The sequence below is a fragment of the Vibrio sp. TH_r3 genome (assembly GCF_033101115.1).
GTDB lineage: Bacteria > Pseudomonadota > Gammaproteobacteria > Enterobacterales > Vibrionaceae > Vibrio.
Genome location: NZ_JAWMPW010000006.1, coordinates 1 through 57,671 on the forward strand (window position 1 = coordinate 1; position 57,671 = coordinate 57,671).

The following is a 57,671-nucleotide window of genomic DNA, read 5'->3' on the forward strand; positions in this document are numbered from 1 at the left end:
GATATCAGTTAAGTTAAATAAATATTGAGAGCATTACTTTATAATAATTTTTATATTAAAAGATTAACGGAAGATGACTAACAGTGTCTGCAAACTTAAATTATGGCAGAGTAATCATTTCGAGTAAGTCAAACTACCAATTAATTGAACTTCCCTTCTTTCGATCAAATACTGTTTTGAAATACATATAGTTAGTTATTTGAAATCAAGTCTATAAAGGATTGAAGCTTTAACTAGGAGATAATATGTCTATTGCTCGTATACTTCCTTTTTTGTTATTCGTTAGCATGCTAACGATTTCTTCGATAAGCAGGGCAAGTAAAGGAATATTAGAAATAGTCACGTATCCTGGTGATGCTCGTATTTATATTAACGGTCAGCGTAAAGGTAATTCTCCCGTTAGTCCTAAGGACGTTTTTACGATAAAACTTAAGGAGGGCGGATATAAAATAGAAGCCGTAAAACCAGATGGTACAAATTACAATCTATTTGGAGAAAAAGTGGATGTTTTTGTTTCGGATGATTCAAAGCAAATCATCAAGATTAAATTATCTGAACGTGTGGTTTCTGATATGTTTCGCCAGAAAGTAGCAATGAAATATTTAGGAAGTATTCCCGAACCAGAAATGGTGGATATTCCTGGTGGTAGTTTTGAAATGGGCAGTACAAGATGCTGTAGTGGTGAAAAACCAGTACACAAAGTGACTATTTCGGCATTTCAGATGAGTAAAACTGAAACCACTTTTGAGCAATGGGATGCTTGTGTTGCCGATGGTGGGTGTGACCATTACCCTGATGATGAAGGTTGGGGCAGAGGTAGTCGACCCGTTATAAATTTGAGCTGGGATGATGTTGATAGTTATGCACGTTGGTTAAAGCAAAGAACAGGTAAGAATTATCGCATACCAAGTGAAGCTGAATGGGAATACGCGGCACGGGCTGGTAGTTCAACGCTTTATAGTTGGGGTGACCAAATAGGTGAAAACAAAGCGAACTGCTCCGATTGTAAGAGTCAATGGGATAATGACAAAACGGCTCCAGTTGCCTCTTTCGATGCGAACGCTTTTGGGTTGTTTGATATGCATGGAAATGTATGGGAATGGACTCAAGATTGTTGGAAAAGTAATTACAAGGGGGTTCCAATAGATGGGCAACCTTGGTTCAGTAATAATTGTGGGCGTCGTGTTCTTCGCGGCGGTTCTTGGAGCAGCAAACATTTATCCTTACGTTCGGCTGCGCGCATCGATCATTATATTGGTTCTCGATCTCGATATAATCATAATGGTTTTCGTCTAGTTAAGACCAAATAAAAACACCTACTTTGTAAATTTTTTTGGTTCCTAGCCTTACAGTATGAATTAAAGGTGTATGTCCTCTTAGTCCTTTCCTCTTATTTCTCATAAGTTTTAAGGTGCCTGTCCTGATAGGAAAGTGAATTATTAAATCTAATTTCTGATGCGCAGAAACGGCGAAGCCCCAGATGTTGGTAGCATCTGGGGCTTCTAAACTTTAGACTTTTCGAATGGTAAGTTCGATAGTCTCTATGCAAAAAGTTGGCTTTATCCGAACAATTCTGTGGTAGCAGAATTAGATACGGATGAAGTCCATGTGCTCAACTTTTGGCTTAAATGCGTGACGTTGAACATCTTGTGGCTTAACCTTAACTTCTGCGCCGTCAATCACTAGAGTGATTTCTTCGTAGAATTCTGGTTTATCCATTTGGTGGATAACGTCAGAGTGTTGAAGTGCGATAGAAACTGGTGCTGCTTCACCACCGTAAACGATTGCTGGGAATTGGCCCGCGTGACGTAGGCGGCGGCTCGCACCCTTACCTAGTTCAGTACGTACTACTGCTTCGATTTTCATAGTATTTACTCTCAAATTAGTAAAAAATTAGTGTTGTTTATCAGCATAGCGACCTAGCCGATAATGCATAACGCGAAACTAAACCTAGGGTTACATGTTCGCGAGCGCGGATACTACCATTCCTGCCATTATCGGGCAATAGAGTCGAGCTCAGTTTTTCTATTAAATGGAGTATTACGCGTTAATTTTACAAATTAAAGATAGCTGGATGAAAATTCTTAATACTTGCATGTATCTATTTTAATAAGATCGGTTTTAGTTAACTTTATTTATGCTGTAATTCATCCTCAAAAATTTTGTCTCTCATCTTCCAGAAGCGTCCTGATTTTCTCGCGATAATAAACAGTGGTAATCGAAAGCGATGTTGATTTTCGACTACTCGGCTAGGAGAAGATTCATTAAATGGTCGATGACGGTCAGCTAAATGAGGTCTTACAAATTGCTGAGCAAAACGATTTTTTTGGCTCTTAGTAGAGAGAGACCAAAATTCGTGTACTTGGGTATTGTTATCGCCGATATAGCTAACTTTTAACTGATTTTTTCCTGATTTATCTTTAATTATAGAACATTGCATATCTCGACATTCAAAGACTAGTGCATCCTTTAGGTTGAGTGCCTCTTTTAATTTTTTATCAGGGTCAACTAAAGTTGCATCACATTCATGGCATATACGTGCTGCAATATCATTGTCTGCGCCACATTCATTGCAATACTTTGCTCTAAATCGGTAGCCACAATGTTCTCTGGTTCCATCTTCTTGCTCGAAATAACCTTGGCAACGGCGACCATAGTGCTCCAATAGAAAACCGTTATTATCAAGTTTGCCCCAAAAATTGTTGTTAAATCCACAGGCGGGACAAGGTATTGTGACAATGTCACTTTCTGAGTCTGGCTTGGCTGTACCTACTTCGGGTTGATAGAGGTCGTAATTGTTACCCGCATAATCTAATACCAAGCATTCGGTTTTTCCGGGTGACAGTCTGAGTCCACGCCCTACAATTTGCTGATATAAGCTGACTGACTCAGTAGGACGTAGAATCGCGATTAAATCGACATGTGGTGCGTCAAAGCCGGTTGTGAGTACCGAGACATTGACTAGAAACTTGATTTTTTTACTCTTAAACCTCTGTATTATTCGGTCGCGATCTGGGCTAGGAGTTTCACCAATGACCAATTCTGATTGGTTTTCTGGTAGAAGTGAATGAATCTCCTGTGCATGACGTACTGTTGCGGCAAAAATCATTATACCTTGTCTATTCTTACCTATCTGAATAATTTGCTGGACAATTTGTGGTGTAGCACGTTTCGCATTCTCAATCACCATATCCAATTCTGATTCTTTATATCGGCCGGTGTTAGCCGGTTTCAACGTCGAAAAGTCGTAACTTAATACGGGTGCGTCGATCATTTTTGCCGGCGTTAGGAAACCTTCATCAAGCAAATAACGTATTGGTAGCTCGAAGATGCAGTCTCGGAAAAAGCGACTGTCCTCACAACGGATTTGACCACGAGTATGATATTGATAAATCCATCCTATACCTAAACGGTAAGGGGTAGCGGTTAAGCCTAGCACTTTTATCCCAGGATTAAGCTCTCTTAAATGAGAGATGACTTTTTGATAGCTACTTGTTTGTACATCTGGAACTCGATGGCACTCATCAATAATCAATAAAGAAAATTGATTGACGAAAGCGTCAAGATTACGCACAACAGATTGAACAGATGCGAAAACAACCTGTTGATCGGTTTCTTTTTTACCTAAACCAGCAGAAAAAATCGCGCCTTTTTGTCCGTAGCCTTCGTATTTCGCGTGGTTTTGTTCCACCAGTTCTTTTACATGGGCGAGTACTAATACTCGACCTTTTGCTAAACGCGCTAATTCAGCGATAACCAAACTTTTTCCTGCACCGGTTGGTAATACAATAACTGCTGGTGATGTATGCTTTCTAAAGTAGTGAATAACGGCTTTCACTGAATCAGCTTGATAAGGTCGAAGTTTATACATAAAAGGAAAAGTGTGAAATTGTTCAACTATTTAGTAAAGATCTCTATAATACCGCACAAGCAACAGAAGAGGTATGCATGCGTTTAGATAAATTTTTGTGTGATGGATTGGGTGCAACACGTAAAGAAGCAACCAAAATCATTAAAAGCGGCGATGTAACGGTTAACAACGTTATGGTTAAGAGTGGTGCTCATAAGGTCACTGACACTTGCGTTGTGGAGTGGCAAAACCGAGTGGTTAAAGTTCATGGCCCTAGATATATTATGCTATTCAAACCTGATGGGTATGTATGTTCGCATGAAGATGGTTTTAATCCGACTGCGTTCATTTTGCTGGATGAAGTTAAAATGGAAAACCTCCATTTTGCGGGTCGTCTAGATGCGGATACGACAGGGTTAGTTTTGATTACTGATGATGGCAAGTGGTCGCATAAAATTACTTCACCCAAGCATAAATGTGAAAAAACGTATCGCGTCTGGCTAGTCGATGAGATAGGAGAGGATTACGTTACTCAGTTTGAGCAAGGTATTGAACTCAGAAATGAGCGCGAGCCAACCTTGCCAGCGAAATTAGAAGTGATCGATAGCCATCAAGCGCTGCTGACTATAGTGGAAGGTAAATATCATCAAGTAAAACGAATGTTTGCTGCCTTGGGTAATAAAGTAGAGCAGTTACATCGAGAGCGAGTAGGAGATATTGTTTTAGATGAGCAACTAGAGCCAGGAGAATATCGCTATTTAACCGAACAAGAAGTAAGTTCGGTTTGGAATTAATATTTGTATGACAATATTATTTTAAATAATACTATGCTCAGACCAGCTTCTTATTAAACTGTGTTACTATCAGACAATAATCTTACATGTCGCATTTTTGTAGGCCTTTGTTGTTTGGTAGACACATTATTTTAGTTTTATAAACGACCAAACTGAGGCTTTTTTAAAACAACGTTCTGCCAAGTCACCTTTCTTTTAGGCGAATACTCTATTGTTGCATGATCCTCACCGCAAACTAAGTAAATCTGGAGTCACATGACAAATAGCAACACCACCCAATTAAGCCTGTTGATGTTCATTATATTGGGTGCAATTGGTGCACTGACACCTCTGGCTATTGATATGTATTTGCCTGCTATGCCGATAATTGCCAAGGAACTTGGTGTTAATCCTGGCGCAGTTCAAATCACGTTAACCATGTATACCGCTGGATTTGCTCTTGGACAGTTACTGCACGGTCCGCTGTCAGACAGCTTTGGCAGAAAACCGGTATTAATTATCGGTATATTATTGTTTGCTGTTGGTTCAGTTGTTTGTGCTACTACATCGGATATCGAATCGTTGACCTATATGCGAGCAGCTCAAGGTTTTGCAGGTGCATCAGCTGCAGTTGTTATTCAAGCTTTGGTCCGCGATATGTTTGAGAAAGAAGATTTTGCTCGGACCATGTCCTTTGTGACATTGGTTATTATGGTTGCACCTCTTATTGCGCCAATGTTGGGTGGGCACTTAGCTGAATGGTTTGGTTGGCGTTCTATTTTTTGGGTGTTAACCTTGGTCTCTGGCTTGGTTATTGCTGCAGTGGTTTGGAAGATTCCTGAAACGCTGGCTCCGGAAAATCGACAAAAGTTACACATTCGAACTACTCTACACAACTATGTACGCTTGTTTTTAAATCCAGTAGCAGCGGGACTGATGTTTGCGGGAGCGTTCTCTTTTGCTGGTATGTTCGCTTTTTTAACCGCAGGATCGTTTGTTTATATAGACATATACGGTGTTGAAACGGCTCAATTCGGTTACTTATTTGGTTTAAATGTGGTTGGGTTGATTATTATGACCACTATCAACGGACGAATAGTAAAACGAGTCAGTTCAAAATGGATGCTATCGTTTGCGATTATGACTCAACTTGTGGCTGGCATTGGACTGTTTTTTGGCTGGTTAATGAATATCGGTTTATGGGGAATAGTCCCATTTACGATGCTTTATATTAGTATGATGTCGACAGTAGGGAGTAACTCTATGGCGATTCTATTATCTGCTTATCCTAGTATGGCAGGTACGGCATCTTCACTGGCTGGAACATTAAGATTTGGCGTTGGATCTATAGTAGGTATTGTGGTGGCTATGTTACCGAGTGATAGTGCGTGGCCTATGATTTTATTAATGACACTGTGTGCAGTCTCGTCTGCCGCATTTTACTGGTTTTTAGGACGAAAGGCTTAATGGCATTATATTCAGTTGAAATACAAAATGTTGTCAATTCAGCTCTAGATGAGATAGAACAGCAACATATCAAGGGTAAGCTTGCGAATACGCCTGTTAGCAATACGCATTTTTTATTACGATGGGTGACACTAAGTTTAAAAAGTCAGCGTTTTGATCGATGTGTTAGAGATGATCTAGTTCGTTGGCAAAAGATGGGAAGAAGCAAGGGGACTCAATCTGATTTGATGTCTAGGTTTAGCAATATTTCAAAATTTTATGGCAAGTTAGTTCCAATTGACGCAGAACCTAAGCATATTACCGATGCTGACATTGAAGCATTTCTAGAGTTGATGGAGAAAGCTAATTGGGGAGTGAGTACTGAATTTGAATTGACTGAAAAAACTCAAGTTTTTACTGAAGGAGATAACTCTTTTCTTTTATGCGCAAAACAATGTGATGATTGTTTTGAAGGCGGTTCAGAATTGGTCAAACCGATGAGTTTTTTTGTTCGTGGTCACCATGCGGAGTTTGTTCGGCTAGCCAGCGAGTTTGGCTTTATGCTTCACAAACGTACCGACTATAAGTCTTTAGTCAAGTATCACGGTGAATATCTAATTTATCCTAAAAATCAAGGGATACAATTAGCAGAAATTCCGCTTGGTTTTCAGTAGTACTGATTGGTTTTGAGTCACACCTATAGATTTATCCTAAGCTTGATAAGTCACTTTTTAGTATAGGTCTTTTTATTAAGACCTGTACTGACTAGGCTTTTTTAACAATGGTTTTTACCATTCCTTTAAAAATAAACAGATGCGCCGGCATCATTGCGAACCAGTATAATAAGCCTCGAAACCCTTGAGGATGCCACCAAGCTCTTACGTCTAATTCTCTATAGTTTCCATGATCTTTAATACTGCATTCTAAACGACCTAAACCAGGTGCTGTCATCCCAAAAAGTAGGGATATAAATTGATTTTTTTCGCAGCGGATCACTTTCCATGAATCAATGTGATCGCCTACCTTGAGTTCGTCACCCGTAGGGTAACGACGCTTCGGAAAACCACCGCCAACGAATAAATCTAGCCATTCTCTTATTCTCCATAGAATGTTAGCAAAGAAATAACCTTCTTTTGGGCTACCGATTTGTTTAACCACTTGCCATAACTGTTCTGTTGTTTTAGTGGTTTTAATTGTTGCACCCGCATTTTTAGCATAATAACCATAGCCTGCTTGCCAACGGTTTAGAGCTGCTGGATCAAATCCCCATACATTACTTCGAATAAATTGGCCTTCTGATTCGATTGAGCGGGTTACCGCTTGTTGGTAGGAAATTAAATCTTGAGGATATTTTTGGCGTATTTTCTGTGAGTCTGCAATGTAGTCGTGAGATAATCCTGCTAGTAAAGCTCGGCCAATATTGGAAGGGACAGACGTAACTAAACCTAACCAGTAGGAAGCCATTTTTGGCGTTAATAGTGAAGTAGACCACAAGCGAAATGGATGATTGATCGCTTTGCATATAACAGAAAATTGTTGACGATAGCTAATAATATCAGGCCCACCAACTTCGTAATATTCGCTTTCAGTTGGACAGGCGTCGACCTGTGCAAGTAAGTAATGATTAAGGTTGTCTAATGCAATTGGGTTGGCTTTGGAATCTACCCATTTCGGGGTGATAAGGATAGGTAAATTGTAGGTGAAATCTTTCATGATTTCGAACGCCGCCGAGCCAGAACCAATGATAACACCTGCCCTTAATTCGGTAACGGGAATATTGGCTTGTTTAAGAATCTTACCGGTTTCTTTTCTTGCGATAAGATGAGCAGAATTTCCAGATTGTGGTTGTATAGCACTTAGATAAACGACATGCTTAACACTGCTGTTGATCAGTGCGTCTTTGAAATTAATCGCGAGGGATAATTCGTAATCGAGAAAGTCGTGTCCATGGGCCATGCCATGAACAAGGAAAAAAACCAAATCGTGCTGTGCAACGATCTCTTGTGTAAGTTGCTTGTCGGCTAAATCAACATAGGCCGTTGTCAGATTGTCATGGTGGGGAATACGGGCTTGGATATACTCGATCTGTCTAGCCCCAGCCGTGACTCTGTGTCCTTTTTCTAATAGTAAAGGTACGAGCTGAGAACCAACGTAACCGGATGCACCTAATACAAGTATATTTTTGTTTTTCATAACAACTATCATGATTCCTTTTCGTGGTGATCAACCTATAATCAGAGTAGAATAGCCGAGCAGATTTCACTCTCATAGTTAGTCTAACACCCTTTAGGTAATGTGGCTGTTTTACTCACTTATTCATTTAGTTCCTTACGACCGTACATTTTGTATTTTATGAGGTTTTATGACCAGCACCTTATCACTAGTTTATAAGTATACTAAGGGTAACTTTCTTAAACAGTTGTTAGCTATTGCTTTACCTATTGCTGTGCAAAATATTATGTTTTCTAGCCGAGGCTTGGTTGATGTTTTGATGCTTGGTCAATTAGGTGAAGCGGACATTGCTGCGGTAGGAGTGGCGAGTCGTGCGATGTTTGTTACGACCATTATGCTGGTTGGAGTCAATACGGGCGGGGCGTTGTTAACTGCTCAATTTTGGGGAGCAGGCAATAAAGATGGTGTAAAAGAGAGTACCGCCTTAACTTGGATAATTGCCAATTTATTTGCTTTATTAACCGTTATTCTATTTATTCTTTTTCCTGAAAATGTGATGAGTTTAGCGACTGATTCACCAGAGGTCATCGCGTTAGGAAGTCAGTATATTGTTATTACGTCATTCAGTATGTTTGCGGTGGCATGTGTAAGTAGTATGGCTGTTGGATTAAGGGCGATGCATCGCCCAGGTGTCAGCACATTTTTTAGCGGTATTGGTATATTATCTAATGTTTTCCTCAATTGGGTGCTTATTTTTGGTCATTTTGGTTTACCTGCAATGGGAATTAAAGGGGCGGCAATTGCAACAGTGCTTAGTGGCGCGATAGAAGTTATTTGTTTATACGGATTTTTGTATAAGAAAAACTACTTGTTGGCATTTAGAGTTAGCGATATAAAAGTGGCTTTTTCGACAGAAAAAATTTCTCGATTTTTGAAATTATCTTTGCCTACAACGCTTAATTTTTTTACTTGGGCAGCAGGTATATTTGCCTATCATGCCATCATGGGTCAAACAGGTGTACAGGGATTAGCCGCTCTTTCTGTTATGACGCCGGTTGATTCAATCGGCATCAGTTTACTCATAGGCACTTCAAACGCTGCAGCTGTACTAACAGGTAATCAAATTGGTGCCAAGCGATATGAAGCGGTATATTATCAATCAGTTGGGGTATTATTTCTTAGTATTGGTCTAGGTTTTCTTACAGGATTATTACTGTTTACTATTCAAACACCCATTTTAGATTCATTTAGCGCTTTGACTGTAGAGACAAGAGCATTAGCAGACAAATTTATTTTAATCCTTAGCTTAGGAATGGTTATCCGTTCGATTCCGTTAACGTTAGTCGTCGGTGTGTTACGTGCTGGGGGGGATGTTAAATACTGCTTATTTCAAGACGTTGCAACCCAATGGTTTATTGGGATCCCGGTGGCTGCGTTTGCGGCTATTTATATGGGATTACGCCCCGAACATGTATATATGCTTTTTTTACTGGAAGAACTCATTAAATGCTTCAGTGCAATTTATCGCTTGAGAAGTCGCAAGTGGATACGCAACCTGATTGATAATTAGTGTTATTATTTATTAATCTATATGTAGATCTAATACTGTCTAATTTTGATAATTTGCAATTTAAATTGAGTGGATTTGAACCTGTGTCATTCTAGTTCTACAAATACCTTTAAAATGTGTGATCAGGCTTGTAAAATACTTCCGAATTGTGGGCTTTTAGTGTACCTTCACTACCCCAATTATTTGATATGAGTGTGAGTGTAAATGCTAGAACTGTCGGACTTAAGTAAAGGCTATGTAGATGGTGGAGAATTTCATCCAGTACTACAAGGTGCCGATCTAAAGTTACAGCAGGGTGAACAGCTTGCATTAATGGGCGAAAGTGGTTCAGGTAAAAGTACATTATTGAATTTAATAGCAGGCCTCGATTCGGTCGATTCTGGTGAAATTTGGTTCTCAAATTTTCCTATGCATAGCAGTTCAGAAGTTAAAAAAACAGCCTATCGTAGGCACAATATTGGTCATATATTTCAACAATATAATCTTCTCCCAACGCTTAATATTGCCGATAACATTCGATTTTGCAGGCAATTAACAGGTCAAGCTGAAGACAAAGAGCTATGGCGACAAATATTGTCGGCTCTTGATCTAATGCCCTTACTTGGACGTTACCCAGAAGAAGTTTCTGGTGGCCAACAACAACGGACTGCCATTGCTCGTGCACTTTATATGGAACCTAAGTTGTTACTCGCTGATGAACCGACGGGCAGTTTAGATGAAAGAAACGCTGAAGCGGTAATGAGGTTGTTAACCCGTTTGGCAAGAGAGCTTAATTGTACGCTTTTGTTAGTTACTCATAGTGAAACTGTGGCTCGGCATATGGATGGCTGTATTCGTCTGCAAGGAGGGCAATTGCATGTTATGGCCCGTAGTTAAGGCTCTACTGGGACATTATAAAAAACACCCTCTACAATTATTGCTTGTATGGTTTGGACTTACGCTAGGTGTGTCTGTTTTTGTCGGTGTTGCGGCAATCAATCAACATGCAAAGGAGAGTTACCAGCATTCTGAAATACTTTTCACAAATCCACTGCCTTATAGAATCACGCCGAAATACAGCGCAGATAAAATTCCGCAAGGATTTTATATTCAACTTCGCCGTGAAGGTTTTAATCAATGTGTACCATTTGACAATGTAAAGCTTGAGACACAAAGTGGCCAAGATCTTTCGTTGGTTGGAATTGATCCTTTTTCATTATTAGGTCTGGCCTCTCTCCAGAATACTAGCGATGTCTCTATATTAAAGCTCACTGAGCCGAATAAACCCCTTATCATGTCATCTGAATTAGCAGAATATCTCGGCAAAAAAAGTGGCGATTTTATTTTGCTCAGTAATGGTAACAAAATTGGTCCATTGATATTGGATCATAATGAGTTTATTTCGGGTACACGTTTACTCGCTGATATATCCAAAGTAAGAGAAACGACCAAAGAAGGTGGTTTTTCATTGTTAGCTTGCGAAAACATGCCTAAAGAGAAGTTAGATACCCTCAAGCGTATTTTACCTAATGGTATGACGTTGTCGAAAAGTTCTCGTGTTGAATTAGAATCGCTTACACAAGCATTTCATCTAAATTTATCCGCAATGGGAATGTTAGCTTTTGTTGTTGGTGTGTTTATATTCTATCAAGCGATGTCTCTTTCATTTATTCAAAGACAAACATTGGTCGGAGTAATGCGTCAAGCAGGGGTTTCTGGCTGGCATCTAACCAAAGCATTAGCGTTAGAGTTGTTATTGTTTATATTCGTTGGATGGTTGTTTGGTAACGTATTTGGCTTAATGTTAGCCAATAAATTAATGCCATCGGTATCGACTACTTTAGCCGACCTTTATGCCGCCAATATATCATTGAACGTGAATTGGAATTGGCAATGGAGTAAAGACAGCTTGATTATGGCCGTTTTAGGAACCATGCTTGCCTGCAGTTGGCCGTTAGTTCGTTTGGTTAGAACACCACCGATACGTCTTTCTTCCAAACTTTCCCTTGTTCGATTCGCTGGACGTGAGTTTGCTTGGCAGGCGATTGCTGCAAGTGTTTTCTGTTTTGCGGCGATTGGTGTATATCAATTACCTGCAACCCCAATGCTCGGTTTTATAATTGTTGCTTTGCTTTTGTTAAGCGTCGCGTTGTTCATGCCTTTTGTTATTTTTGAACTATTTACTGCGTTTTCATTTTCTCTACGCTGGACTAAAGTACGTTGGTTTTTTTCAGACGCAGCGTCTAGTATGAGCTTTAGAGGCGTTGCCGTTATGGCGTTTATGTTGGCAATGTCAGCTAATATTACGGTAGAAACTTTAGTGGGGAGTTTTAGGGCGACAACAGAAAGTTGGTTAACCCAGAGGCTTGCAGCGGACATTTATATTTATCCGACGAAAAGTTCGGCTTCACGCATGAGTAACTGGTTAGCTCATCAACCTGACGTTGAAGATGTTTGGTGGCGTTGGGAGATAGATATAGCGACCAAATCCGGTGTACTAGAAGTGGTAAGCACAGGAAATAGTGAGGGCGAACAAGCTTCTGTCCCCGTAAAAATAGGCATCCCAGACTACTGGTATCACTTGAATCACTCTCGAGGTGTAATGATCAGTGAGGCGATGGCACTCAAGGAGCACATTCGCCCTGGAGATCAAATCCAACTAAGCAGTTTTTCCGCTGATAAGTGGCAAGTTGTCGGCGTCTACTACGATTATGGTAACCCCTACAATCAGGTATTGATGTCGCAAAAAAATTGGATTAGTTTATTTAGTGGCCAAGGGAACATTGGCCTTGGCGTTATCGTGTCTGACACCGCAGATACCAGCAGTTTAATTGATAGATTGAGAGTCAATTATGCCATACCGGTAGATAGAGTACTGGAAAACAAAAATCTACATAATCAAGCTATGCGCATTTTTGATCGAACGTTTGTTATTGCTGATTCATTAGGGAACCTAACACTTTTAATTGCTGTGTGTGGAATTTTCTTTGCAACGTTAGCCGGTGAAATATCGAAACAACGAAACACCGCATTATTGCGTTGTTTTGGTTTCTCAACGTTCGAATTGATAGCATTGAGCGGTATTCAGTTGTTTTTATTTGGTTTTATTTCTGCGATGGTTGCAATGCCGCTTGGCTTGTCACTGGCGAAAGTCATGGTTGAAGTGGTTCTAAAAGAATCATTTGGTTGGACGATGCCACTTTATGTTATTCCATGGCAATATTTGAATACGTTTGCATGGGCAATGATGGCACTTGTTATTGCCGGTATATTACCTACTTTAGGGATGGTTAAACGTACCCCAATGAAATCTTTGCGAGACGCATTATAAACATGAAGTTCATTCCTAGTAGTAAAACATTACCTAAACTATCAAAACGCATAAAAGTGATTCTTGCGCTATTAACGTTAGGTTTAATAATGTTTGTTGCATGGCTTAGCTATGATGTTTTGTATAAACAACCCACTTTCCAGACCGTAAATTTAACTTTTACACCTGATGATAAAGCAGTATTTGAACCAGTGTTACCTAACGTACCTGTGCGGCTACCTAAAGATTTTGCTTTTCATAACCAGTTTCACGACGAGGAGTGGCGGTATTTTGCAAATCTAGTTGGCAATGATGGTAATGAGTACACGGTACAATGGAATTACTCACGAATCGCTCGAGATGAAAAACAAGGGCGAGGGTGGAATAGTTCTCAGATCTATTTGTCTCAAACTGTCATCATTTCTAGGAACAAAATATGGAAACAGCAACGTATAGCTCGTGGTGGTATCGGACAAGCTGGGTTTCGCCTTCGTCCGTTTCGATTGTGGTTAGATAATTGGTATTGGCGATCTAATAATGATTTTCCTCTTCCTGGTGTTTTGATGGTTAGTAGTGATGAATTTTCGATTCAATTAGGCTCTTCAGCTAATACGCCATTTTTATTGAATGGTGAAGATGGTTATCTTGCACAGCACGATTTATTACCGTTGGCCTCTTATGGCTTTTTTGTTCCTTTTATACAAGCGTCTGGTCGATTGGTACTAGGTGATAAAATTGTAGATGTCAAAGGGCAAGCTTGGTTAAGCAAAGAGTGGAGCAGTAATACACTTGCAGCAACGAAGCCACAAGAAGTGAGGATTAGCCTTCACTTAGAGGATGGAAGAAGTCTTCAACTAAACCAAACTCGAGTCCCTGCTTATGCTACGTACTCTTATGGCGTAATTATCAATTCAGATGGAACGACAGATCGTTTGTCAGATGATGATATTTCTATGTCAGAAATTGCGCCCTTTGTTTTAGATAATGGGCAATCTCTACCAGTGAAATGGAAAGTTAGTGTTGCTAGGCTTGGTATTGAAATGATCATTTCTCCTCAACATACGGATATGTGGCATGCTTTTTATAACCCATATTGGCAAGGCCCAGTGTTAGGATCAGGAACAATAATGGGCAATGGAGTACTCAAAATTACCGGTTTTTAGTCATTTTATTACGGAATTTTAATTCACATTTATACCTTATCTTACCAAAGCATCGGAAATACCGAACTTATTCATCTAAACAATCGATTATTCTTTCGTTATTTCTTTATATAAACTACCTTTATTGTTATTAAAAGAACTTATCAAATATACTGAGCCAATTGGGCCTTCAACAACGTTTAAACAATTGGTGTAACAGTTCGTTAGAGGAAAGCAAATGAGTGATACAATTCGCGACTTTTTTAAGATGGAATCAGCAGGTGGAATACTATTAGTTATTGCAGCAGTAATTGCTATGGTAGTGGCGAATACAGGGTTAAGTGATCTCTATTATTCGGCTTTACATTCATATGTTGGTGGGATGTCAATTTCTCATTGGATAAATGATGGGTTAATGGCGGTTTTCTTTCTTTTAATCGGTTTAGAAGTGAAGAGAGAGCTATTAGAAGGAGCTCTTAAATCTAAAGAGACTGCTATTTTCCCTGCAATAGCAGCGATAGGTGGTATGCTCGCACCAGCATTAATTTATGTACTATTTAACTATTCAGATGCGCAAGCGATACAAGGATGGGCAATTCCAGCAGCAACAGATATTGCTTTTGCTTTAGGCATTATGGCCCTGCTTGGTAACCGTGTTCCTGTAGCTTTAAAGGTGTTTTTACTCGCCCTTGCGATAATAGATGATCTGGGTGTTATTGTTATTATTGCACTCTTTTATAGTGGTGAGTTATCGACTTTAGCGTTAACTATTGGCTTCATTATGACGGGGGTTCTATTTTTGATGAATTCAAAAAATGTAACTAAACTGTCGTACTATGTGGTTGCTGGTCTTATTCTATGGGTAGCGGTATTAAAATCGGGAGTACACGCAACGCTAGCCGGTGTAGTCATTGGTTTTGCTATTCCGCTTAAAGGTAAACCAAATGAACATTCGCCTTTAAAACATTTAGAACATGCGTTACATCCATATGTTGCGTTCTTAATTTTGCCAATATTTGCTTTTGCAAATGCGGGCGTTTCGATGGCAGGAATTTCTATCTCTTCACTAACATCTATGCTGCCAATTGGTGTTGCTTTAGGTCTGTTAATTGGTAAGCCACTCGGTATATTTAGTTTTAGTTGGGTTGCAGTTAAAACGGGTATTGCGAAATTACCTGAAGGTGTCAATATGAAGCATATTTTCGCGGTTTCAGTGCTTTGTGGTATAGGTTTTACTATGTCAATATTTATATCCTCACTGGCATTTGCTGGAGTGAGTGAAGAGTTTGATAAACTTGCTCGCTTAGGTATTCTGATAGGGTCAACGACGGCTGCAGTACTCGGTTATATGTTACTAAAATTGACCTTACCTAAAAAAGCGTCACTCGCATAACCAAATTGATATAAAGCGATTTGCAAAAATAGTGTTTAAGCCCTTGAGCCTAACGGTTTGAGGGCTTTTTATTTGTTTTAAAGACAAAAAAAAGCCCAACTCAAAATTAGTCGGGCGATACAAACATAGGAGTTAATAAGAAAAAACAGTATGAAGTAACACAGTAAGATAACGAGTTTATTACTACCTAAACTTAACGATATTCTGCTTACTACACCTGTTATGACCGGAAATATTCAAGACAGTTCAAAATAAATATCAAATATATTTGACTCGATCAGCAATTCTCATAAATGTGATGTTGCATGCTTGTTAATATTGTTTATAGGATGTATATTTCAAACAGTTGTTTAATACGGTTGATTGAAATGAATCAAAAGAATAAAACTAAAGATAAAATATTAGATGCCGCAGAAACCTTGTTTGCAGAACATGGTTTCAACGATACATCACTAAGAGCAATTACCAGCAAGGCTAATGTGAATTTAGCGTCAGTCAATTATCACTTTGGCGATAAGAAGACCTTAGTAAGAGCGGTGTTAGATCGATACTTAGAAGCGTTTATGCCTGCTGTTGGTGAAGAACTCGATCGATTGTCGAAAGAGCAACAATATTCTATGGAAGATGTCTTTTCCTGCTTGCAAACGCCCTTACTGAAACTTGATGAATTAAGACCATCTGGGGCGTCACGATTTATGTCCCTAATTGGCCGAGGTTATACCGATGTACAAGGTCATTTAAGATGGTTTATTACCACTCGCTACAGTGGCGTTTTATCCCAATTTACCGATCTCATCATTAAAGCTAACCCAAATCTATCGGCTGAAACACTGTTTTGGCGTTTACATTTTACTTTAGGTACCTGTGTTTTCACTATGGCTTCGAGTCAAGCTTTATCGGAAATAGCGTTTAATGATTATGGGAAGGCAGTTGATTCATCGGTAGTCATTAACCAATTGATACCTTATTTAGCGGCCGGCGTAGCGGCTAAATAAAATATTGTAATTCACAACAATACTAATAATAAAACTAAATAATAACGACCCTACAGAACAAAAGGATTAAGCTATGTGCTCTCTACGTAGAAAATGGGTAAGCGACCCTGCATTTAAAATGTTTAAAAAACTATTACCACCTTTGTCCGATACCGAAAAGGAAGCAATGGAAGCAGGGAGTGTATGGTGGGACGGTGAGCTTTTTTCTGGTTCTCCCGATTGGCAAAAGTTGCACAATTATCCTAAGCCTTCATTAACGGATGAGGAGCAATCCTTCATTGATAATGAAGTTGAAACGTTACTTGAAATGCTGGATGACCACCAGATTGTTAAGGTCGATAGAGATATGCCCAAAGAGGTTTGGGACTATATACTCAAAGAACGTTTTTTCTCTCTTATCATTTCAAAAGAGTACGGAGGAAGAGCGTTTTCTGCACATGCCAATTCGACGATTGTTTCTAAAATAGCCACGCGAAATAATAGTGCAGGGGTCACTATTATGGTACCAAATTCATTAGGGCCAGGTGAATTGCTTTCCCATTATGGTACACAACAACAAAAAGATTACTGGTTACCTAGATTAGCTGATGGGCGTGAAATCCCTTGTTTTGCACTAACAGGACCCGAAGCCGGTTCAGATGCAGGCGCTATTCCAGACCAAGGTACAGTATGCATGGGTTACCATGAAGGTCAAGAAGTGCTTGGAATGCGCGTTAGTTGGGATAAGCGTTATATAACCTTAGCACCAGTTGCAACCGTTCTGGGTTTAGCTTACAAATTACAAGATCCTGATGGGCTATTGGGAGGTGAAGTTGATTTAGGCATTACCTGCGCGTTAATCCCTACCGATCACGTTGGCGTGGAAATAGGCGAAAGACATGACCCGCTAGGACTGGCGTTTATGAATGGGCCTACACGCGGTAAAGATGTGTTTATCCCCATGGACTGGGTGATTGGCGGTCAAGATTATGTTGGTAAGGGTTGGCGGATGTTGGTGGAGTGCTTATCCGCTGGGCGTGGTATTTCATTGCCAGCGATGGGAGCGGCAACTGGGCATTTAACATCTAGAACAACCGGTGCGTATGCGTATGTTCGTAAGCAATTCGGTTTATCTATTGGTAAATTTGAAGGCGTAGCGGAAGCGATGGGACGCATTGGTGGACTCACATACATGCTTGAGGCCACTCGGACGTTGACTACAACCTCGCTTGATTTAAAGGAGAGACCGGGCATCGTAACCGCCATTGCTAAGTATCATATGACAGAGATGGCGCGTACCTTATTAAACGATTCGATGGATATTCATGCTGGTCGAGGTATACAGCAAGGCCCAATGAATTACTTAGCCAATCAATATATTGGTGCTCCAGTCGCGATCACCGTTGAAGGTGCGAATATACTGACTCGCAACCTGATGATTTTTGGTCAAGGTGCCACTCGTTGTCATCCATACGTATTAAAAGAAATGGAAGCGGCTGCAAATCCAGATCAACAACAAGGTGCGGAAGATTTTGACCAGTTATTAATAAAACATATCAAGCATGGTATAAAAAACTCCTTTGGAGCATTGTCAGCAGGTCTTACGGGGTCGGTATTCATCAATACAACGATGAGCGGTCCAACTAAGCAATACTATAAGGACTTAACCCGAGTCAGTCGTGCGTTGGCATTGAGCTCTGATGTGGCGATGGCAGTATTAGGAGGGGGATTAAAACGAAAAGAAATGATATCTGCGCGATTAGGAGATGCGCTTAGTTATCTTTATATGGCTTCTGCCGTTCTTAAAAAGTATGAGGATGAAGGACGTCAGAACAGCGATTTAATTTACGTCGATTATGCAGTTCAACACTGTTTGTATAATGCAACCACCTCTTTACAGCAAGCCAATGCGAATTTCCCTAATCGTATTGCAGGACGATTACTAAATACATTAGTTTTTCCTCTTGGGAATCACTTCAAAAAGCCAACGGATGAGCTATCAATTAACATTGCCGAGTCTTTGATGACTCCTGGTAAACAACGAGATCGTTTGACTCACTTGTGCTATGTGGGTAAAACTGAAGACGATGCGGTTGGATTGATAGAACGAGCCTTTAACAAGATGTATCAAATTCGTGACTTAGAAAAGAAACTCATTCAAGGCGTAAAAGAAGGCAAAGTAGTGAGAAAAGGGCCACTAATGCAACGGCTACAACAAGCGTTGGACGCTGGTGTTCTGACTCAACAAGAGGTGGATCAAGTTAACGAGGCAGAAACATTGCGTATAAAAGCAATACAAGTAGACCATTTCAGTCATGATTTTTCTGAAATAAGAACCCACAAAGACGTCGAGCCGAAATTAGATAGTGTGGCATAATTTGATTGATGGTGTTTGCACAACTGGAGCGTCTTAATTGGGCGCTCTAATTGTTTGTATTGATTTTCAGCCGTCAGATCGGCTATGTTCATTTGTTACGCTAATGCAATACTACTGATTTGCGGTGCACTAGTACTCCCTGATTTCGCGCATTTATTGAATATGAACTACTCCAACCACTTCATATTTAATCGCAATTTGTGAGAAAATTGATGCGATTTGTTTATTATCCTTTTATCCTACTCAAAATATTTGCGGCAACATTAATTATCGTTGCCTTAGTCTTACATTAAAGGACGCTGAAAATGATCATAAAACCTAGAATTCGTGGTTTCATCTGTACTACTACCCATCCTGTTGGCTGTGAAGCGAATATCAAGGAGCAAATTGACTACACTAAAGCACAAGGCCCAATCAAAAACGCGCCTAAGCGTGTTTTGGTTGTCGGTTCTTCTAGTGGTTACGGGATGTCTTCGCGTATAACTGCTGCATTTGGTGGTGGTGCATCTACCATTGGTGTGTTCTATGAAAAAGCAGGTACAGAAAGAAAACCGGGAACGGCTGGCTTTTATAATGCGGCGGCGTTTGACAAATTAGCACATGAAGAAGGCCTGTATGCTAAAAGCCTAAACGGTGACGCGTTTTCTAATGAAGCCAAACAAAAAACTATCGAGTTGATAAAACAAGATCTTGAACAAATAGATCTAGTTGTTTATTCACTCGCATCTCCTGTTCGTAAATTGCCAGAAACTGGAGAGCTAGTACGTTCTAGCCTTAAACCAATAGGTGAAACATATTCGTCTACAGCGGTTGATACCAATAAAGATATGATTATCGAAGCCAGTATTGAACCTGCTACTCAGCAAGAAATTGACGACACCGTGACAGTGATGGGAGGTGAAGACTGGGAGTTATGGATGAATGCATTAGCTGAAGCGGATGTGTTAGCAGAAGGGTGTAAAACCGTCGCCTATAGCTACATCGGAACAGAGTTAACTTGGCCTATTTACTGGGATGGAGCTTTAGGTAAAGCGAAAATGGACTTAGACCGTGCAGCCCAAGCGCTTAATGAGAAGCTGTCTGCTTACAATGGTAGTGCTAATGTGGCTGTGCTCAAATCTGTCGTTACGCAAGCAAGCTCTGCTATACCTGTAATGCCTCTGTATATTGCAATGGTGTTTAAGAAAATGCGAGAAGAAGGCGTACATGAAGGGTGTATTGAGCAAATTCAACGTATGTTCAGCCAACGTTTATATACGCAAGATGGTTCAAGTCCTGAAGTTGATGAGTGTAATCGCCTACGTCTTGACGATTGGGAATTGCGTGATGATATACAACAATACTGTCGTGAACTATGGCCTCAAATAACAACTGAGAACTTAAAAGAGCTGACAGACTATGTTGAATATAAAGAAGAGTTTTTGAAGTTGTTCGGCTTTGGTGTTGATGGTGTTGATTATGAGGCGGATGTAAGTACAGAAGTTGCTTTCGATGTAATTGATATTTAATTGACTATTTAATTTAAAAAAACGCTCTATAGAGCGTTTTTTTATGTCTTTTTTAACACTATGTAGTTAAAGCACTAACTTAAAATAATCAGTAAGGTGCCTGCTAAGGTCATCAATATATTTGCGATAGCATAAGTGCCGGCATAACCTAGCGCAGGGATTGTCGACCGAGCGTATCCATTTACAATATCCATTGCTGGGGCACAAGTTCTAGCACCAATAATTGCCCCAAATAATAGAGCTCGATTCATTTTAAATACGTAAGCCCCTACAAGGTAAGCAAATACAACCGGCACAACACTGACGATTAAACTAATAAAAACAATTTGTAACCCAACTTGGTTCATGAAGGTAAACAAATTGCCACCGGCACTGAGTCCTATTCCAGCCATAAAGAACATTAAGCCAAGGTCTTTTACCATATTTAATGCACCTTGAGGAACGTAACCAAAAGTTGGGTGGTTTGCCCTTAAAAATCCTAATGTAATTCCAGCAATCAGAAGGCCGACAGCATTACCTAATCCAAACGTAACTTGCCCAAATGTCATGGTAATTAAACCAAATAAAATGCCAAGAATGAAAAAACTACAAAAGGCGAGTAGGTCAGCCATCTGGCTATGGATAGAGATAAAACCAATGCGTTCAGCCAACCCTAAAACTCGGCTTTTTTCACCACTAACTTGCAGAATGTCACCTTTAGCGAGCATAATATTCAGGTCCATTGGCATTTCTATTTGTGCTCGAACCACTCGATTTAAAAAGCAACCATATTCAGATAAATTAAGTTCGGACAGTTTCTTACCTGCGATGCTATCGCTTTTAACCACGATTTCTTCTTCAACAATACGTAGATCAAGTAAGTTTCGGTCAAATACTTCTTTACCATTTCTAAAACTTGGTTCAAGCCTTGCGTGACTATCTGGAAAGCCAACTAAGGCGATTTCATCGCCATCTTGTAGTATCGCATCGCCATCAGGGTGGGCGAGTATGCCATTGCGTCGAATGCGTTCAATATAACATCCAGTTTGACGATAAATACCTAATTCTCGAAGGTTTTTACCGTCAATCCAGTTGGTTAACTCTTGTCCTACTCGGTATGCTCGAATAATGGGTAGGTAAACTTTTTTTTGTGCCGCGTTACCAATGCCCCTTTCTTGTGCTATCTGTTCGGCACTATCATGCAAATCTTGTTTTTGTAGTTTTGGTAATAATTTAGCGAACAGAATCATACTGATTAACCCGACTAGATAAGCCAACGCGTAACCAACGGATAGGTTTTTCATTACTAAATCCATATCCATATTTCTTGGTAAGGTTGCTAAACCAGATGTTAGTGCATCTTGAGCGCCAACTAAAACTGGCGTAGCCGTTAATGCTCCTGCCATTAGCCCAGCCGATAAACCATATTCTATGTTAAGAGCGTGACTGAAAAAATACGTCAGCGAGACGGCCGAAACGAGTACGATTAAACTCAATAAAAAATAGTGTTTACCGTCTCTAAAAAAGATACTAAAAAAGTTTGGACCAGCTTCTATACCCACACAGTAAATGAAAAGCATAAATCCGATCGTTAATGCTTCATTACCAATAGAAAAACCGATATTACCCATAACTAATGCGGTAATTAACACCCCGATAGAATTGCCTAATTGAAAACCGCCAAACCGAATTTTCCCAATAGCTAGCCCCATTGCTAATACAACAAAGACGAGTAAAATTTGATTTTGTTCGAGGATTAAAGCAACGTCAATATTCACAGTGTTAACTCAATATTAAAAGTGTTGTAGACAGGATTATGGTCTAATTGTATACCAATATAATTAAAAAATAAGGTGGGATATTACTTTTTTAGCGTTATTGGCAATCAATTATAAAAAGGACTATTTACTGGCTCCAATGAGAGCTTTTTTGCTTGTACTGTATGTATAAAAAAGGCCCACAATATGTGGACCTATAAAATTATTTGGGTTCTAACTCAAGCATGAATATATGAGTCTATTAGATTAGTAATCTAAATTTTCTCTCGCGTACGCTTCAAATTCAGTACAACCACCAACATGGTCTTGATCTACGAATATTTGTGGTACGGTTTCTACTGGTTTACCGACCGTTTTTTCTAGGTCAGCTTTACTAATACCTTCTGCATGGATATCTACATAACGATAATTGAAGTCTTCACGACTTTCTTTTAACGATTCTGCAATATCTTTAGCACGAACACAAAAAGGGCACCCAGGACGACCAAAAATTACAACAAACATAAATTAACTCCTCATTCTATTATGGTGTCACTATGCACTAATACAATGAGAAAATAAAGATGGATTAACCTTTGACTACAATAGGCTAAGGCTATCAATAATAGTCATTTTTTTATTTTTCTTCGGAGAGAATCAATGTAACGATGTAAGATTAGGTTAAAATTGTGAGCAAATACAAAGTTTTGAAAAAGCAGTGAAAAGAGTGCGCGTGAGTTGTATTAAATCAATTTTTTAGATCAAAAACTCTAGCAACCTAACTGTACTTAATGTTTCGGGAGTTACTATGTTCCAGTTTATGACATCCGCAAAGATTGTATTTGGTGAAGGCGCGCTTAATGCTTCATTGTCTATTTTCAATCAGTATGGCTACAGTGTGCTGCTGGTTACTGGAAAAAGTAAACAACGTGCAGAGAGTGTGACCAACTATTTCAATAGCCAAAATATGCGTTATCAACACGTTTCTATATCAGGTGAACCCAATATCACGATGGTAGAAGAAACCTCAGTGGTAGGACGAAAGTTTAGACCAGACATGGTGGTTGCAATTGGTGGTGGCAGCGTCATTGATATGGGTAAAGCATTGTCGGCCGTTATCCCTAATCAAGGCAGTGTTTATGATTATGTAGAAGTGGTTGGTAGAAATGTTCCGCTTAAAACTAAACCTCTTCCTTTTATTGCTATTCCGACTACTGCGAGCACTGGATCAGAAGTGTCTAATAAAGCAGTATTAAAATCTGGGCAAGATAAAGTAAAAGTTAGCCTGCGTTCTCCAGACATACTGCCTGATGTGGCTATTATTGATCCGGTACTAACTTACGATACGGATAAGACGATTTTAAGTAGAGGGGCGCTTGAAACCTTTACGCATCTCATGGAATCTTATGTATGCGGGTCGCCTAATCCTTTAACAGATATGGTATGTGAAGAAGGGTTAAGAAGGCTAGCGTTAGCCATTGTGCCCGGTTGTAAAAATAATGATTATAAATCGCTAGCTGACTTATCATTTGCTGCTTGCTTGGGTGGTATGGCAATTAGCAATGCCAAGTTAGGCGCAGCACATGGCCTTGCTTCTTCACTTGGTGGAAAAATAGAGGCTCCTCACAGCATCATTGCCGCTAGATTAGCTCCTTTCGTTATGCAAGAAAATATTAAAGCGGCAGAAGAGCAAGGCCGTAACGATATCCTGCTTCGCTACCGGGAAATTGCGAAAATACTGACACAAAATAATCAAGCAGATTATATTGATAGTGTTGCATGGATTGAGATGATGTTAGAGCGTTTGCAGTTGCCAAATTTGAGTGATTTTGGTATCTGCAGGACATCTTTTAGCCAAGTAGCTCAAGATGCGTTGCAATCGGTATCGATTAAAGGCAACCCAATACCGCTTAATCAAGATCGACTGGTTTTTATATTGCAGCAAGTTTGTTCTTGCGAAGAAAATGCAAACGATGAAAATTTGCCTTTAAGTACGATTTGCCTCTAAGTCAATTTACTTCTAAACACAATAGAAATCGAGCAAGTTAGCGTCAATCCATACCAAGAAGTGTGATAATAGAGTAAATTGCCAAGCCGGAAGAAACGAATCGGCTTAGCTTGGTTGAGATATGAGTCTGAGCATTTATAAATGCTTCAGACTCATGGTGTTAGTATTGGGTGATTTTATCGTAGCGTGAATCTTTTAATGCATCTTTCACACGTCTCAAGTTGTTTCTAAACCCAGAACCACGGCGTAATGTAAATCCAGTCGCTAATACATCAATTACGGTCATTTGTACCACACGACTCGCCATTGGCATATAAACATCTGTATCTTCAGGAACATCTAATGTTATGGACAGAGATGATGCTTTATCAAGCGGTGAATCTTTAGCTGTGATCGCAATAACTGTTGCGCCATTTTCTCTGCCTAATTTAGCCACTTCAACCATACTTTTAGTTCGTCCCGTGTGTGAAACTAAGACAATAACATCATTATCGGTGCAATTTATGCAGCTCATTCTCTGCATAATGATGTCTTCAAAGCAAGCAATAGGAATATTAAACCGGATAAACTTATTTTGAGCATCTTTAGCGACAGCAGAAGACGCTCCAAGACCAAAGAATGAAATACGCTTCGCCTGAGTCAGCAAATCAACTGCTCGATTAATTTGAATTGGGTCTAAGCTATTTTTTGCAACATCAAGACAAGCCATTGTTGATTCGAATATTTTGTGAGTATAGGCATCGGGTCCATCGTCCTCCTCTACGTTTCTGTTAACGTATGGAGTGCCATTAGCCAAGCTTTGCGCGAGATGAAGTTTAAAATCAGGAAAGCCTTTAGTATCTAATCTTCTACAAAATCGATTAACTGTCGGTTCGCTTACATCGGCCATTTTGGCAAGTGTGGCGATACTCGAATGAATAGCGGTCTGAGGTGAAGCCATAATGACTTCTGCTACTTTACGTTCAGATTTACTGAAGCTTTCAAGGCTTTTTTGGATTTTTTCCAGTGTATTCATAATATTATCTAGTTGTTTGCTGCAAATAAGCGTTTGGTTTTGAGTTGATCTAATGTAAAAACGCGGAATCTAAAAATAAAAACTCAGCTCATCAAAATCGACGAACTAAAAAGAACGATAAGCTGTTATAAAATAAACAGCGTCTATACCATTCACTCTAACATGAGTATAAACCCAACCGTCAGTGCGTCTGAAACAAAACAGAACTATATCGTCTATTAATTGGCTATTCTATGACAAACTTCAAACAAAATTTCAGTTTGGAAGGTTAAACCCCAATATATGAGCAAAATATAATCGCTATTGGGGCTTAATTGACGACTGAATTACAGGATTTAGAAAAAAAATTACATTTATCGATTCGTGTACTGTTTGAATAATGGCATTAAGTCAGGATTTGTTGGGATAATGTGTTTATTGCATTCAGTAACGAGCCACTGCCAGTTGCTATTTGTCGTTGTTCGTTTAAAACGGATTGCAAAATCTGCTCGCTAGTTAAAGGATTGGCTAATACTACTCTGAAAACAATCGTATCCATTTTGTTCCAACGGTGAGGGTTGAGCTTGGTTCTAGAGACAAAGGTTTTACCTTCTTCTCTTTGTCGTTTTTGGATATATTTCGTTAAGTCGTTAAGCAACTTGTGCAAATGTCTGCGCTGCGTACTATCCGCCACCTTAAGCGCTTTAGTCGCTAACAATGGAATATAGCGGTAAGTTAACAAGCACAGTTCTGGCTCGGAAATTAGCTCAAAATCGTCTTGTTGGTTAATAAGATTGGCAAAATACTTGGCTTTCTCTATACCTCGATCAATTAGAAGTTCGTAACCTGGACGGCTGATAATGTGCATGCTGGAATACACTAACATTGCCATCCCAGAACGAGATCCTTCTAATGTATGACTGCCTAGATCTTTCGAGCCTTTACGTAAAATATATTCGGCATGGTGTTCTATGGCTGACATTGCGTCAGGATTTTTAAATAACACCATTCCAGCACCCATAGGAATATAAAGCTGTTTATGCGCATCTATAGTGACTGAGTCGGCGAGTTCAATACCATCTAAAAGGTGACGGTTGTTGTTAGACATTAGTGTTGCTCCGCCCCAAGCTGCATCAACATGAAAATGACAGTTTTCACGTTGACTAATTTCCGCCAGTTTTTTGAGAGGGTCGATATTGCCAGTTTCTGTCGTGCCTGCTACACCAATAATGGCGAAAGGTTTGATGTTTTGCTGTTTTAATTCGCCGATTTTTTTCTCAAGATCAGCAATACAGATTCGGCTATTATTATCTGTTTTAATCGAGACTAAACTGTCCTGACCTATACCGAGAATGTTAACGGCTTTCTTTAATGAATAATGCCCTCTATCTGAAACTAATATGGCTAATCCATCATAACCGTAGTGTTTCATTGCACGGTATAAACCTTGTTTTTCTACTCCAGTAAAATCACGGTTTGCTTTTAACGCATTGTTTCTCGCTACCCACAGTGCGGTAATATTAGCGATGGTACCACCAGAGCAGAATGCACCTAACGAGTGCTTCGCGCTGTGCATCCATTTTTTGTAAAACGATTCGTGCTGTTGGTAAATTAAACTATGCAACATGCCTAGAACTTGTCTTTCTAACGGTGTGAATGCTTTTGATGTTTCAATTTTGACCAGGTTTTGGTTTAGCGCAATCATGATTTTAGATAGCGGCATGAGGAAATAAGGCAATGCGGACGTCATATGGCCAATAAAACTCGGCGAAGAAGTATGCACGGAATGAGAAACAACAGTGTTGAGTAGATGCTGCGTATGGTCTGAAACAAAAGTAGGCGTTTCAGGAATAGAACATTGTAAAAACTCTTTTTCAATTTCGTTCAGAGGTTTCTCTTCTGCAACAATATGCTCTGTGAGAAATTCATTTAAATTTTGAGAGAGTTGTTGTTCGATTAAGGAAAGAGTCGAAGTTGGCGCTTCTGGGACTGTAAAAATTTTGAGTAACTGTTCAAAACTTACGTCTGCTATTTTATTTTTAGGTATCATACAAACGAGGTAGACAAATATTTGTGGCTATTTTGAGGCGGATAATTTAAACGAAAACGGGAACAATGTCCCGTTCTAATTATGGAAACTCAATTATTAAGCATCGTGTGTTTACAATAAAAGCACGCTGATTTACATGCAATTAATATTTTCTGTTGTTGCAATTGCATTGTTGTACTTATTGAGTACAGAGTCAATTTTATTAGGATGACTTAATAAATCTGCGAATGCTGAACGAAGTTGGTAATTTTTTTCATGTGGTTTTGATTGTCTATCGTTAAAACTGATTGATGCTAATTTACCAAGTTCATCAGTACGATTTGCCAACGCTTTCACATCCACCTGTTCAAGTTTTAACCACGCTTCTATTGGTTGTTCTGTGGCTACTTTATTGGTGTCTTCCTCTAAAAATACATGTACCGCGGCGCGGTTGAGTTCAAAGTGGTTTTTTCTGCCATTGTAGAACCACTCTCCAACTTCTTTTAAATCCGGATATTGTTGCGTAGTTAGCTCTATTAAATCTTGATACCAAGTAAGAGAAGCATCAATATACGAATCATACTTGCCTGAAAGACACTGAGTATCTGCTGCTTGAGACAGTGTAGAGGCGCTACATAATAGAGCGGCAAAGAGAAAGCGTTTCATTTACGTTCCTTGGTCAAAATATCTGTTAAATGCATTGTTATGAAATAAACAATGAAAGTGGTGTTATGTTTCAGGTATTCAAGTTTACACTAATGTAGTAAAAAGTAACATCTCATCAACAGGATCGATGAGAGGTTGCTAACAGTTTTTCTGTTTGCTTTTTTGAGATATTTGTAGGATTTACGCAGTTAGTGAGACGAAGAAAAGCATAAATATAGGAACAAACAAGCTTAATATAAAGCCACTAACAATAGCGATAGGTACACATTTTACACCACCTGATGTTTGGATCACTGGTAAGGTAAAGTCCATTGCTGTTGCACCGGCATAACCGATGGCACTACACGGCCTGGTGTGTATTAGCATCGGTATCATAACTAAAGCCAATAGTTCTCTTAACAGTTCTATCATAAATGATGCACCACCAAATACTGGGCCAAACGCATCGCCCATTAAGATTCCAGAAAGAGAGTACCAACCAAACCCTGATGCCATGGCTAAACCTTGTGTCAGTGGAATATCAAGCCATAAAGCTGATAATATACCGCCGACCCATGAGGTAATAATGATAACCAAAGCGATAATCATCCCATGTTTGTTGAGTAATATTTGTTTAAGGCTGAGTCCACTGTTACGTAATTGGATACCAATTAAAAACAGTAGCAAAAATAAAATCCATTCACTGGCGGTATCAACCCAACTAAGATCAATATTGAGAATTAGACCTAGCACTAACCCCAAGCCTACCACCATAATGAGTTTTACCGACTCGAGTGCCATCGATGAAAGGGGTAGCTTTTGTTTAGATTGCTCTGTTTTTAACGGGAATACTTTATCGACTAACGGTAAAGCTAGCAGATTACACAAGCCGATTAAGATAAAAAATGTAGCAGTATATTTTAATATGACTTGCAGATTGGCACCTAGGTTATCTAGGGCAGCTAGGCTTAATCCCATTAAAAATAGAATTACATAAATAAGCCGAGCGGTGTACGCATTGATATGATTGAGTAGCTTTGTGTCTGAGATGGAAAAAAAATACCCCACTATAAGTGGAGCAAAGATGAAAATCATACCTGAAAACATGGTTTGGCCTGTAATATGTGAGCTTATAGCCCAGTGGAATTCATGACGTCAGCAAGGCGTTTGTTAAATTCTTTGGTTGTTAGATTACTCAATTCAAACATTGCATTAGCACCTGCAGCATTGACTTCAACATGGTGATCATCGATTGCTTGGTCTTGTTTTCGAAACATCAATAAGTGATGAGCTATTCTCGCAATATCTAAATAATTTATTTCGTGTCTTGACGTGTTTCGCTCTTCATTAGTCGCTACTTCAATATAATCTTTATCAAACTTCCAGTGATTAAGAACAAGTTCGCTAACAATAGGGCAGCGTGATTCAAAGATACGTATTGCCAGTTGTTCATTTAGATAGTTGCCACGTTCTAAATAAAAATGGTATTCGTTAACTAGACAAAACAGACCAATATCAGCAAGTAATCCAACTAACAGTGCTTTCTCTATTTCTAAATTGTTATATTCTCCGGGAGAATATGCTTGTATAGATTGGGTTACTAAAAACATAGTAGCAGCCAGTTCTCGAGATCGAGCTGCGCTGTTAACCAGTATTTTGTGACACTTTTTCGATAGATTAGTACCGTTTTTTAATTGTTCGATTGATTGTGCAGTAACAATATCTCTTACCCGATAAATACCTAACCTAGAAATAGCGGTTTGGATATCGTTGCAGGTAATATTGCGTCGATTAAAAATGACTGAATTTGCGACTCTAATAACGACAGCAGATAAACTTGGGTCTTCAATTAAGCAATCTGCAATGTCTGAAATACACGTGTCTTGCCTTATACTTAACTTCTGAATTTTTAAGACGACTTCTGGTATTGGAGGTAAGGTGATTTTGCCACTTTTTATTGACTGTTCGACCAATTGTGCAAATTCAGATTCTAGACCTTCAAAAAGGGCTTCCTCATTTTCAGGAAGCCAAAAAAACGATAAATGATTCATGTAGTTCTTCCTATTCTCTTGTCGATAATATTACATGTGCATCTCTAACTGTTCCACCTTCTAAACTGATTAATTGTATTGTTTCAGCATTAATCTCGCATTTTTACGGTTTACTCGTCTGCGAAGCCATAAGTGATGCTCCTATTAGTGCATTTTGTTGGTTGTTTTTTGTTCGGTTGTTGTGAGGTGAGCCGTAAATATAAAGTTATTATCGTCATAATTTCGTTTAATGTGCGAATGAAAGCTACTTAAACGGTACTATAAATTTGGTTTAATAATGAACTACCTATAAAGGATGATATCACTGCTGACATAAATGATTATCAACATTACAACGAAGCGTAAATACGCAGAGGAATGTAAAATGAATAATTTATGTTTTTATGAATATGCCAAAACATTCGGTACTTATCAAAAGCATCCTATGTTTGGAGGTATTGGTTTATTTTCTAACAATGCCATGTATTTATTGATAACAGGAAAAAATATATATCTTAGAGGTGGCGGAAAACTAGATAAAGAATTGGCTTGTCTCGGTTGCAGCCGATATCGCCATGTTAAAAAACAAGGTACAGTAATAGTTAATTACTACAATATTACCGAATTATATAATGGAGGTTACACAGGACTGGCTTCACTTGTTCGTCGTTCTATTTTTGGTTCAATAGAAGACAGAAAACAGTGCTTTTTAAATAAGAGAAAGAGGCTACGAGACTTACCGAATATGAGATTGACTTTAGAACGAATGGTTATTAAATCGGGCGTTAAAGATGTTGATTCGTTTGTTAATCTTGGTGCAGTTAGAGTGTATCATAAAGTAAAACTGCACTACGGTAAAAAAGTAGATTATCGGTTGCTTTGGAAGTTCTCTGGGGCGATAAGCGGTGTTCATTGGATGTTGATTGACGCTAAAACTAAAAAGGAGTTGAAGCGAACCTACGATTCGCTTTAGTTTTACTTCTGTTATAAGTCAGGCCTAGCTTATGCTAGGTCTTTTTATTAAAAATAAGCTGCCAATGTTTTTCTGGAATTGAATCTTAATTTGCTTATATGATTGCTCAGAACATAGGTTATGTTATAACAGATAGATAGGAGTACTAAAACCAAGGATAAGGAGAGTGGCAAGTAGTGTTTGATTATTTTTTGCGTCGAATGATGTTAGTGATTCCAACGTTTATCGGCATCACCATTTTAATATTCGCTATTACTCGTCTCGTTCCCGGTGGACCAGTAGAGCGAATTCTTTCTAGCATGCAGTTTAATAGTAGCGAAATTTCTTCCGTCACTAGTGATATTGGTGCGAGTTCTGCTTTATCAGAAGACCAAATAGCTCAACTCAACGCTTTCTATGGCTTAGACAAACCCGTTGTTGAAGCGTATTGGGAATGGCTAACTAAAATAGTGTCACTCGATTTTGGTGAGTCGACACGATATTATGAACCAGTGACCGATATGATAGCCGAACGCCTTCCGGTTTCGTTATTTTACGGTGGAATGACTTTCTTTATTGCCTACTTTATCTCAATTCCTTTAGGTTACTACAAAGCGCTTAAACATGGCTCCGTGTTTGATTCTTTGTCCTCGATAGCGATTTTTATTGGTTATGCGTTGCCAGGTTATATTGTTGGTGTGCTGCTGATTACCTGGTTTGCCTATAATCTCGAATGGTTCCCAATGGGCGGTTTTGTAGGCGACGATTTTGATGATTTGGAAAGCGTTTCCGAACAAGTTAAAGACGTTTTATGGCATGCCATATTACCACTGATTTGCTATTTGATTGGTGATTTCGCTACATTAACTATGACCATGAAGAATAACTTGATGGAAAATTTATCGGCTGACTACATCCGAACCGCAATCGCGAAAGGCCTGCCATTTAATCAAGCGGTTCGTAAGCATGCGCTAAGAAATAGCTTGATCCCAATCGCTAGTCATTTTGGTAATTCTTTGTTGTTTTTCATGACGGGCTCTTTTTTAATTGAAGTAATTTTTGATATTGATGGTATTGGTTTGTTAGGGTACGAATCTATCGTAGAAAGAGATTATCCCGTGGTAATGGGTATTGTTGCGATCAACGCAGTGATGCTATTAATTGGCAATATTTTGTCAGACATCTGTGTCGCTTTGGTCGATCCACGAGTTAAGTTTGGGGAATAATATGGGCTTTAAATTCGATCCCTTAACACAAAAGAAGATTCGACGTTTCAAAGAGATTAAACGTGGTTATTGGTCATTGATTCTACTCACCACCTTGTTGCTTCTGTCTCTTGTCGCTGAATTATTGGTCAATAGTAAAGCCTTGGTGGTTCGCTACCAAGGTGAATATAGTTTCCCCATCTTAACTGAAGTGAGATTAGGAACGGAGTTTGGTTTAGAGTATTTATCTGAAACTAACTATAGAGAATTAAAACAAAAATTTATTGAGGAAGATAAAGGCAATTTTGTGGTTATGCCCATCATACCTTGGAACCCGTATGAACAAGATTTTTCTACTGGTTATCCACCAACACCACCAAGCATTGTTAGTGAGCACTATTTAGGAACTGATATTATAGGGCGAGATATCTTAGCCCGATTAATTTATGGTTTCAGAATTGCTATGGGTTTTGCTTTGATTACTATGGTGATCTCTTATGCTTTAGGGACAACAATAGGTTGTGCGATGGGCTTTTGGGGCGGTAAGTTTGATCTTATTTTCCAAAGAGCGATTGAAGTATGGTCAATGGTACCGTTCTTGTATGTGATTATGATTTTAGTCTCTATTATTCAACCAACCTTTACATTGTTTGTGTTCATAAATGTGTTATTTGGTTGGATGGGAATGACATGGTACATGAGAACGATGACTTATAAAGAGTCTGCAAGAGAATATGTTTTAGCAGCAAAAGCTTTGGGTGCATCGACCTCACGTATTATTTTCAAACATATTTTGCCGAATACAATGGTTATGATAGTAACGCTTGCGCCATTCACTATTGCGGGGAATATAACGGCGTTGACTGCGTTAGATTATTTAGGGCTTGGTTTAATGCCTCCAACCCCATCTTGGGGAGAGTTGCTACAACAAGGTAAATCTAATTTAGACTCGCCATGGATTGTTATGTCAGTTGTGACCTCTATCGTTTCGGTTTTGGTGATGGTAACGTTTATTGGTGAGGCTGTTAGAGCGGCATTTGATCCGAAAAAATTTACCCGTTACACCTAATAATTTTTGTACATAAGGATATGGAAATGAAAAAAATTCTATCGGTTATTCTACTTTCCAGTTTTTCAGTTTCTGTTTGGGCAGATGGAGTTCTGCCAGCTGGTTTGACTTGGGAAACCAATGTGGATGAGCCTCTTTTTGCTTCTGATAAAGCCCAATTTGGTGGCACATTTCGAACTTCTATTAGCAGTTTTCCACAAACCTTTAGAACCGTAGGACCTGATGCAAATGGTTCCTTTAGGCCTTGGTTACTCGATGCGCATCCTGCATTAGTCAGCAAGCATCCTAATACAAATGAGTGGATACCAGATCTCGCTAATGAATGGGCGTTTAGTGATGATAATCGTACCGTTTATTTTCGATTAAACCCGCAAGCCAAGTGGTCTGACGGTAAACCAGTGACAGCAGATGATTTTACGTTTGTTTTAACGTTAATGCGGTCAAAAGATATCGTAGCTCCTTGGTATAACACTTATTATTCAACGGTCTTGCAAGACGTAACCAAATACGATGACTATACTATATCGATTACCTTGTCTGAGGCGAAAGATAAAAAAGATTTGTTAGAAAGTACCAATCTGGCGCCAAGGCCAAAACATTTTTATAAACCTGATGTTGATAAAAATGGAGATGGAATTGATGACAACTTTGTACGCAAATATAACTTTAAAGCCGAGCCAACAACATGGGCATACGCGATAGACAAAGTCAAAAAAGGGCGCTCTATTAGTTTTAAACATGTAGGGCAAGATTGGTGGGGCTATAGCAATCCGTACTATAAGAATCGTTATAATGTTGACACTATTCGTATTCAAGTCATTCGTGATGATGATATTACCAGAAAACATTTTGAAAAAGGCGATTTGGATTCATATCCTTTAGTACGACCTAATTTGTGGCACGAGAAGTCTAATGGAAAAATGTATCAAAATGGCTACGTACATAAGTTTTGGGGATTTAACCAAGTGCCACAAGGTGCTGGTGGCATGTGGCTTAACACTGCCAAACCTAAGTTAAGTGATATCAATGTTCGTAAAGGTCTTGCTCATGCAACAGACTTTGATGGCATGATTGAAAAAGTCTTGAGAGGTGACTATTCTCGTCAACCAAATGGTATGGGAGTAGGGCAAGATAAATTTACCAACGAATCTATTACCGCGCCTAAGTTTGACCCAGCATTAGCGGCTGATTTTTTTGACAAAGCGGGCTTTAGTACAATAGGTAGCGACGGAATTAGAGCGAATGAGAAAGGTGAACGACTATCCTTCGCTATTACTTATTCGGCAAGATTTCACACACCAAGATTGGCCTATTTAAAAGAACAAGCAAAATTGGCAGGCGTTGAGTTCACTTTAAATCTTATTGATGGTTCTTCTGCATTTAAATATGTGAGTGAGAAAAAGCATGAGATTTCATTTCATACAATGGGATCTGGTTCTCAACCACAATATTGGGAGTATCTTCATTCAGATAATGCCAATAAACCTCAAACCAATAATTTTACCAACTACAGTACACCAAGTTTAGATAACTTGGTTATGCAATATCGTAGCGAATTTAGCCGTCAGAAACGCGAGGCATTATCGCGTGAAATACAACAAGTCGTTGACGACGCGAGTATTATTATCCCTGGCTATATGGTGCCATACACGCGTGTTGGTTATTGGCGCTGGATGAAGTTTCCTGAACAACCAATGACAAAAAAGACGTCCAGTTTATTTAGTACTGGTGCTCCGATGGATTTAGGGACGTATTGGATAGACAACCAAGTTAAAAAAGAAACAAAGCAAGCTATTAAAGAAGACATTCCATTTGAACCGGTGACATTAATTGATGACACCTACAAATTTTAATAGCGGCTCACTCATTAGGGGCATAATTTGACCACTCAAGCTGATGTAATTCTACAAGTACGTGACTTGGAAACGGAATTTTTGACCGATGAGGGAACGGTCAAGGTACTACACGGTGTTAATTTCAACGTGAAAAAGGGCAGGACACTTGGTCTTGTAGGAGAGTCGGGTTGCGGAAAAAGTGTCACCTCCATGTCAATTCTAGGCTTGCTTCCCAAACCGTATGGCCGAGTTAGCAAAGGTGAGATTATTTATCGTGGTACCGATTTACTGAAATTACCTGCGGATAAAATGTATGAAATGCGAGGGAATAATATATCAATAATATTTCAAGACCCAATGACAGCACTGAATCCTGTGCAAACGATTAAGGCGCAATTGGACGAAGTGTTAGTATTGCATCGTAAAGAATTGAATAAGTCTGAGCGACAACAATTGTCACTTGAAATGTTACATAAAGTACGCATTCCTGATGCAGAAAAAAGATTAAATGAATACCCACACAACTTGTCGGGTGGAATGCGACAAAGAGTGATGATCGCAATGGCTCTGGCATGTAAACCCGATATTCTGATTTGTGACGAACCAACGACAGCATTAGATGTGACCGTGCAAGCTTCTATTCTTGATTTAATGGTGGAGTTACAAAATGAAACGGGCATGGCGATGATATTCATCACCCATGATTTAGGTGTGGTGGCTGAAATGTGCGATGACGTGGCAGTGATGCTTGATGGTAAGATAGTAGAGAACGCCGATGTGTTTGAACTGTTTGATAACCCAACTCATGCATACACAAAAAAGCTGTTGTCGCTTATACCGACAGTAGAACACGGATAACAGAGCACGAACCCTGACAACATAACAGTGATATCGATGATAGAACCAATATTGAATATTTGAGTATATGGATGAATAAGCCGAAAAAAAAATTAAGTTCCAATAAGAAAGAAGTACTTCGGATTGATAATCTGCAGCAGTATTTTACTTCTGGTAGTGGCGTGTTAAAAAGAGGCTACACGGTAAAAGCGGTTGATGGTGTGTCATTACATGTTACGCAAGGAGAGACATTAGGTTTAGTTGGGGAATCTGGTTGTGGAAAAAGTACGTTAGGTCGAACTATTCTAAAACTTTATCAACCAACGGGTGGTAAGATCTTTTTTGAAGGTACTGAAATAACAGATTATTCGGTTAAGCAAATGCGTCCGTTGCGCAAAGACATGCAGATTATATTTCAAGACCCTCTGGAGTCGCTCAATCAACGTCATACCGTTGGTAAGATAATAGAAGAGCCATTTATCATTCACGGAATTGGTAACAAAGTTGAACGTCGCCAATGGGTTAAAGAGTTAATAAAAAAGGTCGGATTAACTCCAGAGTCGATAGAACGTTATCCGCATGAATTTTCTGGAGGACAGAGACAACGGATTGGCATTGCACGCGCAATCGCTTTAAAGCCTAAATTACTCATTTGTGATGAATCGGTTTCTGCGCTTGATGTTTCCGTACAAGCTCAGATTTTAGATTTGTTATTGCAGCTTCAGCAAGAGATGGACTTAGCAATGATTTTTATCTCTCATGATCTGTCGGTTGTTAGGCATATTTCTGACCGAGTAGCAGTAATGTATTTTGGTAAGGTGGTTGAATATGGTTCTGTTAACCAGATTTTTCAACAACCAGAAAATGCTTATACCAAAAAGTTGCTAGCAGCGATTCCAGTTTCTCATCCCAAATATAGAAAACGAAAAACAAATTAACCAACCTTATTATTATATTTAGAGTCTAGTTAAATAAAAACCGAAGCAAAATAGCTTCGGTTTAGAATGGTGATGGTAATTTACTTAATGCTGAAAAGCCGTCTTTATAACCTCTCACTCTATCGCTTTAATTGATTGAGTCTAAGTGCGTTGATATAGCACCAAACTCGATTAATTACAGCTTGAAACGAGTGGTAAACATAAGTTGATCGCCGTAAAAGTCATTTATTTTACCTTCAAGACCAATACTAAATAGTTCTGTTGAATGGAAACGAGCAAATATTGAGCCGAATACATCGTCATCATCATAAATATCGATATAGCCGATCTTTCCACCTACTTCAAGTTGGGGTCCAATCCATTGACGAAGGCCAAGGTTGACTTCCATTCCAATATCACTGTTCGCATCTTTCTCGTCAACAGCACGTAACAACATTTCACCAGTCATATCAGCCCAATTGTTGATAGGCGCATGAAAGCCAAAACCACCAGAGAAGTTGTAATCACCTTCAAATTCAGAATCGACTTTCAATAAAGCGTGAGCGTTCGGGTGAATAGATGCACTGTAGGCCGCACCAAATGTAACTGGATCTATACCAATACGTGCTTCTGCATAATCGTAATTAAAGTTGCTCATAATTGCAGGACTGTTTGGATCTGATGCTGCGAACGCTGAGCTAGAAGCAAGTATTAAACCCGCAATAGTAAATAATTTTTGCATAATTAAAGTTAACCTGTGTTCTCTAAGTTAATCGAGATGGAGTAAATAAGCTTGAGTATTGGTACTACGATATAATATTTAATTGCATCAAGTCACCAAAAAAATTGATAATATTATTTTGTGTGGTTAAATAACAATCAAGTGGCATGTGTTTATACTTAGTAAATAGAGACCCGTTACCCTTGAACATGCATCTTTGTTGTCTGTGTTCGTTCACCCCAATCGTATAGCTTACCTATACTTATGATACTGCACTCTCTTGTCGCCTTAATGCAACTCTAATGGTTTTGGGGATAACGATTAGCGTTATTACTTAAGCAGACAATGGCCTGTTTATTTACACGCTATTCACCAAACTGGCTACGTTTGCTTGCTAAGGCATTAAAGATTTTTTCTGTATCTAGAACGCGAGCCCATGGCATAATATCTGCTTCATTTTCGATCATATATTGTGTTAATTGTTGCTTCAGAGTAGCGACAAGTTCGTTGCCATGCCAAGGTTTCGCAATATAAAAATCTAAGCTGGCGCTATTGACTGCTTCAACCGTTGCCTCTAAATCGGCTTGGCCAGTGAGTAACAGTTTGCGTGCTGGCTTGGTTAGTTCATCATGATTTAGTTCGATGAGAAAACTTATACCCGTTTGTTCTGGCATAATATGATCACAAAGAATAAGGGCTAACTTGATATTGTCGTTAATATACTCCTGAATGACTTCTCGTGCTTCTGCTACCGATTCTGCTCCCTCAATAATAAAGTTGTCTTCAAACTCAGAAAGATCTTGTACTACACTATCCAGAACTTCTCTTTCGTCATCCACACATAGAATGAGATATTTATTCATCTTATTTCCTTATCTGTATTTACGACCGCATTTGCTGGTTGAAACGGTAACCACACAATCATTTTAGTATATTGGTTTGGGCTTGATTCTACGTCTATCCAACCACCATGTTGAGCCAGTATTTGATGACAAACTGACAGACCAATTCCTAAGCCAAAATTGCCTTCTTTCTTCGTCGTGTAATTTAGTTCAAATATTTTGTCTTGTTGTTCTTTTGGTATACCGCAACCATTGTCTTCAAATGTTATTTTTGCGTACAGAGATCCTTGTTTAATCTCTTGTTCAGACGTTATCTTCAAGCACCCTTTGTCAGGAAAAGCATCAATAGCGTTAGAAACTAGGTTAGTCCAAACTTGTTGCATCGCGTTGGTTAAACATAAAATATTGGGTAAATCTTGATATTCTTTGATAACCGTATGCCGTTTAAGTTTGTTTTCAAAAATAACTAACGTATCTTCTATGCCTTCGTGGATATCGATAACATGCATTACTTCGTTGTCTTGTCGGGCATACCCTTTCAAACTTTTCACCATATCGGCAATTCTTTTGGCACACACTTGAATTGACCGAAGTGTTGAGCCTGCAATATGGTACTTCTCTAATCCTGCTATACTGGTTGCTAGATTTTTGCTCTCTTTTCCAAGTTGAATAATTTCGTTTAGATTGTGATGAAGATTGAGTTGAACAATTTTTTTTGCTAATTGTTTATCGTTGATATTAGGCAAAATTTCTTTGGTTTGTTGGCGAATCTCTGAAGTTGACATTGGACGTGACTGCATTGATTCTCGTAATATATTTGCTCCTAGTTCTTGATGAGAAGCCGGTAATGGCGAATGAATCAGTTGGTCTATTTGACTAGTTAATGTATCCGCTCCTCGTAGAATGGCTGCAATAGGGTTGTTTAATTCATGTGCAACACCTGCTACAAGTTGACCAAGCATTGCCATCTTCTCCCGTTCAATTAATTGTTGATGAGCGGTTTCTAAAGATTCATACGTTCTTTGTAACTCCAATTTAGTTTTGATACTTCTTTGTAATCGTCTGTTGAAATGACGGAGTAAAATATTGGTAAAAAGTGGAAGAAGTTCACTATTAGAATGAAGTACTTCAGAGAACACATTTTTATCTAATTTTATCACTTTGGTTTTAGTCAGCGTAATTGCCGTCGAAAACGAGAGTTCGCCGGTTACAAATGACATCCCTCCAACGAGACTGCCTTTAGAGTGGCGAACTACTTCTCTTTGTATGGCTAAATCATCCGCTTTATAAAGTGCGACGTCACCCTCTACAATAAACCATAAAAACTCGTTAGGTTCACCTTCTACCGTTAATAAGTGATCGGCAGAATAGGTTCTACATGCTCGCGTATCGTCTTTTTCTGCAAAAAATTTTAGTAAAGCGCCAATGAACTGATCGGCCAAATAAGAATCACTTAATTGATGAAAATCATGGATAAAGCCCGAACGATAAGAGTCGAGTTTACTATCAATATGAGCACTTAAAATCCGCGATTGGTCTAATACGGTACTGTAATCAAGCCAGTTATCGGTTGGCGTACCTAAAATAAAGGTGGTCAGTTCTTTTTGGGCAATTTCTAATATCGCGTGTTTTTTAAGAGGTTTAGTTAAACAGTGATCTAAACGTCCTTCATTTACTGCCATTAGAATGGTTTCAATATCCTCACCGTCACTGACCAAAATTTTTCGTGCATCTTTGGTGTGTGCGGAACGATCAAGTTGTATTAGGAAGTCTGCGGCATCAAATGATTGGCTAGAAGCTGCAATTGCCATAGCAACCAATTGTCCATTTTCTTGCACATATTCCAGAGTTTGAAGTGCTTCTTCTGGAGCATCAACACAACAAATATCAAAATGAGTCGATAGAACCGCTAACTCAGTTCTTAATGTTTCGACTGATATAGGATCATTATCTAGATAGAGCAATACATACTGAGTCACAGTTACCTCACGATGTTTTATTTACTAATGTAGCAATTTTCATCGATGATAGATGGGAGCTAAGTAAAACTCTCACCCTTAGCATGGATAAAAACTCTGATTTAACTCAAGGTTTTAAGTTATAGTTAATCACGTTATAGTTAACGAAATTAGACTCATTTTTACAGACAACGATAAGTGAACTCATGCAACAGATAAAAAAGTTTGGCGCGGTTGGTGGTGTATTGGTTTTGGTTGCGTGTTGGCCACTTGCGGTTGGCCAGATAGCGCAAAAGGTACTGACAGATGGTATAGCGGCGCTTAACAATGAGCAATTTACCGCAAAAGTGGTTGATTATGATCGCCACTATTTATCTGCGCTAGCCACTACTAGGTATGAAATTATTGATCCTACACTGAAACAACAGTTTATTAATGATGGCTTGCCGACAGTATTCAGCTTAAAGCACTCTATTCAACATGGTGTCATTAAAGTTGATTCTGTTACCGAATTTGTCGATTTTGATCAAATCCCTGCGGTCTTATCTTCTGTTACACAGCTTAATGGCAACACGCATTTTACATTAGATATCGATAACATTAATTATCCAATTCCTGATACATTGAACTCATCTATTTATGTTGCCGCATCTAAAATTCAAGGTAAAGCCACGGTTTTAGGTGAAATCGATGTTATGTTTGATATTCCTACTGTCCAGTTACATTTTGATTCCGGTGAAAGTTGGAACATTTCATCAATAACTGGTTCGGCGAAAGGCAAGAAAGACAATAGTTTTTGGCAAGGCGAACAGCTGATTAATGTTGCTGATTTTGCGTTATTATTACCTGATGGTAGCGTAGAAGTAAGTGCCACTAATTTTAGCTATAAGTTTAGCTCCTCTACCGATCACAACGAAGAAAGATTGGATACTAACCATCTTGTTACGGTTGAAAATATGGTGTCGAATCAAGGTCAATTAGATTCAGCTAAATTTGATTTTACACTTGGTTACTTAGATAAAAATGCTTTTGAGGGATTGGTTGGCTTATATCAATCAAACGCAGCGATTGATAATGCGCTTATTACGAAATCAACCCCCTTAATTGACCAACTGTTTAATAGAGGGTTTAAGATCAAATTAAACGAACTGAATATTACCCAAGGTAAGGGTGTTTTCCGTTTAGATTGGTTACTAGAGATCCCTCAAGGTACCAGTAATGTAAGCCAGGATTTTAGCAAGATTATTCCATCGTTTACTGGTGACTTTAACAGTTATATTTCAAACGAATTCATAGAGTCGTATCCTCATATGCAAGAGGGTGTCGATGAATTAGTGATAATGGAATTTATTCAACCGGATGAAAATGGCTATAAAAGTGAAGCTAAAATCCTTGATGGTAAAATTGTATTTGCTAATGGCCAAGAGATACCATTGATGATGTTATTACTGTCCATGATGTGATAAGCACAGATAAATAACGGTTTTATTGAAAAGAGGCGATTAAGCCTCTTTTTTATGCTTTTTCTACGCTTAAAAACATGCTATTACTGCTGCATGTTTACAAAATATCTAGTTTGTAAAAATATACCGTTCACTAGAAATAGAATTTAAAAACGATAGTCTACAAGAAATAAAATAAGCAGGAGCAAAAAATATCATGGGAACCATTTATAATTTTAGTGCCGGGCCTGCTGCTTTACCTAAAGCGGTAATGGAAAAAGCGCAATCCGAATTTGTTGACTGGAATGGGCTTGGGACTTCTGTTATGGAAATCAGCCATCGTAGTAAAGAATTTATCAAAGTAGCTGAAGATGCAGAACAAGATTTGAAAGATTTACTTGATATCCCGGATAACTATAAAGTGTTGTTTTGTCAAGGCGGAGCGCGAGCTCAGTTTTCAGCCGTGCCGATGAACTTACTTGGAAACGCATCAACTGCCACCTACATTGATGCTGGTTATTGGGCTGAAAGCGCTATAGCGGAAGCTAAAAAATACTGCCAACCTGATGTGTTTGATGCCAAATGTCTCATTGATAATAAAGTCGCTGTTTTGCCAGCACAGGACTGGAAAATATCTGAACAATCCGCGTATGTTCATTTCTGTCCAAATGAGACCATTGATGGTATTGAAATAAATGAATTACCAGTGACAGATAAACCGATTGTCGCCGATATGTCATCGACTATTTTATCTCGTCGTATTGATGTATCCAAGTATGGGGTTATTTATGCTGGTGCTCAAAAAAACATTGGGCCTGCGGGCATTTGTATCGCGATAGTTAGGGATGATTTACTCGATTTGGCCACCGAAACTCTGCCGAGCATCCTTAATTATAAGGTCCTTGCGGAAAAAGACTCGATGTACAACACGCCACCAACATTTGCTTGGTATTTATCAGGATTGGTATTTAAGTGGTTAAAACAAAGTGGTGGTGTTGAAGCTATTGAAAAAATCAATATTCGTAAAGCAGAACTATTGTATAAAGCGATAGATGATTCTTCATTCTATACCAATAGGGTACATGCGAATAATCGTTCTTTAATGAATGTTCCTTTTCAACTTGCTAAACCAGAACTGGATAGTACATTCTTACAACTGGCTGATGCAGCTGGTTTGAAAGCGCTCAAAGGGCATAGAGCGGTAGGTGGAATGAGAGCTTCGATATACAATGCAATGCCACTTGAAGGTGTACAGGCTTTAGTTGATTTTATGCAGAAGTTTGAAGCTGAATACGCATAAACAAAGTTGCTAGCCACGATAGTATTTTGTGTAGTATAGATTAGTTTTATAAAAAGACAGCCTCGCAATTTGAAATTGTGAGGCTGTCTTTTTATATAGTTTATTAACTTATTAACTTACTTATATAGATATCATATTGTACCTATCACTTAATCAGCGAAATACCCGTGTTGTTATAACGTTTGATGTAAATGATGGTATCGACCTTGTAGAGAAAGTAGCTGTTTATGTGTGCCTTGTTCCACTATGCGACCTTCCTCTATTAAACAAATTTGATCCATGGTCTCTAAACCAATCAATCTGTGAGTGATAAAGACGACGGTTTTACCTTTGAAATGCTGCTCAAATAGATCCATTATTTGTTGTTCTGTTTTTTGGTCTAACCCTTCAGTCGGCTCATCCAATAGAATTATCGGCGCGTTATGTAATATCGCACGAGCAATACCAATGCGTCTTTTTTCGCCGCCAGAAAGTTGTCTACCTCCGTCACCTAACCAAACATCGATACCGTTATCTGATAGCAATGTTGCTAGACCTACCTGTTCGATAACCTTGATAAGTTCAGCATCTGAAGCTTGTTCTTTTGCCATTATTAAGTTGTCTCTAAGTGAGCCGTTCAGTATATCAACGCGTTGACTAACAACCGATATCGCTTTGCGTAAATTCACTTCACTAATTTTATTTAGTGGAGTAGATGCAAGGGTGATGGAGCCACTATTCACATCCCAGTAACGACAAAGTAGCTGTAGAAGTGTTGATTTACCTGAACCAGTTTGACCTAATATTGCGCAACGTGAATTCGCTTTTATTTCTAGGTTTAGGTTGTTAATGACGCTTTGTGTCGTGTCAGCATAAGTAAAACTGACATTATTAAATGTAATGTCATATTGGTTCGAAACCAGGTCACCTTGGCTAGGGAAGACCACTTCAGGGTCAGCCAGAATAATTTCGTTAAGTCTACGTGCGGAGGTTATGGTCTGACCTAAATGCTGAAAGGCGCCAGCGATAGGCATTAATAACTCGAAGCTAGCCATAGTGGCGAAAGCAAATAATGCCACTAATGGATCAGGAGGATTACCACCAACACCATCAGCCGCTAACCACAATATAAGAGTTAGTGTGAGGCCATTAACTAAAATTAGTAAGCTGCTAGCCATACCAGTAAGGTTGGCATTCACATATTGGTTTAGCATCAGTTTTTTCTGAGACTCTAAAATGGCGTTGCGATAACGTTCTTCAGCAGCAAATAAAACCAGTTCGCTGTGACCTTGTAACCAATCGAGAGAGGTGACTCGTAATTGCGATTTATTATTGGTTAGGCTTTGCCCGTTATGTTTACCAAGCTTGTAAAAAATAACTGGCCAAATCAGCAATATTGACAATAAAATAAAACCGAGAGTTAGACCAAGAATGACATCAAACCAACTCAAAAATACGGTAAGAGTAATAATACTAAAAGCACTAACCACGATAGGGCTCAACAAGCGTAAATAGACATGGTCCATTGCGTCTACATCTGCGACTAATCTGTTTAACAGATCACCGTCGCGTAAATTGGTTACACGACCTGGCACTAAAGGCGCAAGCTTGGTGAAAAAGAATACTCGAAGTTCTGTTAATAGTTTAAATGTCGCGTTATGGCTAACCACTCGTTCACCCCAGCGTCCTGCGGTTCTTCCCATCGCTAAACCTCGTACTGCTCCTCCCGGCAACATGTAATTAAACGTTTCTCTTGCTATGGTTAACCCCGCAATGGCGGATGCAGAAATAAACCAACCCGATAAGGTGAGCAATCCTATTGAGGCAAACATAGTAACAAAAGCGAGCAACATACCAACAGATAACCCAAACCAGTGTTTTTTATAAAGCTTTAGATAAGGTAATAACTCACGCATCGAGGTCTCCTTGTTCGCTTTCAACTACCGTGTTTTTAGCGTTTAACATAGTGGCAAACAGTCCGTCGCTGTGTCGTAAATCGGTGTAGTTACCCAATTCAACGACTTGTCCAGATTGCAATACAATGATTTGTTCAACATTCTTAAGCTGAGATAATTGATGAGTTACGATAAGCGTCGTTTTTGTTTGGATCTGGTTTTCTAATCCTCTCATAACCAGTTTTTCACTTCTAGCATCTAAGCTTGCAGTTGGTTCATCTAATAGCCAGAAATGACCTTTTTGTAACATAGCTCTGGCTAATGCAATCCGTTGTGCTTGCCCAACGGATAACCCTCCAGAGCGGTCATTAATTTGATAGTCTAATCCATGTTGACTCACAAATTCTGTAGCAAAGGATTGTTCTAGAACCGTGTTGATCACACTATCAGAAACGTCACTATTACCTAATGTGATATTGTCTCGAATCGAACCGTGTAATAGCAATGGATTTTGTCCAACCCAGCTAATTTGGTCACGCCAATCAACTAAATCACACTCTTTAAGTTCTAACCCATTAATTTTTAAACTTCCGTCATAAGGTAAGAAACCTAAGATAGCATTAATTAAACTCGTTTTGCCCGCACCACTGGGGCCAACTAGGGCAGTAGTCTTGTTGGCGTGGAGCGTAAAGCTAACCGGTCCGAGTAATTGACTACCTTCTGGGCTTTTAACGATTAAATCGTTAGCGATAATATGAATGGTCTCAGAGTTTGGTATTGGTTGTGTCCCGGAATGTTGTTCCGCCACTTCGGTACTTAAAAATTCCACAATACTTTCTGCTGCTCCTACTGCTTGTGCCTTAGCATGATAAAAAGTACCAAGATCACGCAGCGGTTGATAAAACTCAGGAGCTAGAATCAAAATAAATAAGCCAGAGAAAAGAGTAATACCCGTGCCATAGAAACCAAAGTTCAGTTCACCAATGTAACTAAAACCAAAATAAACAGCGGTTATTGCAATCGAAATTGAAGTGAAAAATTCCAATACTGCCGATGATAAAAAGGCGACTTTTAAAACGTCCATAGTACGTGTTCTAAATACTTCGGAAGCACCGTGAAGAGTTTCTTGCTCGACTTTAGTTCGATTAAACAAGCGGATAGTAGTCATTGATTGTAATCGGTCGTAAAAATGACCAGATAAACGTTGCAGCGCTTTAAAGTTCTTCTTGTTTGCATCTGCCGCTTTCATTCCGACTAAAGCCATGAATAATGGCACTAATGGTGCGGTGACAAGAAAAATAAGTCCAGCAGCCCAGTTAGTCGGAAAAACGACCACTAAAATCACAAGTGGAACTAATACAGATAAAGACATTTGCGGGACATAGCGTGCGAAAAAGTCCTGCATATCTTCGACTTGTTCTAGTAGTAATGTCGCCCAAGTTCCTGCTGGTTTACCTTTAATATAAGCAGGCCCTAACACTCTCAATCTATCTAAAATGAGCTGCCTAATATAAATCCGAATCTGTTCTCCCGCTCGAAATCCTGCAATTTCTCGTCCCCAAGTACAGATAGAACGTCCAATAACAGCGGAGACTAAACCAACGAAGTAGGGGATGAGGGTATGTTTATCGACATTTTCAATAATCAATTGATGTAGAATTGAAGCAAGTAGTGCAGCTTGAATGAGCAAAAACAGACTTGATAACAAACCTAAAGAAATACTAATAACTAGCCAGCGTTTCGCTAGCTTGCTTTGCAGTTTAAGCCACTTATTAAGATCTCGCTGTTTTGATTTATCCATGTAGTTATAAGACTTCTTTTCATTATGACTATTTGTTTTCTAAAACAACTATCTTTTTTTGAAACAAATAATTGTTTGGAAAATCTTCAAATCATGTATGTGTTAGACCAAAGAGTGATTATACAAAAACAAAACCAACGGGAATACCGTTGGTTTATAAGGTTTTGATAATAAGCTGTTATTCACTTGCATTGCTGTCAGTTAGCGAATCTAAGTATCGTTCTGCGTCCAATGCGGCCATACAGCCAGTCCCTGCAGAGGTAATGGCTTGTCGATAGTTTTGATCCATTACATCGCCAGCGGCAAATATACCTTCAATACTCGTTTGAGTTGCATTGCCATTTAATCCAGATTTTACCTTTAAATACCCATTATTTGTTTCTAGTTGGTCATTGAATATGTCAGTGTTCGGATGATGACCGATTGCGACAAAAAGCCCCATTACATCAATTTCTTCTAATGAATCACTTTGGGTATCTTGTAAGCGCAATCCAGTCACGCCCATGTCATCACCAAGGACTTCATCAAGTGTTCGGTTGGTGTGTAGAATTACACTACCATTATTTACCTTTTCCATTAGACGAGTCATCAGGATTTTCTCAGCTCTAAACCCGTCACGGCGGTGAATTAAATGCACCTCGGAAGCAATGTTAGCAAGATATAAAGTTTCTTCTACAGCGGTATTACCTCCACCGATTACTGCGACTTTTTGATTTTTGTAAAAGAACCCATCACAGGTTGCACAAGCTGATACTCCACGCCCTTTAAAAGCTTCTTCAGACTCTAAACCAAGATATTTTGCCGACGATCCGGTTGAAATAATCAATGCATCGCAAGTGTAAGTAAGGTTATCTCCTTCAAGACGAAAAGGGCGATTTTGAAAGTCGACGGTGTGGATATGATCAAATATAATTTCCGTTTCAAATTTTTCAGCGTGTTCTTTCATGCGTTCCATTAGAGATGGACCAGTTAAATCATCAGCGTCGCCAGGCCAGTTTTCGACTTCAGTTGTCTCAGTTAATTGCCCACCTTGTTGTAAACCAGTAACTAAAACGGGTTTTAGATTAGCTCTTGCCGCATAGACAGCCGCGGTATAACCTGCTGGACCACTGCCTAATATCAATAGTTTACTGTGTTTTACTTCTTTCATTGAGCTAACTCCAAAATGATAATTTATTTTTGTTGTGATTGTAGGGAATATGAGTGCTAGTTTAAAGACAATCTGCGTATTAAATTGGTAACTTTGTCAGTTTAAACCGTCGCGTTACTCTAGTAATCGTTTTCGCTGAAAAGTCGCTTATTCTCTATTATTCTTTTTATTCCAATTTATAATCAAAGCTAATTGTTTGTGCTGGTGTTACTAGGTTCTATATCGACTTTATTTTGATGTTTTTCACTTACTGATTCTGTCTCTACAAATTCTGCGTTTGTTTGTGCCGTTGCTGTGCTAATGTGTTTTATTGGCTCTTTTGGGCCTAAAAATTTAGGTTGGGTCCTGAAGACGTATAAATCAAGCAATGCTTTAACTCGAGCAAATACTTCCCTAAATCTGACCGAAATGCCGGAATATTGTTGTGGCCCTGGAACAGCAAGGCAGACTGCTTCTATATCGTAGTGTTTCGCAATGTATAGTGCTCTTTCACAGTGGAACTTCTGGGTGATAATAATAAATTCATCTGCCTCGAATATCTTCTTAGCTCGAACGATTGAATCCAGTGTTCTAAAGCCTGCATAATCCAAATGAATGGTTTCTTCGGGAACACCTGCTTTTAATAGATCTCGCTTCATTGTCCAAGGTTCATTGTAAGAGCGATGAGCATTGTCACCGCTTAACAGAAAATCATCCACTTTATCGTTTTTGAATAGAGTAATAGCGGCGTTAATTCGATTAGCATAGTAATCATTTAAGACTTTACCAAGGTATTTGCTAGTTCCTAGCACCATGGCAACATCGTAATTGGGCAAATTCGATGGCTTGGTATATATATTGTTTTGAGTCGTCCAACTAAAAATACGATCAGCCAACACAATACTCACCACCGATAGCATAAGCGTTAATAATAAACTAATAGCTAAGGTTCGTACCGATATTTTACCAGACAGATATTGCTTGTTTGATAAATATTGCGCAGGTTTTACTCGCGGTGTTCTAGTCAAATTTCAGTGTCCTAATGACGTATTATACGTGACGATTTTTCTGTGCCCACATGCCTATGACAATAAAACAAATGATAACTGAAATAAATAAGATTCCGCTATCTAATGTTTTGAGCCATCGAGCTAAGTAAGGTGATACTTTGATAATAATTAACCCATAACCAAAAGCGTTAAGTAATATGAAGGCTAATGTACGCACAATGAAATGTTGTCTAACCATCTTTCTGCGCGTGAAATGGTTAATGTCTCCACCAAGAATAACCAACATGCAGGCAATAAAAGCGACTGAAATTTCAGCAACGTAAGGTATTAAGTAACTACCTAATGGTGAGAAAAAATCCAACATAATTTATAATCAACTGTACGTTATTCCATATTTACCGATTCTATCAAATATCCTCTTGTTCGTGTTGTATTAGACCAAAAAATATCATTCCTGTAGGAATAGTGTTAAGAGGTTGTTGTTGATATGCTTTTATGTACCGTTGGGTTCAAACAACAGATTATTGTCTTATATTCTATTGCCATATGTTGCTTGTTGTTTAATAGTAACTGTGTGCTGTTTAATAGTAACAGCATGTTGTTTAAACGCGATAGCGTGGGGGCATAATGGAAAAGCACGAAAACACAATAGCAGTGTTTGATTACACATTGTTTTTGGGCGAAAGTTGCAAACAAAAATGGACTTTTATTGATGGCTTTTATTCTTCGATTTTGGCTTTTTGTAGCGAATGGAAGGGCAAAGCCAATCAAGAATGTGAACCTAATGATAAACTGTGGAAATTAGCTCTGAATAATTTATCAGCCAGCTCAAGCGATGAGACTAATATTATTAACTTGGTGAATGTTGCTCGTCATGAGGGAATAGAAGAATTGCATCTTATGATGCCTTATGAGTTAGACATTCAGCAAATAAATACAATTATAGAGCAGACCAATGTAAAAGTATGGCATGTAAAGAAAGATCAACTTATTGTTATTTTTTGATTGGCTTTAAGCTTGTTACTTAAGTGACGATACCTATGTGATTAAAACGTAAGGGACACCTATCGCTAGAGTATCCCTTGCCGACTGCATTTTAGTTTAAATGATTTGCATAAGAAGACTAAACAATCAAATCATATTCATTACGTAAAATATCGATAATCTCTTGTTTAGGGTTATTGCTAAGTTTTATTTTTTTATTGGTTATTTTTTCTGCAATCTCGATGTAGACTTGCGATACTTTCATTAATGCTTCCAGTGGTAATTCATTATTTTTTGCAAGCGCAGCTCTTTCTGGCATGCGTTCTTTGTTTAATAAAATGTCTGGTTCGGGAAAGTAATTAAGCAAGAACTGTCGGAATCCTTCTTTTGAATTTTCAACAATATTTCCTTTTTCATATTCGGATTTATCCCAAATCCGAGATGAGTCTGGGGTACCAACTTCATCCATATAAATCAGTTTTTCAATACCATTGCGATCAGTAACGTAACCAAATTCAAATTTTGTATCTACAAATATTTGGTCTACTTTATCAAGAGCGGAGCTAATGACATTGAAGCCTTGTTTAAGTAATTGTTCATAAAGTGCAATATCTTCAATATTAGAGAAATTGAATGCAGAAAAATTATCTTCAATATTTTTTCGTGAAATATTCACGTCATCTGCTTCTGGTACATCAGAAATACCTTTAAGAATCCCCTTAGTCGATGGGGTAATTAATAATTCATTTAAGGGTTTGTCTTTTTCTAAATCGTTTGGTAACTCAATACCGCAGAATTCACGTTCTCCTTTTTCATAAGAGCGCCACATAGAGCCGGTAATATATTGTCGGCAAATTGCTTCAATCATAACTGGTTTGGCTTTTTGAACGATCCAGACAAAAGGATGAGGAATATCTAGAATGTGACTATCTGCTAAGCCATTGTCTTTAAATAATTGAAACCAGTGATTAGAAATTGCATTTAATGCTGCCCCTTTTCCAGGAACACCTTTAAGGCCACCTTCACCTTGCCAAATACAGTCGAACGCTGAAATACGATCACTGATAACCATTATCGCAAGAGGAGCATCTGGAGAAACGTTATAGTTTTTTTGCTCGATTAAGCGTTTACTGTCTTCTTTTGTTAACCAGTAAACAGAACGAACTTTACCACTGTGAACGGGTGTATCGGTTCTAATTGGAAGATCATCATTTACAGCGAGAACTTGGTTAGCGAGACTCATCAAGATATTCCTTAAGTATATGCTTCAAAATATGGGCGCATAATACCAGAACTAGATTTGACTGCCACAGAAAAAGCAAACGATTGCGGTGAATTTAAGTACTAAAACATACTATTAACGCCGCAGTACAACTCAAATTTAGTGGCACAATTTGCTTTGCTCGGGATTTTGCCCTAAATAAAATACAGCACATCCTTTAATACTCGCTAAGGTGTTAATTCTGCTCCTAGAGTGATATTCAATTCCTGAACTTGCCACAATCGCACTAGCGGTACCTGCTTTTATGGCCTTAATTACGATCTCTTCTTCGCAAAATAGAGATGACGGTTTCATATGGATAATGGTATTACAATTAATGTCATGTTTGATCAATTCAGCATGAATAGGGCGAGGGCAGTTAGCAGTATATAGAATCCATTGTTTTCTATTAGACAAGCTCGCTAATGCAGAATAGATAGAATTAACTGAATTTTTCGCCTCTGTTGCTTGGTTAATATCAGCGAAATTATTCGAGTCTGTATTAGTGCCAACTTGGCTTTTCTCAAATTGGTTATTTTTAAATATATGACTTTCAAATGCATTGCTATCAAACATATTACTGTATCCCTGTACATACTGTATAAACAAACAGTAGTATAGTTTTCTTTGTTATGCAAGCATATTTTTGTCTAAATAATAACCTGATATGGTGATAATTTAGGTTAAGTGGTTTATTGGATACGCATTAAGGCAATGACTATTTACAATTAATGCAGGGTACATGTGTTTTATTAAGTGATTCTGCAATAGAAAAAGGTTAGCAATAACGTAACGGTGAAGAGTATATGCTAAGAGAACTAACAGGAGGACGGTTGCTTAAATACAGTGTGTAGTTTGTCGACTGGGTAATTTAACTGAGTTGAATTCTAAATAAGGCAATCTATCTTGGCATGACAATTTATAACTTCTGATTTTAAATATGGGCACTTTTCAAACGACATGTGGCGATAAAGCGTAACATTGGCAAGCTTAGGTTATTCAGAATTCAAATTATTTAGGTTAGTTATTAGTAACCTTCGGCTAACTTATTTCTTAAGGCTAGTTCATCTGTATTAAATAAATTCACATCGATTCTGGCTAAATCATTGCATTCTTCACAAGAGTGATGAAATTTACCATCTATGTACTCATGACGAGTGAGTAAACTGCGTTTATTACACCAATCACAGTTGCCTTCGATACTTGACATTACATTCTCTCCAATAGTTTTCTTTTGTTTGCTGCAATCGATTTATGCTATCGATTTACTATGGTGCTATTTTTGCGGTGAATTATGACATAAAACACAATTAAATGTTAAATTTTTGTTACTTTTTTGTTTGTTGTTTTAAATAGTGACTAATAGCCTTCACTGCTGCGTTTAATCGCTGCATCTCTTCATCACTACCACCTGCATCTGGATGATAAATTCGGCTGAGTTTTTTGTATCTTAGTTTGATTTCTTTTTCACTAGGGACGTAAGGCGCTCGATAGCCTAAGACTGCGCAAGCGATGGACAGGTTTTGTTCTTGCTTGCTTTTGTTTATATTATCCTGATTCTTTTTCAATCGTGAATGAGCAAGTGAAAGGTGTTTCTGTAACGTTTTAATTTTTTTATTTTGTTCTGCAATCTGCAAATTGAGACTAGTCGCTTTGCTATGTTTTTTATTTCGATAAAATCGCTTTACAAAAATATAAAGTAGGAGAAAAATAATTAGTAACGAGGTAATAAGGTAATTCGCGTTTAGGGTACTTGTTGTATCTATTGCGGGTAGAGTCGGCTGGGCTTCTAATTGGGCTAGATCATCATCTATTTGTTGGTCAAGGGTAGAGATAGAAGCGACTTGCTTTGCTCTTTTATTGTTAAATTGGGACTCCAATACGCGCGCGTACCCTTGTTCAGATTCCGTTAGTTGTCGCTCATTGCCGATTAAATACCAATTTTTAGCTAATGAAAGAGTACTGTATATTCCGTTACTGTCGGATTCAAATAACTTTCCCAGCTCGGATATTGCTTCATTATCGCCCTTTAGTGCAGCTTTCAGCAGCCAATAATGTGCTTGTTCATTAGCTTTATCTCCTTTCAATTGCTTAGCCAACTGAATTTGCGCTTTAGCATCTCCAGATTCTGCAAGAGTAACAAGTGCTTCATTGTTTATTGCTGCTACTGATAACGATATCGTGTTTAAGAAAAAACAAAGGCTGATTATGATTAATCGATAGTGTCTCATTTAATCTTTATAGCCTCATTGTTTTAGTTTAGACAGCGTATTCTATTATTTAAGCATTTTAGGTGCTTTGCCGCCGTCAACTGGACGGTTGACGGAAAGTTTTCTGCCTTTTTTGAGACCGACTTCGTAGTCTTTGGTAATATTTTTCATCGCATCTCTGAGTTGTTGCTTAAAGGTTTCACGATCGATATTCTTAAATTCACGATCAATGTAGTTATTGATCTTGCTGTTTGAGTCATCATCTGGGGCAATTTCAGGTAGTTTTTCTAGCGCACCTTCAACCCAGCCAGAAACAAAAGAATTGACACGTTTTGTTACTTCAGTGGTACTGGTTCCTGTTCCACTAAAGCTGTTTCTAAATTGGCCTGTATGTTCATTCATTTCACGATAAACAATGTCAAAAGCAAAAGCGGCGAAAATTGCGCGATCTGCCTCACCAATAAACTCTACTCTCTTTAATCCTTTATGATTGAGCAGTACTGCTTCTACACCAAATTTAGTGTTAATACCTCTAATTACCCGCAAAATGGTTGAATTTATACTCGCGGGTAAAAGATGAGAAGATTGAGTTTTGCCCATTTTGATAAATTCAATATCGTCTTTATCTAGACCATACTTAATCATCAATCTATGAGCCATTTTTATTGCTTGAGCCGCTTCATTTACATTGGCTGAGTTACCTAGTTCGAGGCATTTTGCAATTTTCTTTAGGGCTTTCTGCTTATCCATGAACCTACTTTTTAGACAGGGCTTAAATTTTGAAAGTCGGTCATTTTACCTAGTTTTACTTAAGAGATAAAGTACACTTAACGCTTACAAGTAGACAAATTTGTAAATCAACAGTTTTTAATTTCTCCACATAGGAATGACTTATTCGTGGGTTAAATACCCAGCTCATCCAATAAATCATTCGCTGTATCATTGTCCACATCTCGTGTAGATTTAGTTGGGCTAACTTGTCTAGTCTGTTCTTGTTCTAGTATAGCGTCGGGACATTGATTTTCTTCTATCTCAAACTCTTCCATTTGAATAAATTCAGTTTTATCCATCGCGAGTTCTAGATAAAAAATATTGTTAGCTGCGGTTGAAAAGCTAACTCTTCTTGCTTGTGGACGATCTAAGTCTGTATCTACAGAAATCTTTACTTGCTTATTGATTGCTAGCATTTTCGGTTGGTTTTGGGTGATATTAGTTTTTAATTCATTACGAATTTTATTGGTAAAATCTCCTACCAGTTGATTGGTGAGCTCTCCAAGAACATCGCCTACTTCATTTGAAGTGTGTAATATCGCAAGTTCTTCTTCTGGCATGCCCATATTTCTCATGTACTGAGTATAGATTTCTAATGCGGCTTGTGAGGTAAAGTTAATAATAACCAAGCCAGAAAAGCCGCCATCAAATAGAACAAAACAGCCAAAATCTGGACGCAGACAGGTCTTGTTGATTTTTTGTACCATTGCAGAGTACTGGATATTAGTATTAGTCGCAGTGCTTAACACGCTGGACACAGATTGACAGAGCTTGAGTAAAATATCTTCAGTTGTGACGACCTTGGTTTTTTTCATAGTTTTTATTCTCATAATGTTTTGCAATAGTGAGTATTGATTATGAGCAAAAAGATTGCTTAGGTCACTAGGAATAGTGTTTTGTTCAATAGTCATATGATGTAAAGTGACAAGAATCAAAATTTAACACTGTTAAAGCACACTGAGCTGTAGGAAACAGTGTATGTAGGAAACAGTGTAGTAAAGGACAGGAAGCACCAATGTCTAGCAATGTAGAAAAAATAAATAATATAAACGAATCGTCTAATAATCAGCCTTTCAATGCAAAACTAACAACGACGAAACTGCCTAGATTAGAGAATCAAAATAGTGTTGATCCTCTGGTTTTAAAGTATTTGCAATTGTTAGAATCGGAAGGTTTCGCTGGTGATATTGAATCCCAATATTCAAGTCGACTTGCGGTTGCCACTGATAACAGCGTCTATCAGCAACTTCCACAAGCGGTGGTACATCCTAGAACGACTGAAGATGTCAGCTTAATTACCAAATTGAGTAAGCATTCAGATTATGACCGTATTACTTTTTCGCCTAGAGGTGGAGGTACTGGAACCAATGGTCAGTCATTAACCAAAGGTATCGTCGTCGATCTTTCGCGTTATATGAACAAAGTTTTGGAGATAAACCCAGAAGAAGGTTGGGTGAGAGTTCAAACTGGTATTGTTAAAGATAGTTTGAATGATGCCGTGCGCCCTTATGGTTATTTTTTCTCGCCTGATTTGTCTACCAGTAATCGAGCTACTGTAGGTGGGATGATCAACACTGATGCATCTGGCCAAGGTTCATTGATGTACGGTAAAACGTCAGATCATGTTTTATCGTTGCAAGCGGTGTTTGCTGATGGGTCAATTTTTGAAACGGATCATTCTCGTGGTGAACCAGAGGTGGATGAATATGCTTACCAAGCTTATCAAGTAGCTGAAAAAGTGTGTCGGGAGAAAAGACAGCAAATTGTTGAAAAATTTCCACCTTTAAACCGATTCCTTACTGGTTATGATTTGAAAAATGCGTTGAATGACGACGATGAGTTCGACTTAACCCGCGTACTTTGTGGATCAGAAGGGTCATTAGCATTTATAACCGAAGCCAAGCTCAATCTAACACCTATTCCAAAAGTGAGAACTTTGGTTAATGTTAAATATGATAGCTTTGACTCTGCGTTAAGGACCGCTCCTTTTTTGGTTAAGGCGAACGCGTTATCAGTAGAAACGATTGATTCAAAAGTGTTGAATTTAGCTAGAGAAGATATTGTTTGGCATTCGGTGCGAGATTTGATTTTAGATGTGCCAGGCAAACAGATGTTGGGAATTAATATAGTTGAGTTTGCAGGGAATGATAGCCAAACGATTGCTCAACATGTTGATTCACTGGTTGAACAGTTAGAAGTCATGATGGCTAATCAAGAAAATGGTGTGATCGGCTATCAGGTTTGTGATGATTTAGCGAGTATTGGTCGAATTTATGGTATGCGTAAAAAGGCAGTAGGTTTACTAGGCGCAACCAAAGGAAGAGCAAAACCGGTCGCCTTTACTGAAGACACCTGTGTGCCTCCAGAGAATTTAGCTGATTTCATTGTTGAATTTCGTCAACTATTAGATAGTAAAGGTCTTTACTATGGAATGTTTGGGCATGTTGATACCGGCGTACTGCATGTACGTCCTGCATTAGATCTTTGTGACCCATTGCAAGAAAATTTGATGCAAGAAATTTCTGATCGTGTTGTCGCTCTTGTCGCCAAGTATGGTGGATTAATGTGGGGTGAACACGGTAAAGGGTATCGCTCTGAGTATGGTCCTGCTTTTTTTGGTGAGGAGTTATTCCAAGAGTTACGTCGCGTAAAAACTGCTTTTGACCCGATGAATAAGATGAACCCGGGCAAGATATGTACTCCATTAGAGAGTGCAGCAGAATTAGTCAAAGTGGCTGACACTAAACGTGCCTACTATGATAGGCAGATCAGCGTCCAAGTTCGTGATAGCTTTCAACAAGCTATGGAGTGCAATGGTAATGGCTTATGTTTTAATTACGACACTAGCTCACCAATGTGCCCATCTATGAAGGTTACCGCAGATAGACGACATTCACCCAAAGGGCGAGCAGGTTTAGTCCGTGAATGGCTTCGTCAGTTGACAGAGCAGGGAGTTGATATTCTCGATCTAGAAAACGATACATTGAGTAAGAGTCCTAGTATCAAAGTAATGATAGATCGAGTAAGGAATAGTTTGAATAAAAAACATGAGTATGATTTTTCTCATGAAGTTTATGAAGCGATGAATGGCTGTTTAGCTTGTAAAGCGTGTGGTACTCAGTGTCCGATAAAAGTCGACGTACCGAGCTTCCGTTCGCGTTTCTTAAATATCTATTATTCGCGTTATCAGCGTCCAGCAAAAGACTATTTGGTTGCTAATATTGAAACCATGCTGCCGTTAATGGCAAAAATACCAGTAGCAGTTAATGGTGTCCTGAGTCAAAAGTGGGTGCAAAATTTAACAGCGAAAACGGTTGGTTATATTGATGCTCCACTGCTTTCAAAACCCACCTTAAAGCAGTACCTTGCGAAAACTAGTGGTATCAAATTTGATATGCAACAGTTGCAGAAACTGTCGCTACAAGAACGTAATGATTATGTCCTTATTGTTCAAGACCCATTTACTTCGTTTTATGATGCTGATGTGGTTGCTGATTTTGTTTCATTGTTAGAAAGGTTAGGTAAAAAGCCAGTGTTATTACCATTTAAACCGAATGGAAAAGCACAACACATCAAAGGGTTTTTAAAACAATTTACTAATACAGCTAAAACCACAT

At 38.7% G+C, this 57,671-nt stretch carries 47 protein-coding genes (1 of these 47 running past the window's edge); 23 read left to right on the plus strand and 24 right to left on the minus strand.

The genetic code is table 11. From position 1 onward, the window contains the following. The first annotated feature begins 245 nt into the window (after positions 1–245). Complete coding sequence (locus R3X26_RS07565; RefSeq protein ID WP_317716614.1) at positions 246–1,310, plus strand: formylglycine-generating enzyme family protein; 1,065 nt, start codon at positions 246–248, stop codon at positions 1,308–1,310. Positions 1,311–1,587: 277 nt separating this feature from the next. Here R3X26_RS07565 and rplY read toward each other — a convergent pair whose 3' ends face one another. After that, positions 1,588–1,866, minus strand: coding sequence for a 50S ribosomal protein L25 (rplY, locus tag R3X26_RS07570; protein WP_317716615.1), 279 nt, complete (start codon positions 1,864–1,866; stop codon positions 1,588–1,590). Positions 1,867–2,131: 265 nt separating this feature from the next. Further along, entirely contained in the window at positions 2,132–3,871 is a 1,740-nt protein-coding gene (locus tag R3X26_RS07575; RefSeq protein WP_317716616.1) for a DEAD/DEAH box helicase, read from the minus strand. A gap of 77 nt (positions 3,872–3,948) precedes the next feature. Here R3X26_RS07575 and rsuA point away from each other — a divergent pair, with 77 nt between their 5' ends. From rsuA to R3X26_RS07590, 3 genes are all read left to right on the plus strand, one after another. Beyond that, a complete protein-coding gene (gene rsuA, locus R3X26_RS07580) occupies positions 3,949–4,644 on the plus strand; it encodes a 16S rRNA pseudouridine(516) synthase RsuA (protein WP_317716617.1) in 696 nt (231 codons plus the stop codon). 255 nt (positions 4,645–4,899) lie between these two features. Continuing rightward, entirely contained in the window at positions 4,900–6,090 is a 1,191-nt protein-coding gene (locus R3X26_RS07585; protein ID WP_317716618.1) for a Bcr/CflA family multidrug efflux MFS transporter, read from the plus strand. After that, positions 6,090–6,743: a DUF2913 family protein gene (locus R3X26_RS07590; protein WP_317716619.1), complete on the plus strand. Its 654-nt coding sequence runs from the start codon at positions 6,090–6,092 to the stop codon at positions 6,741–6,743. Before R3X26_RS07585 ends, R3X26_RS07590 begins: the two co-directional genes overlap by 1 nt. A gap of 91 nt (positions 6,744–6,834) precedes the next feature. Here the strand turns inward: R3X26_RS07590 and R3X26_RS07595 are convergent, their stop codons facing one another. Then, positions 6,835–8,262 (minus strand): DUF2867 domain-containing protein, encoded by a 1,428-nt coding sequence (locus R3X26_RS07595; protein ID WP_317716620.1) that lies wholly within the window; start codon positions 8,260–8,262, stop codon positions 6,835–6,837. 169 nt (positions 8,263–8,431) lie between these two features. On the opposite strand from R3X26_RS07595, the gene R3X26_RS07600 reads away from it, so the two are divergent. The 8 genes from R3X26_RS07600 to fabV all read left to right on the plus strand — a co-directional run bounded on the left by R3X26_RS07600 (position 8,432) and on the right by fabV (position 20,494). Continuing rightward, complete coding sequence (locus R3X26_RS07600) at positions 8,432–9,811, plus strand: MATE family efflux transporter (protein WP_317716621.1); 1,380 nt, start codon at positions 8,432–8,434, stop codon at positions 9,809–9,811. 204 nt (positions 9,812–10,015) lie between these two features. Then, positions 10,016–10,687, plus strand: coding sequence for an ABC transporter ATP-binding protein (locus R3X26_RS07605; protein ID WP_317716622.1), 672 nt, complete (start codon positions 10,016–10,018; stop codon positions 10,685–10,687). Then, positions 10,668–13,121: an ABC transporter permease gene (locus R3X26_RS07610; protein WP_317716623.1), complete on the plus strand. Its 2,454-nt coding sequence runs from the start codon at positions 10,668–10,670 to the stop codon at positions 13,119–13,121. Before R3X26_RS07605 ends, R3X26_RS07610 begins: the two co-directional genes overlap by 20 nt. Positions 13,122–13,123: 2 nt before the next feature. Beyond that, positions 13,124–14,263 carry a lipocalin-like domain-containing protein gene (locus R3X26_RS07615; RefSeq protein WP_317716624.1) on the plus strand — a complete coding sequence of 380 codons (1,140 nt, stop codon included), beginning with the start codon at positions 13,124–13,126 and terminating at the stop codon, positions 14,261–14,263. A gap of 217 nt (positions 14,264–14,480) precedes the next feature. After that, a complete protein-coding gene (gene nhaA / locus R3X26_RS07620; protein ID WP_317716625.1) occupies positions 14,481–15,635 on the plus strand; it encodes a Na+/H+ antiporter NhaA in 1,155 nt (384 codons plus the stop codon). A gap of 368 nt (positions 15,636–16,003) precedes the next feature. Then, positions 16,004–16,630 (plus strand): TetR/AcrR family transcriptional regulator, encoded by a 627-nt coding sequence (locus R3X26_RS07625; RefSeq protein WP_317716626.1) that lies wholly within the window; start codon positions 16,004–16,006, stop codon positions 16,628–16,630. 73 nt (positions 16,631–16,703) lie between these two features. Then, positions 16,704–18,986: an acyl-CoA dehydrogenase gene (locus R3X26_RS07630; protein ID WP_317716627.1), complete on the plus strand. Its 2,283-nt coding sequence runs from the start codon at positions 16,704–16,706 to the stop codon at positions 18,984–18,986. 305 nt (positions 18,987–19,291) lie between these two features. Then, entirely contained in the window at positions 19,292–20,494 is a 1,203-nt protein-coding gene (fabV, locus tag R3X26_RS07635) for an enoyl-ACP reductase FabV (RefSeq protein WP_317716628.1), read from the plus strand. Positions 20,495–20,568: 74 nt separating this feature from the next. Here fabV and R3X26_RS07640 read toward each other — a convergent pair whose 3' ends face one another. Both R3X26_RS07640 and R3X26_RS07645 read right to left on the minus strand, forming a co-directional pair. Further along, complete coding sequence (locus R3X26_RS07640; RefSeq protein ID WP_317716629.1) at positions 20,569–22,251, minus strand: aspartate:alanine antiporter; 1,683 nt, start codon at positions 22,249–22,251, stop codon at positions 20,569–20,571. 246 nt (positions 22,252–22,497) lie between these two features. Next, positions 22,498–22,755 (minus strand): GrxA family glutaredoxin, encoded by a 258-nt coding sequence (locus tag R3X26_RS07645; protein ID WP_317716630.1) that lies wholly within the window; start codon positions 22,753–22,755, stop codon positions 22,498–22,500. 283 nt (positions 22,756–23,038) lie between these two features. Between R3X26_RS07645 and R3X26_RS07650 the strand changes: the two genes are divergently transcribed. Further along, the gene (locus tag R3X26_RS07650) at positions 23,039–24,238 is read left to right on the plus strand and encodes an iron-containing alcohol dehydrogenase (protein ID WP_317716631.1); all 1,200 of its coding nucleotides are present in this window, start codon (positions 23,039–23,041) and stop codon (positions 24,236–24,238) included. A gap of 160 nt (positions 24,239–24,398) precedes the next feature. On the opposite strand, the gene R3X26_RS07655 is transcribed toward R3X26_RS07650, so the two are convergent. From R3X26_RS07655 to R3X26_RS07675, 5 genes are all read right to left on the minus strand, one after another. Then, a complete protein-coding gene (locus R3X26_RS07655; protein ID WP_317716632.1) occupies positions 24,399–25,253 on the minus strand; it encodes a MurR/RpiR family transcriptional regulator in 855 nt (284 codons plus the stop codon). 385 nt (positions 25,254–25,638) lie between these two features. Beyond that, positions 25,639–27,282, minus strand: coding sequence for a pyridoxal-dependent aspartate 1-decarboxylase PanP (panP, locus tag R3X26_RS07660; RefSeq protein ID WP_317716633.1), 1,644 nt, complete (start codon positions 27,280–27,282; stop codon positions 25,639–25,641). A 132-nt stretch (positions 27,283–27,414) separates the two neighbouring features. Then, the gene (locus tag R3X26_RS07665) at positions 27,415–27,927 is read right to left on the minus strand and encodes a hypothetical protein (protein WP_317716634.1); all 513 of its coding nucleotides are present in this window, start codon (positions 27,925–27,927) and stop codon (positions 27,415–27,417) included. A 180-nt stretch (positions 27,928–28,107) separates the two neighbouring features. Then, on the minus strand, positions 28,108–29,013 hold the full coding sequence (locus R3X26_RS07670; RefSeq protein WP_317716635.1) for a lysine exporter LysO family protein: 906 nt from the start codon (positions 29,011–29,013) through the stop codon (positions 28,108–28,110). A gap of 23 nt (positions 29,014–29,036) precedes the next feature. Beyond that, the gene (locus tag R3X26_RS07675; RefSeq protein WP_317716636.1) at positions 29,037–29,957 is read right to left on the minus strand and encodes an HDOD domain-containing protein; all 921 of its coding nucleotides are present in this window, start codon (positions 29,955–29,957) and stop codon (positions 29,037–29,039) included. Positions 29,958–30,321: 364 nt separating this feature from the next. On the opposite strand from R3X26_RS07675, the gene R3X26_RS07680 reads away from it, so the two are divergent. From R3X26_RS07680 to R3X26_RS07705, 6 genes are all read left to right on the plus strand, one after another. Next, on the plus strand, positions 30,322–30,909 hold the full coding sequence (locus R3X26_RS07680; protein ID WP_317716637.1) for a TfoX/Sxy family DNA transformation protein: 588 nt from the start codon (positions 30,322–30,324) through the stop codon (positions 30,907–30,909). Between the two features lie 176 nt (positions 30,910–31,085). Next, a complete protein-coding gene (locus R3X26_RS07685; RefSeq protein WP_317716638.1) occupies positions 31,086–32,114 on the plus strand; it encodes an ABC transporter permease subunit in 1,029 nt (342 codons plus the stop codon). Between the two features lies 1 nt (position 32,115). Continuing rightward, positions 32,116–33,162: an ABC transporter permease gene (locus tag R3X26_RS07690; protein ID WP_317716639.1), complete on the plus strand. Its 1,047-nt coding sequence runs from the start codon at positions 32,116–32,118 to the stop codon at positions 33,160–33,162. A 26-nt stretch (positions 33,163–33,188) separates the two neighbouring features. Further along, positions 33,189–35,015, plus strand: a complete 1,827-nt coding sequence (locus R3X26_RS07695; protein ID WP_317716640.1) for an extracellular solute-binding protein — start codon at positions 33,189–33,191, stop codon at positions 35,013–35,015. A 27-nt stretch (positions 35,016–35,042) separates the two neighbouring features. Further along, the gene (locus tag R3X26_RS07700; RefSeq protein WP_317716641.1) at positions 35,043–35,855 is read left to right on the plus strand and encodes an ABC transporter ATP-binding protein; all 813 of its coding nucleotides are present in this window, start codon (positions 35,043–35,045) and stop codon (positions 35,853–35,855) included. Between the two features lie 71 nt (positions 35,856–35,926). Further along, on the plus strand, positions 35,927–36,772 hold the full coding sequence (locus R3X26_RS07705; RefSeq protein ID WP_317716642.1) for an ABC transporter ATP-binding protein: 846 nt from the start codon (positions 35,927–35,929) through the stop codon (positions 36,770–36,772). Between the two features lie 175 nt (positions 36,773–36,947). Here the strand turns inward: R3X26_RS07705 and R3X26_RS07710 are convergent, their stop codons facing one another. The 3 genes from R3X26_RS07710 to R3X26_RS07720 all read right to left on the minus strand — a co-directional run bounded on the left by R3X26_RS07710 (position 36,948) and on the right by R3X26_RS07720 (position 40,293). Next, entirely contained in the window at positions 36,948–37,493 is a 546-nt protein-coding gene (locus R3X26_RS07710; protein ID WP_317716643.1) for a hypothetical protein, read from the minus strand. A 344-nt stretch (positions 37,494–37,837) separates the two neighbouring features. Continuing rightward, positions 37,838–38,335, minus strand: a complete 498-nt coding sequence (locus R3X26_RS07715) for a response regulator (protein ID WP_317716644.1) — start codon at positions 38,333–38,335, stop codon at positions 37,838–37,840. Continuing rightward, positions 38,332–40,293 (minus strand): ATP-binding protein, encoded by a 1,962-nt coding sequence (locus R3X26_RS07720; RefSeq protein ID WP_317716645.1) that lies wholly within the window; start codon positions 40,291–40,293, stop codon positions 38,332–38,334. Before R3X26_RS07720 ends, R3X26_RS07715 begins: the two co-directional genes overlap by 4 nt. Before the next feature lie 185 nt (positions 40,294–40,478). On the opposite strand from R3X26_RS07720, the gene R3X26_RS07725 reads away from it, so the two are divergent. Together R3X26_RS07725 and serC are read left to right on the plus strand one after the other, a co-directional pair. Then, positions 40,479–41,735, plus strand: coding sequence for a DUF945 family protein (locus R3X26_RS07725; protein WP_317716646.1), 1,257 nt, complete (start codon positions 40,479–40,481; stop codon positions 41,733–41,735). Between the two features lie 196 nt (positions 41,736–41,931). Then, positions 41,932–43,014 carry a 3-phosphoserine/phosphohydroxythreonine transaminase gene (gene serC / locus R3X26_RS07730; RefSeq protein ID WP_317716647.1) on the plus strand — a complete coding sequence of 361 codons (1,083 nt, stop codon included), beginning with the start codon at positions 41,932–41,934 and terminating at the stop codon, positions 43,012–43,014. Between the two features lie 173 nt (positions 43,015–43,187). On the opposite strand, the gene cydC is transcribed toward serC, so the two are convergent. The 5 genes from cydC to R3X26_RS07755 all read right to left on the minus strand — a co-directional run bounded on the left by cydC (position 43,188) and on the right by R3X26_RS07755 (position 49,192). Then, positions 43,188–44,909 carry a heme ABC transporter ATP-binding protein/permease CydC gene (cydC, locus tag R3X26_RS07735; RefSeq protein WP_317716648.1) on the minus strand — a complete coding sequence of 574 codons (1,722 nt, stop codon included), beginning with the start codon at positions 44,907–44,909 and terminating at the stop codon, positions 43,188–43,190. After that, positions 44,902–46,689 carry a heme ABC transporter permease/ATP-binding protein CydD gene (gene cydD, locus R3X26_RS07740; protein WP_317716649.1) on the minus strand — a complete coding sequence of 596 codons (1,788 nt, stop codon included), beginning with the start codon at positions 46,687–46,689 and terminating at the stop codon, positions 44,902–44,904. Before cydD ends, cydC begins: the two co-directional genes overlap by 8 nt. A 178-nt stretch (positions 46,690–46,867) precedes the next feature. Beyond that, positions 46,868–47,839 (minus strand): thioredoxin-disulfide reductase, encoded by a 972-nt coding sequence (trxB, locus tag R3X26_RS07745; protein ID WP_317716650.1) that lies wholly within the window; start codon positions 47,837–47,839, stop codon positions 46,868–46,870. Between the two features lie 188 nt (positions 47,840–48,027). Beyond that, a complete protein-coding gene (locus R3X26_RS07750) occupies positions 48,028–48,738 on the minus strand; it encodes a vancomycin high temperature exclusion protein (RefSeq protein ID WP_317716822.1) in 711 nt (236 codons plus the stop codon). A gap of 130 nt (positions 48,739–48,868) precedes the next feature. Next, the gene (locus tag R3X26_RS07755) at positions 48,869–49,192 is read right to left on the minus strand and encodes a DUF3392 domain-containing protein (RefSeq protein WP_317716651.1); all 324 of its coding nucleotides are present in this window, start codon (positions 49,190–49,192) and stop codon (positions 48,869–48,871) included. A gap of 263 nt (positions 49,193–49,455) precedes the next feature. Between R3X26_RS07755 and R3X26_RS07760 the strand changes: the two genes are divergently transcribed. Further along, complete coding sequence (locus tag R3X26_RS07760; RefSeq protein ID WP_317716652.1) at positions 49,456–49,833, plus strand: transporter; 378 nt, start codon at positions 49,456–49,458, stop codon at positions 49,831–49,833. Positions 49,834–49,951: 118 nt separating this feature from the next. Here R3X26_RS07760 and R3X26_RS07765 read toward each other — a convergent pair whose 3' ends face one another. The 6 genes from R3X26_RS07765 to R3X26_RS07790 form a co-directional block, all read right to left on the minus strand. Further along, entirely contained in the window at positions 49,952–51,055 is a 1,104-nt protein-coding gene (locus R3X26_RS07765; protein WP_317716654.1) for a phosphoribosylaminoimidazolesuccinocarboxamide synthase, read from the minus strand. Positions 51,056–51,193: 138 nt separating this feature from the next. Next, positions 51,194–51,649, minus strand: coding sequence for a hypothetical protein (locus tag R3X26_RS07770; protein ID WP_317716655.1), 456 nt, complete (start codon positions 51,647–51,649; stop codon positions 51,194–51,196). Positions 51,650–52,100: 451 nt separating this feature from the next. Continuing rightward, positions 52,101–52,283 carry a hypothetical protein gene (locus R3X26_RS07775; RefSeq protein WP_317716656.1) on the minus strand — a complete coding sequence of 61 codons (183 nt, stop codon included), beginning with the start codon at positions 52,281–52,283 and terminating at the stop codon, positions 52,101–52,103. Positions 52,284–52,401: 118 nt separating this feature from the next. Beyond that, a complete protein-coding gene (locus tag R3X26_RS07780; RefSeq protein WP_317716657.1) occupies positions 52,402–53,304 on the minus strand; it encodes a hypothetical protein in 903 nt (300 codons plus the stop codon). A 45-nt stretch (positions 53,305–53,349) separates the two neighbouring features. Continuing rightward, positions 53,350–54,033 carry a DUF2786 domain-containing protein gene (locus R3X26_RS07785; RefSeq protein WP_317716658.1) on the minus strand — a complete coding sequence of 228 codons (684 nt, stop codon included), beginning with the start codon at positions 54,031–54,033 and terminating at the stop codon, positions 53,350–53,352. 152 nt (positions 54,034–54,185) lie between these two features. Continuing rightward, positions 54,186–54,869 (minus strand): DUF3334 family protein, encoded by a 684-nt coding sequence (locus R3X26_RS07790; RefSeq protein ID WP_317716660.1) that lies wholly within the window; start codon positions 54,867–54,869, stop codon positions 54,186–54,188. A 200-nt stretch (positions 54,870–55,069) separates the two neighbouring features. On the opposite strand from R3X26_RS07790, the gene R3X26_RS07795 reads away from it, so the two are divergent. After that, positions 55,070–57,671, plus strand: the 5' portion of a protein-coding gene (locus R3X26_RS07795) for an FAD-binding and (Fe-S)-binding domain-containing protein (RefSeq protein ID WP_317716661.1). Its footprint extends 515 nt past the window's final position; the window shows 2,602 of its 3,117 coding nt (coding positions 1–2,602); it begins with the start codon at positions 55,070–55,072; the stop codon falls past the right edge of the window.

Coding starts and splice junctions, on each gene's coding strand:
- R3X26_RS07665 (WP_317716634.1), bottom strand. CDS start 27,927: ATGAAACGCTTTCTCTTTGCCGCTCTATTATGTAGCGCCTCTACACTG.
- R3X26_RS07650 (WP_317716631.1), top strand. CDS start 23,039: ATGTTCCAGTTTATGACATCCGCAAAGATTGTATTTGGTGAAGGCGCG.
- cydC (WP_317716648.1), bottom strand. CDS start 44,909: ATGCGTGAGTTATTACCTTATCTAAAGCTTTATAAAAAACACTGGTTT.
- cydD (WP_317716649.1), bottom strand. CDS start 46,689: ATGGATAAATCAAAACAGCGAGATCTTAATAAGTGGCTTAAACTGCAA.
- panP (WP_317716633.1), bottom strand. CDS start 27,282: ATGATACCTAAAAATAAAATAGCAGACGTAAGTTTTGAACAGTTACTC.
- R3X26_RS07565 (WP_317716614.1), top strand. CDS start 246: ATGTCTATTGCTCGTATACTTCCTTTTTTGTTATTCGTTAGCATGCTA.
- R3X26_RS07680 (WP_317716637.1), top strand. CDS start 30,322: ATGAATAATTTATGTTTTTATGAATATGCCAAAACATTCGGTACTTAT.
- R3X26_RS07655 (WP_317716632.1), bottom strand. CDS start 25,253: ATGAATACACTGGAAAAAATCCAAAAAAGCCTTGAAAGCTTCAGTAAA.
- R3X26_RS07675 (WP_317716636.1), bottom strand. CDS start 29,957: ATGAATCATTTATCGTTTTTTTGGCTTCCTGAAAATGAGGAAGCCCTT.
- R3X26_RS07715 (WP_317716644.1), bottom strand. CDS start 38,335: ATGAATAAATATCTCATTCTATGTGTGGATGACGAAAGAGAAGTTCTG.
- R3X26_RS07610 (WP_317716623.1), top strand. CDS start 10,668: ATGTTATGGCCCGTAGTTAAGGCTCTACTGGGACATTATAAAAAACAC.
- trxB (WP_317716650.1), bottom strand. CDS start 47,839: ATGAAAGAAGTAAAACACAGTAAACTATTGATATTAGGCAGTGGTCCA.
- R3X26_RS07630 (WP_317716627.1), top strand. CDS start 16,704: ATGTGCTCTCTACGTAGAAAATGGGTAAGCGACCCTGCATTTAAAATG.
- R3X26_RS07785 (WP_317716658.1), bottom strand. CDS start 54,033: ATGGATAAGCAGAAAGCCCTAAAGAAAATTGCAAAATGCCTCGAACTA.
- R3X26_RS07780 (WP_317716657.1), bottom strand. CDS start 53,304: ATGAGACACTATCGATTAATCATAATCAGCCTTTGTTTTTTCTTAAAC.
- R3X26_RS07690 (WP_317716639.1), top strand. CDS start 32,116: ATGGGCTTTAAATTCGATCCCTTAACACAAAAGAAGATTCGACGTTTC.
- rplY (WP_317716615.1), bottom strand. CDS start 1,866: ATGAAAATCGAAGCAGTAGTACGTACTGAACTAGGTAAGGGTGCGAGC.
- R3X26_RS07575 (WP_317716616.1), bottom strand. CDS start 3,871: ATGTATAAACTTCGACCTTATCAAGCTGATTCAGTGAAAGCCGTTATT.
- R3X26_RS07755 (WP_317716651.1), bottom strand. CDS start 49,192: ATGTTGGATTTTTTCTCACCATTAGGTAGTTACTTAATACCTTACGTT.
- R3X26_RS07725 (WP_317716646.1), top strand. CDS start 40,479: ATGCAACAGATAAAAAAGTTTGGCGCGGTTGGTGGTGTATTGGTTTTG.
- R3X26_RS07585 (WP_317716618.1), top strand. CDS start 4,900: ATGACAAATAGCAACACCACCCAATTAAGCCTGTTGATGTTCATTATA.
- R3X26_RS07760 (WP_317716652.1), top strand. CDS start 49,456: ATGGAAAAGCACGAAAACACAATAGCAGTGTTTGATTACACATTGTTT.
- R3X26_RS07615 (WP_317716624.1), top strand. CDS start 13,124: ATGAAGTTCATTCCTAGTAGTAAAACATTACCTAAACTATCAAAACGC.
- R3X26_RS07595 (WP_317716620.1), bottom strand. CDS start 8,262: ATGAAAAACAAAAATATACTTGTATTAGGTGCATCCGGTTACGTTGGT.
- R3X26_RS07625 (WP_317716626.1), top strand. CDS start 16,004: ATGAATCAAAAGAATAAAACTAAAGATAAAATATTAGATGCCGCAGAA.
- serC (WP_317716647.1), top strand. CDS start 41,932: ATGGGAACCATTTATAATTTTAGTGCCGGGCCTGCTGCTTTACCTAAA.
- R3X26_RS07775 (WP_317716656.1), bottom strand. CDS start 52,283: ATGTCAAGTATCGAAGGCAACTGTGATTGGTGTAATAAACGCAGTTTA.
- R3X26_RS07645 (WP_317716630.1), bottom strand. CDS start 22,755: ATGTTTGTTGTAATTTTTGGTCGTCCTGGGTGCCCTTTTTGTGTTCGT.
- R3X26_RS07710 (WP_317716643.1), bottom strand. CDS start 37,493: ATGCAAAAATTATTTACTATTGCGGGTTTAATACTTGCTTCTAGCTCA.
- nhaA (WP_317716625.1), top strand. CDS start 14,481: ATGAGTGATACAATTCGCGACTTTTTTAAGATGGAATCAGCAGGTGGA.
- R3X26_RS07590 (WP_317716619.1), top strand. CDS start 6,090: ATGGCATTATATTCAGTTGAAATACAAAATGTTGTCAATTCAGCTCTA.
- R3X26_RS07765 (WP_317716654.1), bottom strand. CDS start 51,055: ATGAGTCTCGCTAACCAAGTTCTCGCTGTAAATGATGATCTTCCAATT.
- R3X26_RS07695 (WP_317716640.1), top strand. CDS start 33,189: ATGAAAAAAATTCTATCGGTTATTCTACTTTCCAGTTTTTCAGTTTCT.
- R3X26_RS07790 (WP_317716660.1), bottom strand. CDS start 54,869: ATGAAAAAAACCAAGGTCGTCACAACTGAAGATATTTTACTCAAGCTC.
- rsuA (WP_317716617.1), top strand. CDS start 3,949: ATGCGTTTAGATAAATTTTTGTGTGATGGATTGGGTGCAACACGTAAA.
- fabV (WP_317716628.1), top strand. CDS start 19,292: ATGATCATAAAACCTAGAATTCGTGGTTTCATCTGTACTACTACCCAT.
- R3X26_RS07770 (WP_317716655.1), bottom strand. CDS start 51,649: ATGTTTGATAGCAATGCATTTGAAAGTCATATATTTAAAAATAACCAA.
- R3X26_RS07670 (WP_317716635.1), bottom strand. CDS start 29,013: ATGTTTTCAGGTATGATTTTCATCTTTGCTCCACTTATAGTGGGGTAT.
- R3X26_RS07605 (WP_317716622.1), top strand. CDS start 10,016: ATGCTAGAACTGTCGGACTTAAGTAAAGGCTATGTAGATGGTGGAGAA.
- R3X26_RS07750 (WP_317716822.1), bottom strand. CDS start 48,738: ATGCTATCGGTGGTGAGTATTGTGTTGGCTGATCGTATTTTTAGTTGG.
- R3X26_RS07600 (WP_317716621.1), top strand. CDS start 8,432: ATGACCAGCACCTTATCACTAGTTTATAAGTATACTAAGGGTAACTTT.
- R3X26_RS07705 (WP_317716642.1), top strand. CDS start 35,927: ATGAATAAGCCGAAAAAAAAATTAAGTTCCAATAAGAAAGAAGTACTT.